The sequence below is a fragment of the Flavobacterium sp. BFFFF1 genome, from assembly GCF_002256285.1.
In the GTDB taxonomy this organism is placed as follows: Bacteria; Bacteroidota; Bacteroidia; order Flavobacteriales; family Flavobacteriaceae; genus Flavobacterium.
Genome location: NZ_NKJE01000005.1, coordinates 122,917 through 180,587, shown reverse-complemented (window position 1 = coordinate 180,587; position 57,671 = coordinate 122,917). Strand labels below are relative to the sequence as shown.

General features: G+C 43.4%; 51 protein-coding genes (2 of these 51 only partly in view). 38 read left to right on the top strand and 13 right to left on the bottom strand.

Features of this window, described 5'->3' with window-relative positions; translation table 11 throughout:
• A protein-coding gene (locus CFE23_RS05050; protein ID WP_291085027.1) for a HupE/UreJ family protein crosses the window boundary here: on the bottom strand, positions 1-156 show its beginning. 441 nt of this gene lie to the left of the window's left edge; 156 of the gene's 597 nt are visible here — the first part of the coding sequence; the start codon lies at positions 154-156; its stop codon lies off the left edge, out of view.
• Between the two features lie 161 nt (positions 157-317).
• On the opposite strand from CFE23_RS05050, the gene CFE23_RS05045 reads away from it, so the two are divergent.
• Positions 318-749, top strand: a complete 432-nt coding sequence (locus tag CFE23_RS05045; protein WP_291084953.1) for a TerB family tellurite resistance protein — start codon at positions 318-320, stop codon at positions 747-749.
• A gap of 146 nt (positions 750-895) precedes the next feature.
• Here CFE23_RS05045 and fbp read toward each other — a convergent pair whose 3' ends face one another.
• Positions 896-1,903, bottom strand: a complete 1,008-nt coding sequence (gene fbp / locus CFE23_RS05040; RefSeq protein ID WP_291085024.1) for a class 1 fructose-bisphosphatase — start codon at positions 1,901-1,903, stop codon at positions 896-898.
• Between the two features lie 195 nt (positions 1,904-2,098).
• Here fbp and CFE23_RS05035 point away from each other — a divergent pair, with 195 nt between their 5' ends.
• From CFE23_RS05035 to CFE23_RS05025, 3 genes are all read left to right on the top strand, one after another.
• Positions 2,099-2,569 carry a GNAT family N-acetyltransferase gene (locus tag CFE23_RS05035; RefSeq protein ID WP_291084950.1) on the top strand — a complete coding sequence of 157 codons (471 nt, stop codon included), beginning with the start codon at positions 2,099-2,101 and terminating at the stop codon, positions 2,567-2,569.
• 32 nt (positions 2,570-2,601) lie between these two features.
• Positions 2,602-3,861 carry an aspartate kinase gene (locus tag CFE23_RS05030; protein WP_291084947.1) on the top strand — a complete coding sequence of 420 codons (1,260 nt, stop codon included), beginning with the start codon at positions 2,602-2,604 and terminating at the stop codon, positions 3,859-3,861.
• Positions 3,862-4,026: 165 nt separating this feature from the next.
• Positions 4,027-7,428 (top strand): hypothetical protein, encoded by a 3,402-nt coding sequence (locus CFE23_RS05025; RefSeq protein WP_291084944.1) that lies wholly within the window; start codon positions 4,027-4,029, stop codon positions 7,426-7,428.
• A 124-nt stretch (positions 7,429-7,552) separates the two neighbouring features.
• Here the strand turns inward: CFE23_RS05025 and CFE23_RS05020 are convergent, their stop codons facing one another.
• The 4 genes from CFE23_RS05020 to CFE23_RS05005 all read right to left on the bottom strand — a co-directional run bounded on the left by CFE23_RS05020 (position 7,553) and on the right by CFE23_RS05005 (position 11,097).
• Entirely contained in the window at positions 7,553-7,738 is a 186-nt protein-coding gene (locus tag CFE23_RS05020; RefSeq protein WP_291084941.1) for a hypothetical protein, read from the bottom strand.
• A gap of 93 nt (positions 7,739-7,831) precedes the next feature.
• Positions 7,832-9,388: an aldehyde dehydrogenase family protein gene (locus tag CFE23_RS05015; protein ID WP_291084938.1), complete on the bottom strand. Its 1,557-nt coding sequence runs from the start codon at positions 9,386-9,388 to the stop codon at positions 7,832-7,834.
• Between the two features lie 459 nt (positions 9,389-9,847).
• Complete coding sequence (locus CFE23_RS05010) at positions 9,848-10,750, bottom strand: DMT family transporter (RefSeq protein WP_291084935.1); 903 nt, start codon at positions 10,748-10,750, stop codon at positions 9,848-9,850.
• The gene (locus tag CFE23_RS05005; protein WP_291084933.1) at positions 10,750-11,097 is read right to left on the bottom strand and encodes an ArsC/Spx/MgsR family protein; all 348 of its coding nucleotides are present in this window, start codon (positions 11,095-11,097) and stop codon (positions 10,750-10,752) included. Before CFE23_RS05005 ends, CFE23_RS05010 begins: the two co-directional genes overlap by 1 nt.
• A 66-nt stretch (positions 11,098-11,163) precedes the next feature.
• On the opposite strand from CFE23_RS05005, the gene CFE23_RS05000 reads away from it, so the two are divergent.
• On the top strand, positions 11,164-11,619 hold the full coding sequence (locus CFE23_RS05000) for a DinB family protein (protein WP_291084931.1): 456 nt from the start codon (positions 11,164-11,166) through the stop codon (positions 11,617-11,619).
• Here CFE23_RS05000 and CFE23_RS04995 read toward each other — a convergent pair.
• A complete protein-coding gene (locus tag CFE23_RS04995; protein WP_291084926.1) occupies positions 11,612-12,355 on the bottom strand; it encodes a DUF3298 and DUF4163 domain-containing protein in 744 nt (247 codons plus the stop codon). The genes CFE23_RS05000 and CFE23_RS04995 overlap by 8 nt on opposite strands.
• Positions 12,356-12,452: 97 nt before the next feature.
• On the opposite strand from CFE23_RS04995, the gene CFE23_RS04990 reads away from it, so the two are divergent.
• Positions 12,453-13,595, top strand: coding sequence for a cystathionine gamma-synthase (locus tag CFE23_RS04990; RefSeq protein WP_291084923.1), 1,143 nt, complete (start codon positions 12,453-12,455; stop codon positions 13,593-13,595).
• Positions 13,596-13,672: 77 nt separating this feature from the next.
• Here the strand turns inward: CFE23_RS04990 and CFE23_RS04985 are convergent, their stop codons facing one another.
• Positions 13,673-14,479, bottom strand: coding sequence for a glutamate dehydrogenase (locus CFE23_RS04985; RefSeq protein ID WP_291084920.1), 807 nt, complete (start codon positions 14,477-14,479; stop codon positions 13,673-13,675).
• A 263-nt stretch (positions 14,480-14,742) separates the two neighbouring features.
• Here CFE23_RS04985 and gdhA point away from each other — a divergent pair, with 263 nt between their 5' ends.
• The 6 genes from gdhA (at position 14,743) to CFE23_RS04955 (ending at position 23,984) form a co-directional block, all read left to right on the top strand.
• Positions 14,743-16,086, top strand: a complete 1,344-nt coding sequence (gdhA, locus tag CFE23_RS04980) for an NADP-specific glutamate dehydrogenase (protein WP_291084917.1) — start codon at positions 14,743-14,745, stop codon at positions 16,084-16,086.
• Between the two features lie 119 nt (positions 16,087-16,205).
• On the top strand, positions 16,206-18,509 hold the full coding sequence (locus CFE23_RS04975) for a T9SS type A sorting domain-containing protein (protein WP_291084914.1): 2,304 nt from the start codon (positions 16,206-16,208) through the stop codon (positions 18,507-18,509).
• Between the two features lie 75 nt (positions 18,510-18,584).
• Positions 18,585-19,298 carry a DNA repair protein RecO gene (recO, locus tag CFE23_RS04970; RefSeq protein WP_291084911.1) on the top strand — a complete coding sequence of 238 codons (714 nt, stop codon included), beginning with the start codon at positions 18,585-18,587 and terminating at the stop codon, positions 19,296-19,298.
• Positions 19,299-19,484: 186 nt separating this feature from the next.
• Positions 19,485-22,889, top strand: coding sequence for an isoleucine--tRNA ligase (ileS, locus tag CFE23_RS04965; protein WP_291084908.1), 3,405 nt, complete (start codon positions 19,485-19,487; stop codon positions 22,887-22,889).
• 7 nt (positions 22,890-22,896) lie between these two features.
• Entirely contained in the window at positions 22,897-23,277 is a 381-nt protein-coding gene (locus tag CFE23_RS04960) for a TraR/DksA C4-type zinc finger protein (RefSeq protein WP_108369729.1), read from the top strand.
• Between the two features lie 104 nt (positions 23,278-23,381).
• Complete coding sequence (locus CFE23_RS04955) at positions 23,382-23,984, top strand: lipoprotein signal peptidase (protein WP_291084905.1); 603 nt, start codon at positions 23,382-23,384, stop codon at positions 23,982-23,984.
• 61 nt (positions 23,985-24,045) lie between these two features.
• On the opposite strand, the gene CFE23_RS04950 is transcribed toward CFE23_RS04955, so the two are convergent.
• Both CFE23_RS04950 and CFE23_RS04945 read right to left on the bottom strand, forming a co-directional pair.
• On the bottom strand, positions 24,046-24,609 hold the full coding sequence (locus tag CFE23_RS04950; RefSeq protein ID WP_291084902.1) for a 5-formyltetrahydrofolate cyclo-ligase: 564 nt from the start codon (positions 24,607-24,609) through the stop codon (positions 24,046-24,048).
• 23 nt (positions 24,610-24,632) lie between these two features.
• Positions 24,633-25,103, bottom strand: coding sequence for a hypothetical protein (locus CFE23_RS04945; protein ID WP_291084899.1), 471 nt, complete (start codon positions 25,101-25,103; stop codon positions 24,633-24,635).
• 239 nt (positions 25,104-25,342) lie between these two features.
• On the opposite strand from CFE23_RS04945, the gene CFE23_RS04940 reads away from it, so the two are divergent.
• The 10 genes from CFE23_RS04940 to CFE23_RS04895 all read left to right on the top strand — a co-directional run bounded on the left by CFE23_RS04940 (position 25,343) and on the right by CFE23_RS04895 (position 37,934).
• Positions 25,343-25,768 (top strand): hypothetical protein, encoded by a 426-nt coding sequence (locus CFE23_RS04940; protein WP_291084896.1) that lies wholly within the window; start codon positions 25,343-25,345, stop codon positions 25,766-25,768.
• Positions 25,769-25,828: 60 nt separating this feature from the next.
• Complete coding sequence (gene uvrC, locus CFE23_RS04935) at positions 25,829-27,628, top strand: excinuclease ABC subunit UvrC (RefSeq protein WP_291084893.1); 1,800 nt, start codon at positions 25,829-25,831, stop codon at positions 27,626-27,628.
• 1 nt (position 27,629) lies between these two features.
• Positions 27,630-29,840 carry a patatin-like phospholipase family protein gene (locus CFE23_RS04930; protein WP_291084890.1) on the top strand — a complete coding sequence of 737 codons (2,211 nt, stop codon included), beginning with the start codon at positions 27,630-27,632 and terminating at the stop codon, positions 29,838-29,840.
• Between the two features lie 76 nt (positions 29,841-29,916).
• The gene (locus CFE23_RS04925; RefSeq protein WP_291084887.1) at positions 29,917-31,554 is read left to right on the top strand and encodes an amino acid permease; all 1,638 of its coding nucleotides are present in this window, start codon (positions 29,917-29,919) and stop codon (positions 31,552-31,554) included.
• A gap of 296 nt (positions 31,555-31,850) precedes the next feature.
• Complete coding sequence (locus tag CFE23_RS04920; RefSeq protein WP_291084884.1) at positions 31,851-33,008, top strand: homogentisate 1,2-dioxygenase; 1,158 nt, start codon at positions 31,851-31,853, stop codon at positions 33,006-33,008.
• Positions 33,009-33,116: 108 nt separating this feature from the next.
• Positions 33,117-33,359, top strand: coding sequence for a four helix bundle protein (locus CFE23_RS04915; RefSeq protein ID WP_363331554.1), 243 nt, complete (start codon positions 33,117-33,119; stop codon positions 33,357-33,359).
• Between the two features lie 170 nt (positions 33,360-33,529).
• Positions 33,530-34,690, top strand: a complete 1,161-nt coding sequence (gene hppD, locus CFE23_RS04910) for a 4-hydroxyphenylpyruvate dioxygenase (RefSeq protein ID WP_291084881.1) — start codon at positions 33,530-33,532, stop codon at positions 34,688-34,690.
• A 288-nt stretch (positions 34,691-34,978) separates the two neighbouring features.
• A complete protein-coding gene (locus CFE23_RS04905) occupies positions 34,979-35,749 on the top strand; it encodes a DUF3108 domain-containing protein (protein WP_291084878.1) in 771 nt (256 codons plus the stop codon).
• Positions 35,750-36,679: a tryptophan 2,3-dioxygenase family protein gene (locus CFE23_RS04900; RefSeq protein WP_291084875.1), complete on the top strand. Its 930-nt coding sequence runs from the start codon at positions 35,750-35,752 to the stop codon at positions 36,677-36,679.
• A 22-nt stretch (positions 36,680-36,701) separates the two neighbouring features.
• Positions 36,702-37,934: a peptidoglycan DD-metalloendopeptidase family protein gene (locus tag CFE23_RS04895; RefSeq protein WP_291084872.1), complete on the top strand. Its 1,233-nt coding sequence runs from the start codon at positions 36,702-36,704 to the stop codon at positions 37,932-37,934.
• A gap of 177 nt (positions 37,935-38,111) precedes the next feature.
• Here the strand turns inward: CFE23_RS04895 and CFE23_RS04890 are convergent, their stop codons facing one another.
• Positions 38,112-38,567, bottom strand: a complete 456-nt coding sequence (locus CFE23_RS04890) for a hypothetical protein (protein WP_291084869.1) — start codon at positions 38,565-38,567, stop codon at positions 38,112-38,114.
• Between the two features lie 154 nt (positions 38,568-38,721).
• Between CFE23_RS04890 and pgi the strand changes: the two genes are divergently transcribed.
• The 6 genes from pgi (at position 38,722) to CFE23_RS04860 (ending at position 44,721) form a co-directional block, all read left to right on the top strand.
• Entirely contained in the window at positions 38,722-40,365 is a 1,644-nt protein-coding gene (gene pgi, locus CFE23_RS04885) for a glucose-6-phosphate isomerase (RefSeq protein ID WP_291084866.1), read from the top strand.
• Positions 40,366-40,450: 85 nt separating this feature from the next.
• Positions 40,451-40,885 (top strand): hypothetical protein, encoded by a 435-nt coding sequence (locus CFE23_RS04880; RefSeq protein WP_291084863.1) that lies wholly within the window; start codon positions 40,451-40,453, stop codon positions 40,883-40,885.
• 73 nt (positions 40,886-40,958) lie between these two features.
• Positions 40,959-41,426 carry a septal ring lytic transglycosylase RlpA family protein gene (locus CFE23_RS04875; RefSeq protein ID WP_291084860.1) on the top strand — a complete coding sequence of 156 codons (468 nt, stop codon included), beginning with the start codon at positions 40,959-40,961 and terminating at the stop codon, positions 41,424-41,426.
• 9 nt (positions 41,427-41,435) lie between these two features.
• Positions 41,436-41,816, top strand: a complete 381-nt coding sequence (locus tag CFE23_RS04870; RefSeq protein ID WP_291084857.1) for a septal ring lytic transglycosylase RlpA family protein — start codon at positions 41,436-41,438, stop codon at positions 41,814-41,816.
• A 455-nt stretch (positions 41,817-42,271) separates the two neighbouring features.
• Positions 42,272-42,574 (top strand): hypothetical protein, encoded by a 303-nt coding sequence (locus tag CFE23_RS04865; protein WP_291084854.1) that lies wholly within the window; start codon positions 42,272-42,274, stop codon positions 42,572-42,574.
• 113 nt (positions 42,575-42,687) lie between these two features.
• The gene (locus tag CFE23_RS04860; RefSeq protein WP_291084851.1) at positions 42,688-44,721 is read left to right on the top strand and encodes a M13-type metalloendopeptidase; all 2,034 of its coding nucleotides are present in this window, start codon (positions 42,688-42,690) and stop codon (positions 44,719-44,721) included.
• Positions 44,722-44,823: 102 nt separating this feature from the next.
• Here CFE23_RS04860 and CFE23_RS04855 read toward each other — a convergent pair whose 3' ends face one another.
• Entirely contained in the window at positions 44,824-45,819 is a 996-nt protein-coding gene (locus CFE23_RS04855; protein WP_291084848.1) for a hypothetical protein, read from the bottom strand.
• A 155-nt stretch (positions 45,820-45,974) separates the two neighbouring features.
• Entirely contained in the window at positions 45,975-48,329 is a 2,355-nt protein-coding gene (locus CFE23_RS04850) for a DUF5686 family protein (RefSeq protein ID WP_291084845.1), read from the bottom strand.
• A gap of 165 nt (positions 48,330-48,494) precedes the next feature.
• Here CFE23_RS04850 and CFE23_RS04845 point away from each other — a divergent pair, with 165 nt between their 5' ends.
• The 10 genes from CFE23_RS04845 to CFE23_RS04800 form a co-directional block, all read left to right on the top strand.
• Positions 48,495-48,716 carry a helix-turn-helix transcriptional regulator gene (locus CFE23_RS04845; RefSeq protein WP_291084842.1) on the top strand — a complete coding sequence of 74 codons (222 nt, stop codon included), beginning with the start codon at positions 48,495-48,497 and terminating at the stop codon, positions 48,714-48,716.
• Positions 48,713-49,975 carry a DNA cytosine methyltransferase gene (locus CFE23_RS04840; RefSeq protein ID WP_291084839.1) on the top strand — a complete coding sequence of 421 codons (1,263 nt, stop codon included), beginning with the start codon at positions 48,713-48,715 and terminating at the stop codon, positions 49,973-49,975. Before CFE23_RS04845 ends, CFE23_RS04840 begins: the two co-directional genes overlap by 4 nt.
• Positions 49,972-51,837 (top strand): AAA family ATPase, encoded by a 1,866-nt coding sequence (locus CFE23_RS04835; RefSeq protein ID WP_291084836.1) that lies wholly within the window; start codon positions 49,972-49,974, stop codon positions 51,835-51,837. Before CFE23_RS04840 ends, CFE23_RS04835 begins: the two co-directional genes overlap by 4 nt.
• Positions 51,834-53,504, top strand: a complete 1,671-nt coding sequence (locus tag CFE23_RS04830) for a hypothetical protein (RefSeq protein ID WP_291084833.1) — start codon at positions 51,834-51,836, stop codon at positions 53,502-53,504. The genes CFE23_RS04835 and CFE23_RS04830 overlap by 4 nt, the downstream gene beginning before the upstream one ends.
• Positions 53,505-53,927, top strand: a complete 423-nt coding sequence (locus CFE23_RS04825; protein ID WP_291084830.1) for a very short patch repair endonuclease — start codon at positions 53,505-53,507, stop codon at positions 53,925-53,927.
• A gap of 508 nt (positions 53,928-54,435) precedes the next feature.
• Complete coding sequence (locus tag CFE23_RS04820) at positions 54,436-54,759, top strand: hypothetical protein (protein WP_291084827.1); 324 nt, start codon at positions 54,436-54,438, stop codon at positions 54,757-54,759.
• A gap of 219 nt (positions 54,760-54,978) precedes the next feature.
• The gene (locus CFE23_RS04815) at positions 54,979-55,284 is read left to right on the top strand and encodes a hypothetical protein (protein ID WP_291084824.1); all 306 of its coding nucleotides are present in this window, start codon (positions 54,979-54,981) and stop codon (positions 55,282-55,284) included.
• A gap of 180 nt (positions 55,285-55,464) precedes the next feature.
• Entirely contained in the window at positions 55,465-56,862 is a 1,398-nt protein-coding gene (locus CFE23_RS04810; protein ID WP_291084822.1) for an ammonium transporter, read from the top strand.
• 42 nt (positions 56,863-56,904) lie between these two features.
• A complete protein-coding gene (locus CFE23_RS04805; RefSeq protein WP_291084819.1) occupies positions 56,905-57,402 on the top strand; it encodes a nuclear transport factor 2 family protein in 498 nt (165 codons plus the stop codon).
• Positions 57,403-57,539: 137 nt separating this feature from the next.
• Positions 57,540-57,671, top strand: partial view of a hypothetical protein gene (locus tag CFE23_RS04800; protein WP_291084816.1) — the start only. 306 nt of this gene lie beyond the right edge of the window; the window shows 132 of its 438 coding nt (coding positions 1-132); the start codon lies at positions 57,540-57,542; its stop codon lies off the right edge, out of view.

Below are 57,671 nucleotides of genomic sequence, written 5' to 3'. Positions count from 1 at the left end.
TCCGAGGGTAAAAAAACTGACGAGTATCAAGACCCTTTTCCAGTCTTTAAATGCATAGGGGACGGTCAGCGCAATAAGAAATAAAACATGGTCGTAGGCATTGATATCAAGCACATGCCGCAATCCAATCTGAAAATAATTCCAAAATTCGGACATCATAGGTTATTGTTTTAGGGTGTCCAAACATACAATTATTTTCGAAAAAAGGGGTGTCATTTTAAGGCGATTGTTGTTCAAATTGGGTAAAATCTTTGCAATTAACTTTAATTAAAAACGAAATAGAATTATATTTGCAGAAAACTAAACCAAAAATAATTATGTCATTTTCAGATTTATTTGATAGCGAATTTAAAACAAGGAACAAAGGACATTTTTCAGCGATTGTGCGCGTGGCATTGGCCGATGGCATTATAGCCCCTGAAGAAAAATCATTTTTGGATAAACTTGCGGGAAGATTGGAAATTACCAACGAGGAGTATGAGGAAATCCTTGAAAATCCGTTGAAGTACCCGATCAATCCGCCGTATTTGTATTCCCACAGGCTGGAGCGCCTGTATGATTTGGCCCGTATGGTTCACGTAGACCATCATTTAGGAGATAAACAAGATGTGCTGCTTCGGAAGTTTGCATTGGCGTTAGGTTTTACACCCGGAAATGCCGACCACATCGTAAACAAGGCATTGTCTCTTATCGATCAAAAAGTAGATTCAGATACTTTTATGTATGAGATGGAGCATATGAACAAATAATTAACAATTAACAATTAATAATTGATAGTTAATAATTGTCTCACATATCCGATATAAATCCTGTCATTTTAAAATCTGACAGGATTTTTTCATTATAATTCTTTGAACGCATACACAATATCCCCTACTGTTTTAATTATTAATTGTTAATTATCAATCCCCATAAACTCCTCTGCTTTTTCCACCATATTATAGCTTCCGCAGAAAAATGGCACGCGCTGGTGCAATTCAGTTGGCTGAATTTCCATAATGCGCCCAAAACCGTCTGAAGCTTTTCCGCCGGCCTGCTCTGCAATAAACGCCATCGGATTGCATTCATACATTAGCCTTAGTTTCCCTTTTGGTGCTTTGGAGCTGGTTGGGTAAATGTAGATTCCGCCTTTGATGATATTTCTATGTATATCCGAAACCAGGCTTCCGATATACCGTGAGGTATAAGGACGGTCCCCTTCCTCAAGCTGGCAATATTTAATGTAATTCTTTACGCCTTGCGGGAAATGTACATAGTTCCCTTCGTTGATTGAATAGATGTTCCCGTCTTTTGGAAACTGCATATTCGGATGCGAAAGGTAGAAAGTACCAATCGCGGGATTCAGCGTGAAACCGTTTACACCATGCCCAGTCGTATAAACAAGCATTGTCGATGTTCCATAAATCACATAGCCTGCGGCCACCTGTGCCGTACCCGGCTGCAGAAAATCTTCAAGCTTTACAGGCGTCCCAATTGGTGTAATCCTTCGGAAAACCGAGAAAATCGTCCCCACCGACACATTCACATCAATATTGGAAGAGCCGTCAAGCGGGTCCATCAATACAACATATTTATTGTTGTGTCCATTGTCCATTCCGCAGACCGTAATAAAATCGTCACTTTCTTCCGAAGCGATGCCACATACAATTTCCCGGTTAATCAGGGTCTGGATAAATGTATCATTCGCATACACGTCGAGTTTTTGCTGGTCTTCGCCCTGGATGTTCTGCTCCCCTGCGGCGCCTACGATGTCCACCAATCCAGCTTTGTTGACCTTGTAGTTGACGACTTTCGCCGCCAGCCTGATGGAGTTGATGATTTTTGATAATTCCCCTGAAGAATATTGATGGGCTTTTTGATTTTCAATGATGAATTCCCCTAAAGTTTTGTTGCGTTCTTCCATTACGAAATCGTTGTAGTTAGTTTGCAGCAAAAATATCTGTTTTTTTGTGAAATCGGGATGATTTTGGGAAGATAGTTTTCGGGATTTGTATATTTGTTTCCCATAACGACAAATCGCTAGCCCCGATAGAGCCGATATCCTTTGCGAGGCACGAGCAAAGATAAAGGCGAAAGCGGGAATTAGCTCCTCAAAAAAATGATACGAAAAGGACTCAGAGAAGACATGCCATCGGTTTTAGAACTGATAAAGGAACTTGCGGTTTTTGAAAAAGAACCCGACGCGGTTGTGGTTACCGTAGCCGATTTGGAGCGCGATGGTTTTGGGGAAAATCCGTTGTTCCAGACTTTGGTCGCCGAGGAAAACGGAAAGATCGTGGGGATGGCGCTGTATTATTACCGTTATTCGACATGGAAAGGCCGTACGATTCACCTCGAAGACCTTATTGTGACGGAGTCAATGCGCGGTTCAGGCCTGGGTTTTAAATTATATGCCGAAATAATTGCGCAGGGCAAAAGAGATGGCGTGCGCAGGATCGAATGGAATGTGCTGGACTGGAATACGCCGGCGATAGATTTTTATGAAAAGTCGGGTGCACGAATTTTACCCGATTGGTGTGTGGTGAATATGAATCAGGAAGGAATTGAAGCGTTTCTTTCAAATCTTTAAATCTTTCAATTTTAAATCTTTTAACTAACAGGATGAGAATATTCAAATTTGGCGGTGCGTCGGTAAAAGATGCTGCCGGTGTACGGAACGTGTATGACGTATTGCAGAAAGTGGGTTATGAAGACGTGTTGCTCGTCGTATCGGCGATGGGAAAAACGACGAACGCGCTTGAAGTCGTCATCAGGAATTACTTTGACAAGTCGAAGGAATTGCAGGCATCTGTTCAGGAGGTGAAAAAATACCACAACCAGATTGTACTCGAGTTATTTGATGACGAAAAGCATGCCGTTTTCACAGACGTGAACAAGCTTTTTGGCGATCTGGAATACTTCCTGTCGCAAAACAAATCGCCGAATTACAATTTCGTGTACGACCAGATTGTGAGTATGGGCGAGTTGATTTCGACAACCATCCTCGCGCATTATATGAATTATATGGGCATTAAGACGAACTGGATCGATGTACGCAATTACATCAAAACCGACAACACCTACCGCGATGCCAATGTAGACTGGGAGTCGACGCAGAAAAACATTTCAAAAAACGTGAAGCGCAAAATCCTGAACATTACGCAGGGTTTCTTAGGCTCTGATGAAAACAACTTCACGACGACGTTAGGCCGGGAAGGTTCAGATTACACCGCTGCGATTTTTGCGTATTGCCTGAATGCGGAAAGTGTTACGATCTGGAAGGATGTGCCCGGCGTGATGAATGCCGATCCGAGGTATTTTGAAAATGCGTCGTTGCTGAACCAGATTTCATATCGTGAGGCGATTGAACTCGCGTTTTATGGCGCTACGGTCATTCACCCAAAAACCTTACAGCCACTGCAACGGAAAGAAATCCCGTTGTTTGTAAAATCGTTCCTGAATCCGGAACTTCCGGGAACGAGCGTCTCCAAAGGCGCCGATCTCGATCCGCAGCTTCCGTGTTTTATCGTAAAGAAGCAGCAGTTGCTGATTTCGTTGTCGTCTATCGATTTCTCTTTTATTATGGAGGAAAATATCAGTGAGATTTTTGCGCTGTTGCACCAATATAAGATGAAAGTAAGCCTGATTCAGAATTCGGCCATCAGTTTTTCAGTTTGTATTGAGGATAAATTTGGCAATTTCAGCGAATTGAAAACCGTGCTTTCAAAGAAATTCAAAGTGTCTTATAACGAAAATGTGTCGCTATATACCATTCGCCATTTTGACGAGAAAGCGGCAAAAATTGTCGAAAAGAACAAACAGGTCTTGCTCAAACAGATGAGCCGTGAAACGATGCAGATTGTGACGAAGGAAGTTAATTAGATGATGTGGAAATCAGATAATTTTAAAAGAAATCCAGCTCCATTATCTCATTTTCTAATTGCCTCATTTTCTAATTATCTCATTTTCTAATTATCTCATTTCTAATTGCCTCTTTTCCCAATTTTCTGTCAATCAAATTTTCTAATTAAATCCACGTTGTAACAGATGTTGAAAAAGTTGCTTGCGGTTTTTGCGGTCTTGTTTCTTTCCGGGATGTATGGCCAGGAAATCACGACGCCATATAAAAACAGGAAAATCCGTGCTGTGAGCGATACGATCCGGATTGACACCGTCAGCATCAACCCTACTTTTTTCAAATTACTCGACGGGAATAACGTGCCTTTGGATTCGGTTTTTTACAAAGTCGATTTTGCCAAGGGAAACCTGGTTATCCGCCCCGATGCTCCTTTTATTGGTGATTCATTAACCGTCCGTTTCCTGAAATTCCCGGAATTCCTGACCAAAGAATACAGCATTTATGACCGCGGAAAAGTGGTTGATAACGGCAATCTGTATGCGGTTTCCCGCGATCCGATAAAACGTTTCATACCGTTTGAAGGGCTGAACACTTCGGGCAGCATTACGCGGGGCATCACGGTCGGCAACAACCAAAATGCCACAGTCAATTCTTCGCTTGATTTGCAGATTACCGGAAAACTTTCGGATAAAGTCAGTCTGCGCGCTTCAATCCAGGACACAAATATTCCCCTGCAGGAAGGCGGCTATTCGCAGAAACTCGATGAATTTGACCAGATATTTATTGAACTTTTCAGCGACAAATGGAGCATCCGCGCCGGTGATCTTTTTCTTGAAAACCGCAAATCCCGATTTTTGAATTTCAACAAAAAGGTGCAGGGACTCGCCGGCACTTTTGAGTTTGGTACCGAAGCGAAGAAGACAACTGTTTTTGCATCTGCGGCATTGGTGCGCGGCCAATACGCCAAAAGCAGTTTCACTGGCCAGGAAGGCAATCAGGGTCCGTATAAACTGAAAGGCCCGAACGGCGAGCTTTTTATCCTTGTGATTTCCGGCTCCGAGCGGGTGTATGTCAATGGGATTTTACTGAAACGGGGTGAAAACAACGATTACGTCATCGATTATAATGCGGGCGAAATCACGTTTACCTCGCTGTTTCCCATCAGCTCTGAGATGCGGATTAACATCGAATACCAATATTCTGACAAAAATTACACGCGTTTTGTGACCTATGCCGGCGCAGCGCACGAGCAGGAAAAATGGAGTATCGGCGGTGCCCTCTATTCAGAAAGCGATGTAAAAAACCAGCCTTTGCAGCAGAATTTATCGGCGGGACAAGTTCAGGCACTGGCGGCGGCGGGCGACAATCCGGGCGCGATGACCGCGCCATCAGCCTACGCAGACACGTATTCCGACAATAAAATTCTGTATAAAAAAGTCATTGCTGACGGCATCGAAACATTTGTGTTCTCTAGTAATCCAGATGACGAGCTTTTCAATGTCCGGTTTTCATTGGTTGGAAATAACCTGGGCAATTATGTCCTCAAGACCGTCACTGCCGTTGGAAAAATTTATGAGTATCGTTTACCAATAAACGGAGTTCCGCAGGGAAATTACGAGCCGATTATCCGTTTGGTGCCTCCGGTGAAACTTCAGGTCGCTTCGGTCAATGGGCGTTTTAACCCCAATGACCGTACTGACGTGAATTTTGAACTCGGCATCAGCAACAGTGATAAAAACCTGTATTCTTCACTTGACGACAATGACAATCACGGATTGGCGGGAAAACTGCATGCGAAGCAACTGCTTTATGCGGGTAAATGGACCTTAGATGGCTTCGGTGACTACCAGTTTGTCCAGCAAAAATTCCAGCCGATAGAACGCTTATTTACGATTGAGTTCGACCGCGACTGGAACCTCGTCAATCCAAAAGGAGACCAAAGCCTTGTGGTTGCCGGGCTGGTACTCGCGTCGCCGGAGAAAGGTCAGGCCACCTACCAAATCGAGAAGCTCGACTTTACAGAAAGTTTTTCGGGAATAAGGCATGTGGTTAACGCATCTCTTCGCCTGAAAAAAGTAACAGTCCAGCAAAGCGGCAGTTATTTAAAAAGCGACAGCGATTATGCCGATTCCAAATTCCTTCGCAACCAGACACAGGGCAAGTACCATTTTGGGAAGAATTGGGTAGGCGGGAGTTTGCGCCTCGAAGACAACCAGGAACGGTTAAAGGCAACAGGGCAATTGTCGCCATTAAGCCAGAAATTTAAAGAATATGGCGCGTTTGTTGGGCGTGGCGATTCCACAAAAGTGTTTGTTGAACTCGGTTACCTACACCGCATCAACGACAGTTTACAAAATGGACTGCTCAAAAAAGTAAATACCTCCGATGCTTATTATATCAAATCAAGGCTAATCAAAACGGATAAAAGCGACCTGACGTTGTATGCAAACTACCGGAACTTAAAATATGAAGACACCGCGCGCGAAAATGAGCCTTCGGTAAACTCGAGGTTATTATACAATGACCGGTTTTTTAACCAATTGATCCAGGTGACTACCGCTTATGAAAACTTCTCAGGAACGATTGCTCAGCAGGAGTTTTCATATGTAGAAGTCGATGCCGGCCAGGGCGTCTATACCTGGAACGATTATAATGACAATGGAATCCAGGAACTGGAAGAATTTGAGGTGGCACAGTTTACGGACCAGGCAAAATATGTCCGTGTGTTTCTGCCAAACCAAATCTTCATTAAAACACACCAAAATAAATTTTCCCAGTCGGTAACGTTAAACCCATTGCAATGGCAGAGTAGCAAAGGATACAAAAATGTCCTATCCCATTTTTATAACCAAACCTCATTTTTAACAGAACGAAAAATTGAGAATAATCACGGTAATTTCGATTTCAATCCTTTTGCTTCATCAAACGATCCGGAACTGCTGGGGCTGAGCCTGAACTTGAGAAACAGCTTGTCATTCAATCGCGGCAGGCAAAAACATTCTGTCACTTACAACTATCTGGCAGCCCAGGCAAAAAACCTGCTCTCCTCCGGTTCCCAGAAAACCGAAGCATTGTCTCACCAACTGCAATACACCCATTTGCTGCAAAAAAGCTGGCTGGTAAATTTCGGTGCCCAGTCAGGGACATCGTTTACGGAGTCGGAAAATTATAGCTCGCGCAATTTTAAACTTGAAACTTTCCAGCTTTCGCCTAAACTTTCTTATTTATTTTCAAAAAATGCCAGTTTGGATTTATTTTATGAGTTTGAGCAAAAAGACAATGTCAAAGGAGCACTTGAATCCCTTAAACAACAACGTTTTGGCACTTCATTCACTTTCGCAGGCCAAAAAGAGTTTACCGTTAATGGCGAATTTTCATTGTACCAGAATAAATTTACAGGCGATGTTTCTACTCCGGTAGCCTACCAGATGCTTGAAGGGTTACAACCGGGCCAAAACACGACGTGGAGGCTGCTGATTCAAAAGAACCTCACCCAATTTTTAGATATCAATGTCAACTATCAAGGACGAAAAAGTGAAACAAGTAAGGCGATTCACACAGGAAGTATTCAATTGAGGGCATATTTTTAGTAACCCAAATTGCTATTTATTAAAAAAACCGTTATTTTGCAGCGCGTTTACGAACCAATACCAATGAATTATCGTAACTGTTATATATTTGATAATAAACATGTCAAAGCTTTGGTACTAAGTTTTATTTTATAATTTTGTGGTGTATGAAATTTGTCCCCAATAAGTTATTCATTTTCACAATTTTTACCGCACTCTTCGCTCCGGCGATGTGCATTGCAGGACCACCTGTTGATGGACCGCCGCCGCCAATACCGCCCGGTCCTCCTGGCAATCCAATTGATGGTGGAATATATATTTTACTTATCATGGCGATTTTTTATGGAATATATTCGGTAAACAGATATAAAATTAAAAAGGCTGCCTGATGGGCAGCCTTTTTAATTTATGCATTGCATTCCTTCTATAAATCAAACTTAATCCCTTGGGCTAACGGCAATTTAGTCGTATAATTGATTGTGTTTGTTTGGCGTCTCATATAAATTTTCCATGCATCCGAACCTGATTCGCGACCTCCACCTGTTTCTTTCTCGCCGCCAAATGCACCACCAATCTCTGCGCCGGACGTTCCAATATTCACATTTGCTATACCACAGTCAGAACCCGCTACAGATAGGAAGTGTTCAGCTTCCCGGAGATTATTGGTCATGATGGCAGACGATAGTCCCTGCGCTACACCGTTTTGAATGGCAACCGCATTGTCTACTTCGCCTGTATATTTCAGCAGGTACAGTACTGGTGCAAAAGTTTCGTGTTGCACGATGTCAAAATTGTTGTTTGCCTCTGCGATAGCGGGCTTGACGTAGCAACCACTTTCATAACCCTCTCCAGAAAGCACACCGCCTTCAACCAGGATTTTGCCTCCTTCAGCAACTACTTTTTCCAATGCCTTATTATACAAATCCACTGCCTGCGTATCGATCAGCGGCCCCACGTGATTGTTCTGGTCTAAAGGGTTACCTATTTTAAGTTGCCCATAAGCCGCAACAATAGCATCTTTTACTTTGTCATAAATACTTTCGTGGATGATCAACCTCCTGGTTGATGTACACCTTTGTCCGGCCGTCCCTACTGCGCCAAATACTGCACCGATGACAGTCATCTTGATATCTGCGTCCGGCGTTACAATGATTGCATTGTTACCCCCTAGCTCTAGAAGAGATCTTCCCAATCTTCCCGCAACGGCCTGCGCCACAATCTTACCCATCCTGGTCGATCCGGTGGCGGATACCAATGGAATTCTCGAGTCAGCGGTCATTAATTCCCCGATTTTATAATCGCCATTGATCAAGCATGATATCCCTTCCGGAAGGTTATTTTCGCGGATTACCTCAGCGATGATGTTCTGGCAGGCGATACCACAAAGTGGTGTTTTTTCAGATGGCTTCCAAATGCAAACATCTCCGCAGATCCAGGCGAGTGCTGTGTTCCACGACCAAACTGCCACTGGGAAATTAAATGCCGAAATAATCCCGACCACCCCAAGCGGATGGTATTGCTCGTACATCCTGTGTCCCGGACGTTCTGAATGCATGGTCAAACCGTGCAGCTGTCTTGAAAGACCCACTGCAAAATCACAGATGTCGATCATCTCCTGAACTTCGCCGTAACCTTCCTGTAGTGATTTCCCCATTTCGTAGGATACCAGCTTTCCAAGCGCTTCCTTATTTTTACGGAGTTTCTCGCCAAATTGACGAACGATTTCGCCGCGTTGCGGTGCGGGCATCAGGCGAAAGGTTTTGAATGCCTCAGTTGCCGCAGCCATGGCTTTTTCATAGTCGGCAGCAGTAGACATGCGTACTTTACCGATCAACTGACCGTCGACTGGTGAGTACGATTCGAGAATTGCTCCACCTGAAAAATTTTCGAGGCCTGTTGACGTCCCTTCATTAATATCCTTAATTCCCAATTGTGCTAACGCTTCGGTCATCCCAAATTGTGCTGCGATTGTTGTTGTCATATCGTTGTTATATATCGTTTACTTAATCTGTTTAGCCTGAAGTATTCCAGTGCGAGCGCAAAGGTAAATGATAATTCATAATTGCTCCACCTGTTCATCAATAAATTTGCTTCCTGCTGCGTATCACTGGGTAGATGACCATAGCCCCGATCGCAGCAGCGCTACTTTCTTTCTTTAAAAACAAAGTATTGTCCTAAAATAATGTCTGAAATAAATTTTAAGAAAAAGTCTGGTTTTCCCGTAAGATTACGTTCTGGAAAATTTGTATTTTTACTTTAAGGGAAGGGGATAATGGAAGTATTCCCTACAAAAATCTCGAATCATTTCGATACGGAAATCCCACATATTTTGTTAATGTTTTCATTGGTGATTAAATAATATTGCACACCAATTTTAGGACAATGCCAAAAAAAAGATAATAGCGCAGAGCGGAATAAGGCTCCTGAAAATCATTAAAAACTAATCCGGAGTGGAATGAGTGGTTTTTTGTGTCACCAGGTAGACGCCTGAGAAAATAAGGACCGCAGAAACCGACTTTATCAACGACAACGAATCTTTGCCGAGGCCGATCGCGATAAGGGTCGCGAACAAAGGCTGCAGGTAAATGAAAACCGCTACGGTAACGGGTTTCAGTGTTTTCATAGAGAGCAGGTTCAACAAATAGGTTAGGAAAGTCGAAAAAACAATCACGAAAGCGACTTTCCAGACGACTGCTTCCGGCATCAGATTCAATGTTATCGCATTAAATTCAGCCCATCCAAAGGGCAACACCATCAAAAAGCCGAAAAGGTAAATCCATTTTACAAAAGTAAAGGCATTGTATTTTTCCATCAGCTTTTTCACAATGATCAGGTAAAAACCATACGAAACGGCATTGATAAAAACGAGCAAATTGCCCAAGGTACCATTGGTTGCGGTAGCGCTGGCGTGGTGATTCCCAAAATAAATCAGCGATGCCGTTCCGGCAAGACCAAGGACGATTCCCAAAACCTTGCTTTTTTTCATTCGCTCTTTCATAATGATGGCCGACAGGACCAGTACGATAATCGGCGTTGTGACCATGATGACGGAGGCACTTATCGGTGAAGTGTAGCTGAGTCCTTTGAAGAACGTGAGCATATTCAACGCCACACCAAAAACAGCAGCGGCGATAATCCTCGGGAAGTCGCCCAACGCTATTTTTTCTTTCGGCATAAAAAGCCAGACCAGCCAGAATAGGATTACCGATCCGCCCACCCGAAGCACAATAAACCCATAAGGGTTGATGTACTGGGGCATGACGTCTTTGGCAATTGTAAACGTGACACCATAAATCAGCGACACCATCGTGGCAGCGATGAGCGCAGCAGTTCTTTTTGACATTAGCTTAAGGCTTTAATTACTTCGGCTACATTTTTCGGGCTGTTGCCGATGTAAATTTTGCTATCGATTATAAAAACCGGCCTGCTCAGGAAGGTGTAATGTTCCAGGATAAGGTTCCGATAATCTGCTTCGGTCAGGTTTTGGTCTTTTAGCCCTTTTGATTTGTACAATTGGGCTTTTCTGCTGAAGAGTGCTTCGTAACTTCCGGCCAGATTCCTCATTTCATCGAGTTGCGCCGGAGTAATAGGTTCCTGGCGGATGTCCTGAAAAACAAGGTCGTTTTCCGGAAGCATCTTAATTATTTTACGGCACGTATCACAGGAGGCGAGGTAGAATATTCGGTTCATAGCGTTTCTTTCGGCAAAGAAAAATCATTTTGTACGGATTTTAGTATTTTTAGCAAAAAAATAAACATGCAGCGTACGTTAGAAGTTACCCGAACCAGCCGTAAAGTGTTGGACCAGTATTTTGAAAACTACACCTTGGAACAACTTAACAAGGTGCCGGAAGGTTTTAACAACAACCTGATCTGGAATATGGGTCATATTGTAGTCGTGCAGCAAATGATCATTTACAAACTTTCCGGGCTCCCCATGTTGGTTTCCGATGACATGATTGCAAAATACAAACGGGGGACGCGGCCGGAACGAGATGCGACGCAGGAAGAAGCCGATGAAATTCGGGCACTGCTGTTCCCACCGATTGACAAAGTCGGGGCCGACCTGAAAAACGGTGTTTTCAAAACCTTTAGCGAATTTACTTCATTGTCAGGATTTACAATGAACAGCGCGGAAGATGCTATTGAATTTAACAACTACCATGAGGCAATGCACATCGGAATGATGATGAGCATCCGGAAATTTATCTGACTGTGAGGTATTTATTGACTTCACTATAAGGGATCAACAATTCCTTAGGACCATCGGCATAAGAGGCGATTTCAAAAACGTTGTAGAATAACAGTAGGCCTTTATCGGTGAAAAAGTACGTCTGCGGCAATTGGAACACGCCGTTTTCAAACATCAGGTTTGTGGCATTTATATACTGTCCTTCAGGAATTTTATATGCTATACGAAATTTTTTTTCGGCAAAAGCCATGAACGCCTTTTTGTCCCTGAACAGGTATTCATTCGGGATAAATTTTCCGGTCATAGCGTCAAAAATCAACGAGTGCCGTCCGCTGTATCCATGCGCGCCACCGGTAAAGGTATAGTGTTTCAGCTCAATATCGATAATACTGTCTGACTGGTAAATTACTTTCCCTTTGATATCCCCTTTCCAATTGAACACGTCTTTCGGATTGTCCGTCTGCATTTTGTCATAAGCGTTAATAAATGCTGACAGCAAGCCGTTATAATCCGTTGCTGTAAATGGTTTCTCCCCCACGTAAATAATCTCCTTCATTGTGGCAAATACCTTTTTGTTGATGCTGTCGGCGACGATGGGTTTGTCTGAGGCAATCGGAACAACGACTGAAATATCCGTACATTCCGCTTTACAGGGCAATGTGGATTTTTTGTAATATTTCTGTTCTTTAAATGACAAATCGTTGTTGCAACCGGCGAATAACAAAAGCAATGGCAGCAGTATTCCAATTTTTTTCATGGCAAAAATGTTAATTTCCACAAAGGTATTAAGATGGGATTGGGTTAAGAAAAATTAAACAATAAATTTGCCATAATTTTAACAACAAAAAACGATTATGAAATTCGATACCAAAGTGATCCACGGGGGGCAGACACACGACCATGAAACCGGCGCCGTGATGCCTGCTGTTTACCAAACGTCAACTTATGCGCAGACAACTCCCGGAAAGCCGGTTGGCGACTATGAATACAGCCGCGCGTCAAACCCAACACGTACCGCACTCGAAAAGGCACTGGCGAGTATTGAAAACGGAAGCCGTGGATTGGCATTTTCCTCAGGACTGGCCGCTACTGACTGTCTGCTGCGATCGTTTAAGGCGGGCGACGAAATCATTGCGATGGACGACCTGTATGGCGGAACGTACCGGATGTTCACGCGGATCTACAAAGATTCAGGAATCAAATTCCATTTTATTGACATGAATGATATCGACGGATTTAGGGCGTTGATTAATGAAAACACCAAGTTGGTTTGGGTGGAAACGCCTACAAATCCACTGATGAAACTCGCCGATATCCAAGCGATTGCGAAAATAACAAAGGCACACAACATCCTTTTCGCCGTTGACAATACTTTTGCAACGCCCTATCTTCAAAAGCCGCTGGACCTCGGCGCCGACATCGTAATGCACTCCGCAACAAAATACCTTGGCGGCCATTCCGATGTCATTGCCGGCGCACTGGTCATCAAAGACGAGAAACTGGGTGAGCAACTGCATTTCCAGCAGTTTGCCACGGGTGCAACACTCGGCCCAATGGATAGTTTTCTGGTTTTACGAGGTATTAAGACGTTGAGCCTTCGCGTTCAAAGGCATTGTGAAAACGGTAAAAAAGTGGCTGAATTCCTTAATAATCATCCAAAAATCAACACCGTATATTACCCTGGACTTGAAAGCCACCCGTATCATGAGATCGCTAAAAAGCAGATGAAAGATTTCGGCGGGATGGTGTCTTTTACATTTACTTCTGCTAAAAAAGAAGATGCCATTTCATTTCTTGAAAAGTTGCGCGTATTTACTTTGGCAGAATCTCTGGGCGGCGTCGAATCGCTTGCAAATCATCCCGCACTGATGACACATGCTTCCATTCCGGAGGACAAAAGAAAGGCAATCGGAATTACCGATGACCTGGTCCGCTTAAGCGTTGGGATAGAAGACATCGAAGACCTGCTCGAGGATATTAAACAGGCTTTGAGTTGATATCGAATAAGAAAAATTGAATACCGTTATAAAAAAATCCCGATCTGAAGAATCGGGATTTTTTATGGGTCGTTATTTTATTGAAGATAGTAAATGTATCCCACGTTAAACCAGACGAGCCAGTCATTCGCCCTATTCTCCGAATAAATGTCGGGGTTAGGATTCAAACCATCTACCCAGTTTGAAAAATAATATTGCCATCTGAGGTCCACCATCAAATCCGAAAGCGGAGAAAGTTTATACCTTGTCCCGACACTACTGACTACCGACCAAACATTCCCGTCTTCAGCTGAATATCCGTGTGGCCGTCCATCAGAAGGTTCGAGGTATTTTGGAAAAGTAGTCTGCGGGATTCCCAATGGTCCTAACAAAGAATACGCTTGAGGATTGTAGTAACTGTAATGCGCACCAAGACTGACATACGGTGCAAAACTTCCAATCGTTGCCGTAAAATCACGGATGCTGAGTGGGAAAAACTCCAACTGTACACCAATGTTCGTAATTTCCGTAGAACCGCGCATCGCCTTCAACTGCTGTACACCCAGATTGTTTGCGCTTGGCTTATCCACCCACCTCCCGAAATGCTGCAACTTTGTCTTGCTGTAAGACAATTCAGACCGAAGCTTAAAGTGATCATTGAAATAGGTATCAGCAGTGTAGCAGTTACAAGTCGCCTGATAAGAGAAATTCAGGTAATGAACAATTCCAATGCCGTAGCCAGTGTTTCCGGCGTTGGTTTCAAGGTCATGGCGCTCACCATAATCGGATTGAAATGCCACCGGACCTGAGATAATCCCAACTTCATGGGAAAATCCAAATTGCGCGTGGACGTTGATAGATAGGCCGAGCAAAACAAAAATGGCGAAGCGGGACTTTTTAAGCATTATTGTTTGGGATTCAAATTGTGACAAAGATATAAAAACAACATTCACTTGTAAAAATAAAATAAGATTTACTTATTTCTGTACGAAAATAATAACATATTAGTTTAAAATCATGTGCTATTTATACTTAACTTGAATTTTGTTTAACAAAAATATAATTCTGTTGAGAATACAAAAAAACAAATGTTTATATTTTCTTAGATACTGTATATTTGTTCCTGCAAACGAAAACGTTTTCATAAAGCGTTAATAATCTAATAATCATGTCACAAAGTATTCAAGCATTTGTAGATTCAGTAGCAAAAAACAACCCGAATGAACCTGAATTTATGCAGGCCGTTCATGAAGTTGCTGAAACAGTAATTCCATTTATTGAACAAAATAAAAAATACCAGGGGAAAATGCTCCTCGAAAGAATGGTTGAAGCCGAGCGTATCATCACTTTCCGCGTAGTATGGACCGATGATGCCGGAAATACGCAGGTGAACCGCGGTTACCGCATCCAGATGAATTCCGCAATTGGTCCTTATAAAGGAGGAATTCGTTTCCACCCTTCTGTAAATTTAAGTATCCTTAAATTTCTCGCATTTGAACAGACGTTCAAAAACAGCCTTACCACGCTGCCTATGGGCGGCGGTAAAGGAGGCGCTAACTTCGATCCAAAAGGAAAATCTGACAACGAGATCATGCGTTTCTGCCAGGCTTTTATGACTGAATTGTCTAAACATATTGGTGGAGATACTGACGTTCCTGCCGGCGACATCGGTGTGGGCGGTAGAGAAGTTGGTTACATGTTCGGTCAATACAAAAGATTACGAAATGAATTTACCGGCGTATTAACAGGAAAAGGCATCTCTTTCGGGGGATCTCTGATTCGTCCGGAAGCAACCGGTTACGGCGATGTGTATTTTGCTCAAAGTATGCTGAACACACGCGGCGACAGCTTTTCAGGAAAAACCGTCGTGGTTTCGGGTTCAGGAAATGTAGCGCAATATGCTATCGAAAAAGCCACACAATTGGGCGCCAAAGTAGTGACCGCTTCAGATTCTGCCGGTTATATTTATGATGCTGATGGAATTGACGCCGAAAAATTGGCGCACATCATGCAGATCAAAAATGTCGATTACGCACGAATCAGTGAATACACTAAAAAATACCCAAATGCTACCTACGTGGCAGGAAAACGTCCATGGGAAGTGAAATGCGACGTGGCTTTACCGTGTGCGACGCAAAACGAATTAAACGAGGAAGAAGCAAAAATGCTGGTTGCCAACGGTTGTTTCTGTGTAGCTGAAGGTGCAAATATGCCTTCAACACCAGAAGCAGTTACCGTATTCCAAAACGCGAAAATCCTTTTCGCTCCTGGAAAGGCATCAAATGCGGGAGGGGTTGCGACTTCAGGTCTTGAAATGTCACAAAACTCTTTGCGTCTAAGCTGGACCGCTGAGGAAGTAGATGAGCGCTTGAAAAATATTATGCTTAACATCCACGCATCCTGTGTGAAATATGGCTCTGATGGAGCAGGTTATGTTGACTATGTTAAAGGTGCCAATATCGCCGGATTCGTAAAAGTAGCCGATGCCATGCTTGCGCAAGGTGTGGTATAAGCTTAAAAGCCAATAAAATTGAAGCCTCCTGAAAAGAAACAGGAGGCTTTTTTATTTCGTTCAGATATGAAAACACACACGTTTGCGTTTTGTATATTTGCGTCACTTAAAAGCCTGAAATGAAATATTTTTTCATCCTTATTTCCGCTGTTTTTTTTTCCTACACTGGCTTCTGCCAGGAAAACCAACTTTGGAAAGGGTATTTTTCTTATACTTCCATAAAAGACCTTGCCACTTCTCCGAACCGCATTTACGCCGGATCTGAAAACAGTATTTTTTCAAAAAACCTGGCAACGAATGAAATAAAAACCACCAACACGATTGACGGATTACCCAGCGAGAGCATTTCCAGCATTTATCACAGTAATGCCTTCAGCAAAACGCTGATTGGGTACCAAAATGGACTAATCATCGTGATTAACGATGCAGACGACGCCATCCTCAAGGTAGTCGACATTATTAACAAACAAATTCCGCCGAACATCAAAAAAGTAAATCACTTTATGGAGTATGAAGGCGTACTTTATATTTCGTGTGATTTCGGGGTCGTACAATATAATTTGAATACGCTGCAGTTTGGTGACACTTATTTTATCGGAAATAACGGAGAGGAAACCGTCGTGTCACAAACTGCGGTCTTTGATGGAAAAATATACGCCGCAACCGCGGATATCGGAATCCGCAGCGGCGACATTACAAATCCAAACCTGAACGACTTCAGTCAATGGAGCACTGCCGCAGCAGGTTCATGGGTGGGTGTGGAAACCTTCGGCAGTAATCTTATTGGTGCAACTTCCTCTGGTGCATTGGCAAAGTTACAAGGCGGAACATTCATCACCTTCACCTCGCTCCCCTTAACCATAAAAGATCTTCGCAAGGCCGGCGACTACCTGTTGGCAACAATACAGGACCGCGTCTACATCTACAACGAACAGCTCATCCAGACCAGGGTAATAGCCAGTTCAGAGATTGAAACAATGAATGTGGTGTTCAACTGTGCCACAATGATTGGTGACAGGGTTTTCATTGGCACCGAAGAAAATGGGGTGTATGGCACCACGCTCGTGCCTTCGGCATTCCAAAACATCACACCGAATGGCCCGCTGCGAAACAATATTTTTGCGATTGCCGCCACCACCGAAAATCTTTGGGCAAGCTATGGAGACTACGACGTCGACTACAATCCCTATCCGTTGGAGTACTTCGGTGTTAGTAAATTTTCTCCGACCGGTTGGCTCAATATCCCATATCAGGCGATTAAAGATGCCGTTGGGAAAGACGTTGCTTCCATCGTAAGGATTACCCCCAATCCTGCGGATGAAAATCAGGTCTACTTCAGTTCATTCCATTCAGGATTGCTTAAATTCCAGGACGATGTCCCAGAAATACTGTATGATGGAACCAATACCACCAACGGTCCCGAAGATCCTCCGGGTACAGGCACCTATCGCATTGACGGAACGGCATTCGACAAATCCGGTAATTTGTGGGTGACCAATAGCATCGTCAGGCATGCCCTTAAAGTACTTCGCCCCGGCGGCGGCTGGCAGTCGTACGACCTGCAGGGGGTTTACAACAACGTCCTTCGGCTGAACATCGGGCGGCTTACCATCGATAAGAACGGGACAAAATGGATGCCCACGCGCGATGACGGATTGATTGGCTTTAACGACAATGGCAATGTCTTTAAGACCATTAAATCCGGTGCCGATGTCGGTAACCTGCAAATTAACAATGTTCGCGTCGCAACCGTAGACAATCGAAACCAGCTGTGGATCGGAACAACGGTGGGCCTACGCGTACTGTCCAGCGTAGACAGCTTCCTGAGCGAAGGGCAACTTACCGCACGGCCAGTCATCATCGAAGAGGAAATCGACGGTGTAAAAGTAGCAGTAGAATTCCTCTCGCAACAGTTTATAACCGATATTGCTATCGACGGGGCCAACAACAAGTGGATCGCGACCGCCGATGCAGGTGTCTTTCATTTCTCCGCCAATGGCGAGGACGTGCTCCACATCTTCAACAGTTCAAACTCACCACTACCCAGCAATTCTGTCAACGATATCGAAGTCAATAAATCCACCGGGGAAGTTTTTTTTGCCACTACCAAAGGACTGGTTTCATATAAAGGAACGGCAATTGCTGCAAATGACGATCTGAAAAATGTGCTCGTGTATCCGAACCCGGTACGTCCGGAATTCAGCGGTACGGTAAAAATTACAGGACTCACCGACAAAGCGACCGTAAAAATTGCAGATATCGAAGGGAGTCTCGTATACGAAGTCGTTTCCGAAGGCGGCTCGATTGAATGGGACACTACGGCTTTCGGGAAATACAAAGTAGCCTCCGGCGTGTACATGATTTTCATTTCTACACAGGACGGTGCGCTGACCACCGTAAAAAAAGTAATGATCATAAGATAGGTGTTGGGTATTAGGTACTGGGTGTTGGTATTTCCGCTACCAGTAACAAAACCCAAAACCCAAAACCCAAAAAACATGTTAGTAAAAACCCGCGCCATTGTGATCTCTTCGCTGAAATACCAGGATAAAAACCTCATTGTAAAATGCTTTACAGAATCCGACGGATTGAAATCCTACTTCGTGCGCTCCGCATTTTCTTCCTCAAAAAACAACCAGAAAATGGCGTATTTCCAGCCGATGACCCTACTCGAAATCGAGGCATCGCACAAAAATAAAGGGACGCTGGAGCATTTTCGCGAAGTCCGCCTCGCCACGCACTATCATTCCATCCCGAATGATGTCGTTAAAAGCACGATTACCCTTTTTATCGCAGAAATGCTGCACCATTCCATCCACGAGGAAGAAAAAAATGAAGCCCTTTTTGATTTTCTGTACACCGCAATGGCTTGGCTGGACAACCACAAAGACACTGCGAATTTCCATTTGATCCTGCTTCTGGAAATGACAAAATTTCTTGGGTTTTACCCGGACGTGTCCCGTATTGAAGATGCGTTCCTGGATGTCCTCGAAGGCGTTTTCACCGATTTCCCGGCGCTGAATTCGCTCTCCGAACCTGAAACAGCCTTGTTCAAAAAACTGCTTGGCCTGCGGTTTGAAGACGGACACAAGGCATTCCACGTGTCCGAACGGCAGGTTTTACTGCGCATCCTGATCGATTACTACAGCCTGCACCTGGATGGGTTTAAAAAACCAAAGTCGTTGGAGGTGCTGCGCGAAGTGTTCTCATAAGCTCGAAACCAGCCCATTTCCAATCCGCAATCGTTCAATCCCTCAATCTTCCGATCTTCGCAATAAAGCGACCAGCACAAAATGCGCACCCTACTGCCGTGTGCATGTCCAACTTTCTGGCTTTCGACTTTCCACTATTCGCGGAAATCACTACTTTCGCAGATTGATTTTAGAAAACGACTGAAAATGAGCGCTAAGTTTAAGGAATATAAAGGATTGGACCTGCCCACAGTGGCATCAGAAGTCCTTGATTTCTGGAAGAAAGAAAACATATTTGAGAAGAGTGTCACCACCCGCGAAGGCAACGAGCCTTTCGTGTTTTTTGAAGGCCCGCCGTCAGCGAACGGCCTGCCCGGAATCCACCACGTCATGGCGCGTGCAATCAAGGACATCTTCTGCCGTTATAAGACGCAAAAAGGATACCAGGTTAAACGCAAGGCCGGCTGGGATACCCACGGTCTGCCGGTAGAACTCGGTACCGAAAAAGAATTGGGCATTACCAAGGAAGACATCGGGAAAACCATTTCCATTGAAGATTACAATGAAGCCTGTAAACGCACCGTGATGCGCTACACCGATGTGTGGAATGACCTCACCGAAAAAATGGGTTATTGGGTCGATATGGAAGATCCCTATGTGACCTACAAATCCAAATATATGGAATCGGTTTGGTGGCTGTTGAAACAGATTTACGACAAAGGCCTGATGTACAAAGGCTATACGATACAGCCGTATTCCCCTAAATCCGGCACCGGACTTTCCTCACACGAGGTGAACCAGCCCGGCGCGTACCGCGATGTGACGGATACGACGATTGTGGCGCAGTTTAAAACCAAACAAGAAACACTTCCTTCGTTTTTACAAGGTTTTGGAGCCGTCCACATTTTAGCCTGGACGACGACACCATGGACACTGCCGAGCAATACCGCTTTAACGGTTGGGCCAAATATAGATTATGTATTGGTGAAAACTTTCAACCAGTACACTTTTGAGCCAGTCAATGTGGTGTTGGCAAAGAATTTGGTTGGGAAGCAATTTGGCAAAGGTTTTACTGAAAGTGCCGATGCCGCCGATTTCGACAATTATAAAGGGGGCGACAAACAAATCCCTTATTCCATTTTAACGGAAGCCAAAGGGAAAGATCTCGTTGACATCCGCTACGAACAATTGTTGCCTTTTATATTGCCTTACCAAAATCCTGAAAATGCATTTCGCGTGATTTCAGGAGATTTCGTCACGACAGAAGACGGAACCGGAATTGTCCACACCGCGCCTACTTTTGGAGCCGATGATGCGAAGGTAGCGAAAGAAGCGACACCAGAAGTTCCGCCAATGTTGGTACTGGATGAAAACGGAACGCCAATTCCGTTGGTTGATTTACAGGGGAAGTTCACTTCTCATGTGGGGCCTTACGCAGGCAAATATGTAAAGAACGAATATTACGACGCCGGCACCGCCCCGGAAAGATCCGTGGATGTCGAGATTGCGATCCAGTTAAAAGAAGAAAACAAGGCCTTTAAGGTCGAGAAATACGTACACAGTTATCCGCACTCGTGGCGGACGGATGAGCCGCTCCTATATTATCCATTGGATTCCTGGTTCATTAAGATCACCGACGTGCGCGACCGCATGTTCGACCTCAATGAAACCATCAACTGGAAACCGAAAGCCACTGGCGAAGGCCGTTTCGGGAACTGGCTGAAGAATGCCAACGACTGGAACCTGTCGCGTTCAAGGTATTGGGGCATCCCATTGCCGATCTGGCGTACGGAAGACAAACAGGAAGAGATCCTGATCGGCTCGGTCGAAGAGTTGTACAATGAAATCGAGAAATCCATCGCTGCCGGTTTCCAGAAAGAAAATCCTTTTAAAGGGTTTGAAATCGGGAACATGGCCGAAAGCAACTATGATTTGGTGGATTTACACAAAAATGTGGTCGATGCGATTACACTGGTTTCTCCTTCAGGCAAGCCAATGACTCGGGAGACCGATTTGATTGACGTGTGGTTCGATTCGGGTGCCATGCCCTATGCACAATGGCATTATCCGTTTGAGAACAAGGAAAAAATCGACGGCAACACCGACTTCCCTGCAGATTTCATTGCGGAAGGCGTTGACCAGACCCGCGGTTGGTTCTATACGTTACACGCCATCGGCACTTTGGTTTTTGATAAGATTGCGTATAAGAATGTGGTTTCCAACGGACTGGTGCTCGACAAAAACGGCCAGAAGATGTCGAAACGCCTTGGCAATGCGACGGATCCTTTTGAAACGATCAAAGAATACGGCCCGGATGCGACACGCTGGTACATGATCTCCAATGCGAACCCTTGGGACAACCTGAAATTTGATATTGAAGGGATTGCGGAAGTACGCCGGAAGTTCTTTGGCACGTTATACAACACGTATTCGTTCTTTTCGCTATATGCCAATATCGACGGATTTAAGTATGCTGAAGCGGAAATCCCGTTGCAGGAACGTCCTGAAATTGACCAATGGATCATTTCAGAGCTGAACACCTTAATAAAAGACGTAGATGGTTTCTACGCCGATTATGAGCCGACGAAAGCCGCGCGCGCGATTTCCGATTTTGTTCAGGAAAACCTGAGCAACTGGTATGTGCGTTTGTGCCGGAGGCGATTCTGGAAAGGCGAATATGCGCAGGACAAGATTGCGGCGTACCAAACGTTGTATACCTGTTTGATTTCAGTCGCAAAACTGAGCGCCCCGATCGCGCCGTTTTTTATGGACAAACTTTACATAGATTTAACAGCCGCTGTTGATTCAGAGGGTTTTGAGTCCGTACATTTGGCCGAATTTCCGCAATTCGTTGAAAACTTTGTTAATAAAACGCTGGAGAGCAAAATGCAGAAAGCCCAGACCATCTCATCATTGGTTTTATCACTGCGCAAGAAGGAGATGATTAAAGTAAGACAACCGTTGCAAAAGGTAATGATACCGATACTTGACGAGAATCATAAACAGGAAATTGAAGCCATTTCTGACCTCATCAAAGCCGAAGTAAATGTGAAGGAAATCGAACTTTTGGACGATGCCTCGGGCGTATTGGTGAAGCAGATTAAACCCAATTTCAAGGCACTGGGACCGCGTTTTGGCAAAGATATGGGTTTGATTTCCAAAGAGATACAAGGCTTTTCACAGGAGCAGATTGCCCAGCTCGACAGGAACGGAAGCATTGCGCTTGTTATTTCGGGAAATAATATAACTTTAACATTACAAGATGTAGAGATTACATCCCAGGATATAGAAGGCTGGTTGGTGGCGAATGCAAACGGAATCACCGTTGCACTGGACATCACGATTTCTCCGGAACTCCGCAACGAAGGCATCGCAAGGGAGCTTGTCAACAGGATACAGAATATCCGAAAAGACTCGGGATTTGAGGTGATGGACAAGATTAATGTGCAGATTGAATCAGGAAGCAGTTCGTTAAAAGAAGCAGTGGAAGCAAATGTGGATTATATAAAATCTGAAACTTTAACTGAAACAATTGTTTTTATGGAAACAGTACCTTCGGGCACCGAAATAGAATTCGACGATATCAAAACAAAAATATTAATTTCAAAATAGAACAAAAATGGTAGATGAAGTTGCACGATACTCTGACGCAGATCTCGCAGAGTTCAAAGAAATTATCCTGAAAAAAATACAAAAAGCACAAGCGGATCTCGATCTGATCAAAAGTGCCTACATGAATGACCTAAACAACGGTACAGACGATACTTCGCCAACCTTTAAGGCATTTGAGGAAGGCAGCGAAACCATGTCAAAAGAAGCAAACTCACAGTTGGCGATCCGCCAGGAGAAATTCATCCGTGACTTGAAAAATGCGCTTTTCCGTGTGGAGAACAAAACCTATGGGGTATGCAAAGTAACCGGAAAACTCATCGGAAAGGAACGCCTGAAAATCGTTCCGCACGCTACCATGAGCATCGAGGCCAAAAACCTACAGCGATAATTCACCGATAATACAATCGTAAATTCCAGATTCCAAATTAAACCTTGGGATTTGGAATTTCTTTTTTGGAATTTAATTACTTTTGCGCCACTAAAATTTCTATAATGTCTTTAAAAAGAGCCTATCTCATTATCATTTCGCTTTTACTGATCGACCAGATCACTAAAATATATGTCAAAACGCATTTTTACTATTACGAAAAGGTACATGTTGCCGGCTGGTTCAAGATTACGTTAATAGAAAACGAAGGCATGGCGTGGGGCGCTGAAATCCCCGGGGATTATGGAAAACTCATCTTAACGCTTTTCAGGATCATCGCGGTGGGCGGAATAGGATACTGGCTGTACAAATCAGTGCAGAACCATGCCTCGAATTACCTCATCGTGGCCATTTCCTTGATCCTTGCAGGCGCTTTTGGAAACATTATCGACTCCGTATTGTATGGCCTGATCTTTGACCAAAGCACCTCAACACAGGTAGCAACCCTATTTTCGCCGGAACCGTATGGCACCCTGTTTCATGGACGGGTCGTCGATATGCTGTATTTCCCGTTTATAGAAAATTATGAATTGCCGAAGTGGGTTCCCATCTGGGGTGGCCACGAAATTACGTTCTTCAACGCCATTTTCAACATTGCCGACATGGCGATTTCAACGGGTGTGGGGATTTTGATTGTTTTTAATAAGAAGGCTTTTCATAAGAATTGAAAGATTGAAAGATTCGCATGGTGGTGCTGAATCGAATTTTCAATCTTTTAATCTTTCAATCTTAAAATACGCAAACACCCCTTGGTGTGACGCAATAATCCAGCCTCACATCGCTTTCAAAAACATCCGAACAAGCGTCCACCGGTTCAAAAAAAGACAACCCGATTTTTATCGTTCCCGGTTTGCATTGGCTCAAAAACCGATCATAGAATCCTTTTCCATACCCAATGCGGTTTCCTTGTTTATCAAACGCCAGCAACGGCACAAAAACCACATCAATCTTTTCGACGGGCACCTGAATCCCATCCACGGGCTCGGGAATATGGTATTCATTTTTGCGGAAGACGGTATTGTCGGTCAATAGAAAATGCGTCATCTCCCCCGTATCAAAATGGCTTTGCGACACCACAACTTCCTTGTCTTTTCCAGACAGCAGGTGCAGAATGGGTTCCGTATCGATTTCGTGTTGCGCTACAATCGTCAGGAAAACGTGGTAATATAACCTATCCCAAATGGACATCCCGATTAATTGGTTTGCGATGGCGAGGCTCATTTCATCGCGATCCAATTCGGAAAGCTGGCCCCTTAACGCTTTATATTTGGTGCGGAGTTCCTTTTTATTCATGTTGTAAAATTTAGGACGATTTACTACCGCTTCTTCTTCCCGGTCTTAGGGAAAAACGGTTTCATCTGCTCGGCTTTGGTGCTATATCCCGCATCCTGTGACGACTGCGTCTTGTACTGCGCAAACCGGTAATCCTTCAGTGCATCGGTGTAATTGTCATGGTCATTGAGCGCCTTCATGTCGCGCAGCATCCCCTCCAGACTCTGTAACCTCGATATCGCCGCCGAAGCATGGGAGCGCGTGGCATAATCGCGCCTGAATTCCTCCCAGTCTACATCGGGGGAACGCAGCTCCGGACTCATTTCAGCGTAATCGCGCACTTTGTTAATCAGCAGCTTGTTGTGTTCTCCCACCTTACAAAGCCCAAGCTTATCCTTATGATTCAGGTTAACGGTAAGTGGCATGACCAAAGCTTCGATTGCTGCCAACGCTTGATTGATCTGTTCCATTTCTACCTCCGTGAGGTGGGTCTTGCCTAAGTTTTCGATCGGCATGGTATCGTATTTTAGAAATTATCCCATAAATATAATAAGTTAATCAATACATTAATTACATAAATCAAAATTTTGATTAACTTAAACAAAGTATTGTTTTACATTATTTATTAATATAATAATATGTTCAAAACATTGATTTATATATTATATTTTTCAAGCAATTTAATTAATAAATTGACCAATTATCTCAATTTTTTAATCATAACCATTTATTTGTATAATTGTATAAAACATGCGTGAATCACGGTATTGGAGTTGTCCTTAATCGAATTGGATTACCTTACGCGCCCGCCCCACCGAAAAACTTTAACAAAATATCTGCGTTTGCCGTAACAAGAAGTGATTATAATTGCCTAGGGAAAACAGTGACCCCTTCCCTGAAGGTAAAATACAATTTCCGCCAAACAGTTGATTACATAAAAGCCGGATATTCTCTTAAATTTTGTATCGCCATGAGTGTCAACTTTAAGGGCAACTTTAACAAAATATCCGAATTTGCAGTAACGAAGTGTGATGGTAATTGCTTAGGGAAAACAGTGACCCCTTCCCTGAAGGTAAAATACAATTTCCGCCAAACAGTTGATTACATAAAAGCCGGATATTTTCTTAAATTTTGCCTGACCTTGATTTCCCCACCCAATTTTGACCTTTCCAAACCTTAAAATTAAAACACCGCCACCACCATGCTTTCTGCAATACCCAGAATTGATTAACTTTACACCATGGTTTCAGAATCCCTAAGCTTACAGGTTCAATCGCTTCCGGACGGCCCCGGCGTGTACCAATATTATGATAAGGAAGGAAAGCTCCTATATGTCGGTAAGGCCAAAAACCTGAAGAAACGGGTCTCCTCCTACTTTAACAAGGTGCATGACACGGCCAAGACGAATGTGATGGTGCGCAAGATTGTTACCATCAGGCACATTGTCGTAGCCTCGGAAAGTGATGCACTGCTGCTGGAAAACAACCTGATTAAGAAAAACCAGCCGCGGTTTAATGTGTTGATGCGCGATGACAAGACCTATCCCTGGATCTGCATCAAGAAAGAACCTTTTTCGCGGATCTTCCCCACCCGCCGGATGATTAAGGACGGGTCTGAATATTACGGGCCATACACGAGTTTCAAGACCGTGCACACCATTCTGGACCTGATCAAGGAACTGTATCCGCTGCGCACCTGCAACTATGATTTAAAAGAAGACAACATTGAAAAGGGCAAGTTCAAGGTGTGCCTCGAGTACCATATCGGCAACTGTAAAGGGCCATGTGAAGGCCATGAACCGCTCGAAAACTACCAAAAACATGTGGATGCCATCCGGCAGATCCTGAAAGGGAACTTCAAAGAAAGCCTGCGCGAATTCAGGAAATCGATGGGGCAATGCGCGGCCGAGATGCGTTTTGAAGAAGCCCAGAAACTCAAGGAAAAGATTGAGGTGCTCGAAAATTACCAGTCCCGATCGATGGTTGCCAACATCAAGATTACCAATGTGGACGTGTTTTCGATCATCTCCGACGAAAGCGCCGCGTTTGTAAATTTCCTGCAGATTTCCCACGGATCCGTAGTGCGTTCACACACGCTCGAGATCAAGAAAAGGCTTGAAGAGCCTGACGAGGAACTGCTTGCACTGGCCATCGTGGAACTTCGTGAACGTTTTCAGTTGCTGACGCGTGAGGTAATCCTGCCTTTCGAGATCGACCTCGGCGAGCATATTAAAGTTACCGTACCACAACTCGGTGATAAAAAACAACTGTTAGAACTGTCTGAACGCAACGCGCGTTACTTCCGCCTGGACCAACTGAAACAACTGCAGATTGTTGACCCTGAACGGCATACGACGCGTATCATGGCACAAATGAAAAAGGACCTGCGCCTGAGCGAGGAGCCGCGCCACATCGAGTGTTTTGACAACTCAAACATACAGGGCAGCAATCCGGTGGCGGCCTGTGTCGTATTTAAAGACGGCAAGCCCAGCAAGAAAGACTACCGCCATTTCAACATCAAAACCGTGGAAGGTCCGAATGATTTTGCCTCGATGGAGGAAGTGGTTTACCGCCGATACAAGCGCCTTCTTGACGAAGGTGAACCGTTGCCGCAGCTCATCATCATCGATGGTGGGAAAGGACAGCTGTCTTCAGCCCTGAAGAGCATCGATGCGTTAGAACTGCGCGGCAGGATTGCGATTATCGGGATTGCAAAAAGGCTGGAGGAACTGTTTTACCCGGGCGATAATGTGCCGCTATATTTAGACAAAAAATCAGAAACCTTAAAAGTAATCCAACAGCTCCGTAACGAGGCACACCGTTTCGGGATTACATTCCACAGGGATAAAAGGAGTAAATCGGCATTGAATTCGTCTGTCGAATCGATTCCCGGTATTGGCGAAAAAACGATGGTGACACTGTTGAAACATTTCAAATCTGTTAAAAGGCTAAAGCTGGCGACTGAAAAAGAGATTTCGGACGTCGTTGGTGTTTCTAAAGCCAAAAAAATTACCGACTTTTACCACACGAAAACAACTTAAAATGAAAAATTTTGCTCTGTTGGTCATGATGTTATGCGCATCGCTGGCTTCTTTTTCGCAAGAGCAACAAAATCATAGGCCCAAGGTGGGATTGGTACTGACCGGCGGCGGCGCCAAAGGTTTCGCACACATCGGGGTATTGAAGGTCCTTGAAGAGTCGGGCGTCGAAATCAGTTACATCGGCGGCACCAGCATGGGCGCTGTGGTCGGAGGGCTCTATGCTGCCGGCTACAAGGCAAAACAAATCGATTCCATTTTTACCTCCACTGATTTCGACGAACTCTTGAAAGATTATATTCCGCGCAGCACCAAGAACTTCTTTGGGAAGCGCAACGACGAACTGTATGCAATCCAACTGCCGTTTAATAAATTCCGTATCGGTATCCCGACGGCGCTTTCCAAAGGCCTGTACAATTATAATTTACTGGCACGGTTGACAGATAAAGTGCGCCATGTCAGGGATTTTAATAAGTTGCCCATTCCTTTCGTCTGCGTGGCCACCGATATTGAAACGGGCCAGGAAGTCTTACTGGATCATGGCTATCTGGCACAGGCGATGTTAGCAAGTTCCGCTTTTCCAAGTCTTTTTTCCCCGGTGGAAGTCAACGGCCGCCTGTTAATTGACGGCGGGGTAACAAACAATTACCCGGTGGAAGAAGTTCGTAAAATGGGCGCCGACATTATTATTGGTGTAGATGTACAGGACGACCTGAAGGACCGGCGGGCGCTGAAGGATGCCACACGCATCTTGGTACAGATCTCGAACCTGGAGATGATTGAAAAGATGAAAGCAAAAATCAAGCTGACGGATATTTACATCAAACCGGACATCAGCGATTTCTCCGTGATTTCTTTTGATGAAGGGAAGGATATCATCAAACGCGGGGAAGATGCGGCGTTTGCGGTATATGAAAAAATCAAAGCGCTTGCAGACCCTGACAAACCATACTCCAAGCCGGGTATGACCAAGCCAAATGACAGCATCTCTCTTTTTAGGATCTCCACAAACAAACTCACCGATTACACCAGGGCCTATATCATTGGTAAATTAAATTTTAAACCTGACACCAAAATATCTTACACCGATTTAAAGAATGGCATCAACAGCCTCAGCGCAACGGAGAACTTCAGCGCCATCGGTTATTCATTAGAGAAAAATGGCGACAAAGATGACCTGAACCTGCAACTGACGGAAAACAGCATGCGTACGTATTTGAAGTTTGGGCTGCATTACGACGGGTTGTACAAGAGTGGCATCCTGGTCAATTTTACCAATAAGAAAACGTTTCTGAAGAATGACGTGCTTTCTGCCGACCTGATTTTGGGCGATAATTTGAGATACAACCTGGATTATTACATCGACAATGGGTTCTATTGGAGTTTTGGCTTTAAATCAAAATTCAACCAGTTCAACCGCAACGTTTCCATTGATTTTAACAACGGTAAATTGCTGGAACTGCTGGGCATCAATTCGCTTAACATCGATTTCTCCGACTTTACAAACCAGGCTTATGTTCAAACGGTGTTTGCCCAAAAGTTCGTGATTGGCACGGGCATAGAACTCAAGTCGCTCAAGATTAGCTCACAGACACTCCAAAACACCTCTCCAACTTTCGAAAAAAGCAATTACGGCAGTGCGTTTGGGTATATGAAATACGACTCTTATGACAACAAGTATTTCCCACACCACGGGTGGTACTTTTGTGGCGACTTTCAGTCGTACCTATACTCTACTGACTTCACCAACAATTTTGAGCCTTTTTCAATAACCAAGGGCAGCTTCGGGATTGCCCAGACGCTTTTCAACAAGGCGACCCTTCGTGTAGAAACTGAAGGTGGATTTGCAATTGGCGAGCGGACAATCGACTTTTTCAATTTCACTTTAGGAGGATACGGCTTTAACGAACTCGATAATATCAAGCCATTTTATGGCTATGACTTCCTGAGCCTGACCGCAGACAGTTATGTAAAGGCTACTTTTACCTTTGATTATGAATTTTTTAAGAAGCACCACCTCAATGTGGCGGCTAATTATGCCAATCTGGGTGATCAATTATTCCAGGATACAGCGTGGATCTCTAAACCAACTTACACCGGATATGCCGTGGGCTACGGACTGGAAACCATCATCGGCCCGATCGAGGTAAAGTATTCCTGGTCTCCCGAATTGCGCAAGGGTTTTACGTGGTTCAGTGTTGGGTTTTGGTTTTGATGGTCCAAAAAATTATCGTTGCTGTTTTGAAAAAAACGATATATTTGGATTTCATTAACAACCATAACACTGAAATATGTCAATCTGGAGAAGAAAACCATTAAATCAATTACTCGAAGAAGCTTCGGAATCTGAAAAAGGATTAAAGAAAACTTTATCTGCCTCAGGATTAGTGGCGCTTGGCGTCGGTGCGATTATCGGCGCGGGACTTTTTTCAATCACAGGACTTGCTGCAGCCACAAACGCAGGGCCTGCAATAACCATTTCATTCCTTGTCGCTGCATTCGGCTGTATTTTCGCCGGACTTTGTTATGCTGAATTCTCTTCGATGATTCCGGTGGCAGGTAGTGCTTACACCTATTCTTTCGCTACCATGGGAGAATTTATTGCCTGGATTATCGGTTGGGATTTGGTGCTGGAATATGCTGTTGGCGCCGCAACCGTCTCGATTAGTTGGTCGCGGTATCTCGGGAAATTCCTCCACGGTTATGGCATAGATTTACCCGATAATTTCATGTTATCCCCTTTTGAGGGCGGTATCATCAACGTGCCTGCGGTACTGATTGTAATGGTGATGTCATTGGTGTTAATACGTGGTACCCGCGAATCTGCCTTCGTAAATGGCGTGATCGTTTTACTCAAAGTCAGCGTGGTATTGATTTTTATTGCCGTGGGCTGGCAGTACATTAAACCGGAAAACTACCATCCATACATTCCTGAAAACACAGGAACTTTTGGTTCATTCGGTTTCTCAGGCATTATCCGTGCAGCAGCCATCGTGTTCTTTGCTTACATCGGCTTTGATGCCGTATCCACAGCGGCACAGGAAGCTAAAAACCCGAAACGCGACATGCCGATCGGGATACTGCTTTCGCTAGGAATCTGTACAGTGCTGTATATTCTTTTTGCACACGTCATGACGGGTGTGGTAAACTACCAGGCCTTTGCAGGCAAAGACGGCATCGCTCCTGTAGCTGTGGCTGTTGAAGCGATGGGTACTGTCGGGGCAAACGGGATGATTACACCAGCTTATCCGTGGTTAAATAATGCCATCCTGCTGGCCATCCTTGGCGGTTATGCATCGGTGATCCTGGTGATGCTAATGGGGCAGAGCCGTGTGTTTTTCTCGATGAGTAAGGACGGGTTGATGCCAAAAGTTTTTTCAGAAGTACATCCTAAATTCAGGACACCGGCAAAAAACAACCTATTATTTATGGTATTGGTCAGCGCTTTTGCTGCGTTTGTTCCCGCCCGCGTGGTGGGTGAAATGACGAGTATCGGTACATTGTTTGCGTTTATCCTGGTGTGTATCGGCGTGTTGATTATGCGTAAGAAAATGCCGGAAGCACCTAGAGCCTTCCGTACACCGCTGGTGCCTTTGGTACCAATATTGGGTATCGTCGTCTGCCTGTTTATGATGGTGTTCCTGCCGCTTGACACATGGATCAGGCTTATCGTCTGGATGATGATTGGATTTGATTTCTACCTGTTCTACGGCATGAAGCACAGTATCCTGAACCAGGGCAGTTTCAGCCTGAAGAATTATAAAACGGTTGCCGCTTCGGGATTCGGTATGGTGTTTGCATTGATCGTTATCGCATTTATCCACCACAATCTGGAAACCGGGGATGATCACTTCCTGTTTTACTTCTCATTGTTTTTCGCCGTGTTGCACGCTATGATATATGCCTACAGTTTTAAAAAAGTAAGATAAAATAAAAATAAAGAATCAGGAAGGCAGTAAATTTAACATTTACTGCCTTTTTTGTTTTTTAAATATTCGCCAATAAAATCACTCGAAAATTAAATTTTTCCGATATTTGTTACAATGAAAACCAATTGGCAGGACTTATTATCGCATCTGAAATTCCTCATCAAGAGAAATCCTGAATGAGTGGAATTAGGAAATTAGGGAATTAGAAAATTAGCAAAGATTATTATGGGCTAAATTCTAAGGAGCCCTAAGTAAATTATCTCATTTTCTAATTGTTCCATTTTTAATTCCAGATTATGCCAATTTATCATAAACTCGGAGATTTCCCGCAAAAGCGGCACACCCAGTTCGAAAAACCAGACGGCGGTTTGTATTATGAGCAACTATTTGGTACCGAAGGATTCCATGGGCATTCCGCGCTGTTGTATCACGTACACCGTCCCACACAGGTAAAGGAAATCACCAAATCCTATTCCGTAGAACCGAAAATCGCCATCGGCAAAAACATAAAATCCTTGCTTTTTAAAGGATTTGACCTGAAGCCGGAAGCCGATTTCCTTGACAGCCGTAAGGCCATGCTTGTGAACCGCGACTGTATCATCGGCCTCGCTGCACCACAGCAGTCCCTGACGCAATATTTCTATAAAAATGCTGACGCCGACGAAATGCTTTTCATCCACAAAGGGAAAGGAAAGCTGCGTACCATGATGGGAAACATTTCATTCGAATACGGCGATTACCTAATCATCCCACGCGGCATGATTTATCAAATCGAGTTTGAAACTTCGGAAAACCGCCTGTTTTACGTCGAGTCTTACGCGCCTTTTTACACCCCTAAACGGTATAAAAATGCATCGGGCCAGCACCTCGAACATTCCCCATTTTGCGAACGCGATTTTAAATTGCCGGAAGCACTGGAAACCCATGACGAAAAAGGGGATTTCCTGATCAAAATCAAAAAAGAGGGTATGATCCACGAAGTGGTATATGCTACACACCCGTTTGATGTCGTTGGGTGGGATGGATACAACTTCCCTTATGGATTCAGTATCCACAACTTCGAGCCGATCACCGGTCGGGTACACCAGCCACCGCCAGTACACCAGACATTCGAAACCGCGACATTTGTCGTGTGTTCCTTCTGCCCAAGGTTGTATGATTACCATCCGAAAGCGATCCCTGCACCATATAACCACAGCAACATTGACAGCGATGAAGTGCTATATTATGTCGATGGCGACTTCATGAGCAGGAACAACATCGAACAGGGACATATCACGTTACACCCGAAAGGCATTCCACACGGTCCTGCACCTGGTGCTATGGAAAGAAGTATTGGCAAAACCATCACTGAAGAATTGGCTGTTATGGTCGATACGTTCAGGCCACTCATGGTGACGGAGGAAGCTATGGCTTTGGATGACGGGCAATATTATAAGTCGTGGGTAGAATAATGAGCTAATTTGAAAATGAAAGCATGAGCCAATTAGAAAATGAGATAGTTAGTCAATTTGAAAATTGACCTTTTCAAGCCAAACAACCAAATTTATACGCCAAACAATATGACATTTAATGAAAAATACAAAGACAATGTTCTTTTGTTGAAATCGTTTGAATTCTCGTTAAATATAATTAATTACGCAGAGGATCTACAGGCAAAAAAGAAATTCGTTCTTGCAAATCAGATTTTAAAATCAGGTACATCAATCGGTGCAAATGCTAAGGAAGCCCAAAATGCGGAAAGCAAGAAAGACTTTATTCATAAATTGAAGATTGCGCTTAAGGAGGCGGACGAAGTTGAATAATGGCTTTTTGTGTGTGATCAATACCATTCGTATCCAAACTGCGGAAAATTATTAATTGATTTATCTGAATTGATACGAATTCTAAATAAAATTATATCAACCTCAAAATTAAATAGTTAAGCAGTTCAAGGAACTGTCTAATTATCTAATTTTCAAATTATCCGATTAAAATGAGTAAAGAAGTAAAATCAGTCGAGTACGGACTCGAAAAAATATTTGAAGGCGCCCAGGATTTCCTGCCGCTTTTAGGAACAGATTACGTTGAGTTTTACGTGGGCAACGCCAAGCAGGCTGCACATTTCTATAAAACCGCGTTTGGCTATCAGTCCTTGGCGTATGCGGGGCTTGAAACAGGAGTGCGCGACAGGACATCCTACGTATTGAAACAAGACAAAATCAGGTTGGTGCTAACGACACCCCTGAATGAGCATTCGCCAATTAACGAGCACCTGAAAAAACACGGTGACGGTGTCAAAGTGGCAGCGCTATGGGTTGAAGATGCAACGAGCGCTTATGAAGAAACCACGAGGCGCGGCGCAAGATCGTTTATGGAACCTACGGTCGAAGAGGACGAATTCGGGACGGTAATCCGTTCCGGAATTTACACTTATGGTGAAACCGTACACATTTTCGTAGAGCGTAAAAATTATAAGGGGGTATTCCTGCCCGGCTATAAAAAATGGGAATCGGATTATAATCCTGAGCCTACCGGACTGAAATATATCGATCATATGGTCGGTAATGTGGGCTGGGGCGAAATGAATACCTGGGTAAAGTGGTATGAAGATGTCATGGGATTTGTAAACTTTCTCTCGTTTGATGACAAGCAAATCAATACGGAATATTCCGCGTTAATGAGCAAAGTCATGTCAAACGGAAACGGCCGCATCAAGTTTCCGATTAACGAGCCCGCCGAAGGGAAGAAAAAATCCCAGATCGAAGAATATCTTGATTTTTATGGAGGCCCGGGTATCCAGCATATCGCAATAGCCACCGATGACATCATCAAGACAGTAACCGAGCTGAGGGCCCGCGGGGTAGAATTTCTTTCTGCACCCCCACATGCCTATTATGAAGCCATTCCCGAAAGGCTTGGCAACCATATGAAAATGATGAAAGAAGACATTTCAGAAATTGAAAAACTCGCGATCATGGTCGACGCCGATGAAGAAGGCTATTTGTTACAAATCTTTACAAAACCGGTACAGGACCGCCCGACGCTGTTTTTCGAAATCATACAGCGTATGGGCGCGAAAGGTTTTGGCGCTGGAAATTTCAAAGCACTGTTTGAGTCCATTGAAAGAGAGCAGGCAAAAAGAGGGACTTTATAAAAACCTAAAAATCATTAAACATTACTCAATCGAAAACGTTCTTGTATAGCCTTTTTTGCGAATAATATGTTAAAGTTGATTTTTAGATTGGAATAATTAAAAATCAACGTATCTTTGCGCTCGCAAAAACAAAGGGGTGGTTCCTGGAGTTTTTATGTAAATTTTCATAATTTATAGTTTTGGTTGGTTAATAGCATAAAAACTCAGTCATTAATTTGACTGGGTTTTTTTGTTTTGGTACTTTTGGTATAGTTTTTGCTTCGCTAGATGTAAAAAATTTAAAATGCTATGAAAAGATATTCGATGATAATTCTGTTAGTAATCCTCACCAGTTTTACTACACAGAAAGAAAGGGCTTTTGACGTTGGAGAATGGTTTAAGTTTCGCATCCACTATGGATTTGTGACGGCTGGCTATGCGACAATGGAAATCAAGCAGGGAGAGAACGATAAAATTTTTCATGCAATCGGCAAAGGTTATACCACAGGCATGTCAAAAATATTCTTCAAAGTGGATGACACCTATGAGAGTTACTTTGACAGGGAGACCGGAAAGCCGTACAGGTTCGTCAGGAAAATCGACGAAGGCGGCTATACAAAGAACCAGGAAGGGTTCTTCATACAATCGTCGGATAAAATTATCGTAAAGGATTACAAGAAAAAAACAGAGAAGACATTCAGCGTGCCAGACGGTACGCAGGACATCCTATCCACTTTTTACTATCTGCGGAATTATCCAACGATTGATAAACTGAAAGTTGGCGAATCCGTGAATATTGACATGTTCTTCGATGATGAGACGACAAAGTTTAAGTTAAAATTTATTGGCAGGGAAGATTTAAAAACTAAATTTGGCACGATCCCGACCATGATTTTCAGGCCATTTGTTCAGGCCGGGCGGGTATTTAAGGAACAGGAAAGTTTGACCGTCTGGATTTCAGATGACGATAATAAGATGCCATTGCGTATAAAGGCATCGCTTGCTGTCGGCTCGATTAAAGCCGATCTCGATGCATTCAAAGGATTGAAATATCCTTTTACAGTAAAAGTAAAACCATAAATGAACACGACACAAACCGACGAGCTTTTAAATAAAATTGACGCCAAATTTCAGGCATTAAATCAAAAAACAGATACCCATCTTGAAGGTTTGCTGTGGTCTAAACCAATTACTTATTGGGATTACATTCAAACCGACGCATTGTTAAACCTGCAGACACAAAGGACGACACTGCCTGACGAAATGGTATTTATCATGTACCACCAGGTCAACGAGCTCCTTTTCAAAATGATCCTTTGGGAAATTGACCAGCTTTCAAATAATGACCACCTTGAAACGGGATTTTTTGTAGAGCGGTTGATGAGAATCAGCCGGTATTTTGATATGCTCACCACCTCTTTTGACATTATGGGTGATGGCATGGAAGTGGAACAATACATGAAGTTTCGCAACACACTTACCCCGGCGAGCGGCTTTCAGAGTGCCCAATATCGCCTGATTGAATTTGCCTCAACTGATCTTATCAATCTTATCGATTACAGGTTCCGGGATACTATTGATAGAAACACGCCATTCGAACATGCGTTTGAACACTTATACTGGCAGGCCGCCGGCAAAGACTACCACACGGGAAAAAAATCCTATTTAATAGAGGAATTCGAACGCAAATACAAAGATTCTTTTATTCGAAAAATGAAAGAATATAATAAAACCAATATCTGGCAAAAATTCCGGCAGCTTCCCGTCGAAGACCAGGCGAATCCTGAATTAATCGAAGCCATGCGCCATTACGATTACACAGTGAACATCACCTGGGTTATGGGACACCTAAATGCGGCCAAAAAATACATTGACAGCGGCCGCGGAAACGGGGAAGCGACGGGCGGAAGCGACTGGAAAAAATACATGCATCCAAAATACCAAAGGCGGATATTTTTCCCCGAGTTGTGGTCTGAGGAAGAGTTAGCCTCATGGGGTGAAGAAAAATAGTTAAACCCCAAATTTTGTGATCTTGAAAAATGTTCCCCTCATTATATTCGCTTTCCTTTGTTTGATTTCATGCGGCAAATCTGAAAAAGACAAAGTCGCTGCGCCTGTAAAAAAACCCAATCCGGTTGTCATCGAATTTGGATTCCGGCTAAATGATTTCGATGTGGTCCACGATACGATTGTTAGTGGCGATACCTTCGGGAGTTTGCTGGACAAACAGAACATAGGCGATGCCAAAGTTCATGAAATCGTTGAAAAAATGAAAGACACGTTTGATGTCAGGAAAATCCGCGTGGGAAAGCCCTACACCATGCTTCGTTCCAAAGACCAATCCAAAAAACTACAAGTATTTGTTTACCAACCGGACCGTACGTCTTATTATGTAATTGATTTACGGGATTCGGTCAGGGCTTATAAGAAAATAAGGCCAATGTCCCTGAAAAGGCGAACCATTGCCTGTGCGCTCGATGGCTCTTTGTCAGAAACGCTGGAACGCCAGAAAGTGCATGCCTCGCTTGCCACCGATATCTCCAAAATATACGCTTGGTCTATCGACTTTTTTAAATTACAAAAAGGCGACCGTTTTGCTATTACATTCACCGAGCGCTACATCAACGATACCGTCTATGATGGCGTTGAAAACCTGGAAGCATCATTTTTTGAATACAAAGGAAAAATTATTTATGCCTTTCCATTTAAACAGGATACCGCTTCCTCCAAAGTAGATTATTATGATGAAGAAGGAAAAGTGTTGAAAAACATGTTCCTGAAAGCACCGCTTAAGTTTGTGAATATCACCTCGCGTTACGCCAAAAACAGGTTCCACCCCGTTCAGCATGTCTGGAAAGCACACAAAGGCACCGATTATGCCGCGCCAACCGGTACACCAATTATGACCACGGCAGCCGGTGTGGTGGAAAATACCGGATACACGGCAGGGAATGGGAATTTTGTAAAAGTGAAACACAACCGGACCTATGAGACGCAATACCTCCACATGTCTAAAATATTGGTGCGCCGCGGTCAAAGGGTGAGCCAGGGAGATGTTATCGGGCGTGTGGGCAGTACCGGGCTTGCCACTGGGCCGCATGTCTGTTACCGTTTTTGGGTAAATGGACAACAGGTAGATGCCTTAAGACTCAAGCTTCCAAACTCTGAACCCATGGCAGCCAAATATAAACCGCGGTTCCTGAAGGAAATAGCGCCATTAAAACGGGAACTTGACAGCGTTGCAAAAGTGAAGCTGAACATGTAATGTTTCCCGGTTCTTCCGAACCCTTTTATCGAACGAATGCCGCAATGTGATGCCTGACCGCGCGAGGCCCCGAAGCTTCGAGAGAAGCGGCATCCTTTTACAAAACCTTTGTTTTGTAAAAGATACAGCGGAAAGCCCGACCCGAAGGGACGCGCCAAAATAATTTTCCTGAAAGATTTATTGCTTGATTTCTGCCGTAACGGTCTTTTCACAAGGTTTATCCCCTGCACATGCTCCATCACAAATCCATTTGCCTGCTGAGACGGTTGGATTGCACGCCTTATTACAGCCTGAGCAGGTCGCAATCCCAAACGGTTCTTCCTGTCCTTTATAAAAAGACAAATAGCCATTTTTCAATTGCAGTGCGCGTGCCACTTTTACACTGCGGTCCTGGTTGCTCGCGAGCAGCATATAGTAGGTGCCGCCGCTGATATTGTCCATTCCGGACTGGATTTCAAAGTTTACAAGATAAGCAGGGATTTTTTGTTCGAGCAGCATTTGCTCCCACTGCCTTTTAATAGGATCAAGGTTTGCGGTAATCCGGAACTGTGCATTTCTGACAAGGCCAATTTGCTGTGCCTGCGACGTATTCATAAAAGCAAAAGCGATAAGGACAAATAAAATCTTTTTCATTTCAATTTTTTACAAAAGTAAAACCTAAGCGTTTTAAAAAAATGTTAAGCGCAATATTATCCCAATAAATTGCTACTACAAGGCTTTCGTTTTATAACTTATTCATAAACTTATTAACTAAAACCTTAAATTTGCGCCTGTAAAAAATAAACCGATGCCATTAGAAAATACGAACCCGACAACGACTTCAGCCTGGAAAAAACTGGGCGAACATTACGCAGAAATGAAATCTGTTTCCATGAAGCGCATGTTTGAAGAAGATGCGGACAGGCCTTCAAAATTCAGCCTTAAATGGAATAATTTTCTAATCGATTACTCTAAAAATATCATCTCAGAAGAAACGGTATCATTATTATTGCAGCTTGCTGAAGAAGTGAAACTCCAAGACGCTGTTTCACAATATTTTGCCGGCGAAGCAATCAACCAGACTGAAAATCGCGCGGTGCTGCATACGGCATTGAGGGCGCCTGCATCAGCAGACGTGAAGGTTGACGGCATCAATGTGATGCCGGAGATTTATGCCGTAAAAAATAAGATGAGGAACTTTTCCGACGAGATTATTCAGGGAAAACGGAAAGGGTTCACCGGTAAAGCATTTACAGATGTTGTAAACATCGGGATTGGCGGTTCAGACCTGGGCCCGGCGATGGTGGTAGAGGCATTGCAGTTTTATAAAAACCACCTGAACGTGCATTTCGTCTCAAATATTGACGGGGATCACGTGAATGAGGTGCTCAAAAAGATCCACCCGGAAACAACGCTGTTTGTTGTGGCTTCCAAAACGTTTACCACACAGGAGACACTTACCAACGCTGAGACGATTCGGGCCTGGTTTTTACAGTCCGCGAAACAGGACGACGTTGCCAAACATTTCGTCGCGGTCTCGACAAATATTCAAAAAGTAACCGATTTCGGGATTGACCCTGAGAACATTTTCCCAATGTGGGACTGGGTTGGCGGGCGTTTTTCGTTGTGGAGCGCCGTTGGGCTTTCCATCAGCCTCGCGGTGGGTTTTGACCATTTTGATAAACTGCTCCAGGGCGCAAACAACATGGACAACCACTTCCGCACCGCAGCCTTCAATGAGAATATCCCGGTGATGCTGGCATTGATCAGTGTCTGGTACAATAACTTCTTCGGATCCGAAAGTGAAGCACTGATCCCATATACGCAGTATTTACAAAAGCTTGCACCATACCTGCAGCAGGGCATTATGGAAAGCAACGGTAAAAGCGTAGACCGTGGCGGAAATATGGTAAACTATCAAACCGGAACCATAATCTGGGGAGAACCCGGGACAAATTCGCAGCATGCTTTTTTCCAGTTGATTCACCAGGGAACCAAATTAATCCCTACCGACTTTATCGGATTTATAAAACCGCTGTACGGCAATCAGGACCACCACAACAAATTGATGTCAAACTTTTTTGCGCAGACCGAAGCCTTGATGCATGGTAAAGACGCAGCCACAGTTGCAGCAGAATTTGAAAAACAAAACCTGCCATCAGCACAGGCAGATTTTCTTTTGCCTTTTAAGGTTTTCAAAGGAAATAAACCGACAAACACCATTCTGATCGAGTCGCTTACCCCGGAAACGCTGGGCGCACTGGTCGCACTTTATGAACACAAAATTTTTGTGCAGGGTGTGATCTGGAATATTTTCAGCTATGACCAATGGGGTGTTGAACTGGGCAAGCAGTTGGCGAATTCAATCCTGGAAGAAATCAACTCAGGAAATGTCAACAAGCACGATACCTCGACAGAAATGCTATTAAAACATTTTTTACAGCACAAATAAATCAACCCAACTTCAAGCCTTACCGAAATGTGAGGCTTTTTTTATGGTTTTTTTCTTATATTTGATTCCCTTAAAAAATTAAGAAATGGACAATCTCTATTATTATATCCAAAAATTCCATGCTGGATGGGCTTATGTCGCCATTGCGTTTTTATTAATCGCCGTCCTGAATTCGCTCGTCGGCCTGACGTCTAAAAAAGAGTTTACCGCCAAAAGCCGTAAAGTTGCCCTTTTTGGACTGGTGTTCGTGCACATACAGTTTTTAATCGGCATTATCCTTTATTTCGTATCGCCGCTGGGAAAAGCAGCGCTTCCGCAGATTAAAGATGCTACCTTGCGATTGACGGCATTAGAGCATCCCCTCATTAATTTAATTGGTATTGTATTGATTACCGTGGGCTGGTCTTTGCATAAAAAGAAAACCACAAGCCACGAGAAATTCAAAACGATCACCATATTTTACGCCATTGGGGCCGTATTGATTCTGTCCCGAATTCCATGGGATTTATGGTTTAAATAAAATCAAGGCTCCCACAAGGAGCTTTTTCATTTAAACGCTTTACATGAAATCCGTAAAAATTAAAGCTTTGCTCATGAAACATAAAACCACAATACTGTTGTTGGCCTTGTTTACTGTTATATTCTCGTTTGGCTTTTCCAGTCATGAAAAAACAGCAGACAAATTCAAACAGGATAAAAAAGTCCAGGATTCCCTAAAAAGAGGTGCACAGAAAGACAGCCTGAAACTAATTTCAAAATTTAAGCTCGTCAAAAAAAATGCCCATGCCTCGTACTACGCCGACAAACTGAATGGCCGTCGTACGGCAAGCGGAAAACGCTTTGACAATTCCAAATATACCGCAGCACACCGCCGGTTCCCTTTTGGAACCAAACTGCGGATTACCAATGAGGCTAACGGCAAATCGGTCGTTGTGGAAGTCAACGACCGCGGACCGTTCACACGCGGACGCGACATCGACCTCACGAAAAAAGCCTTTATGGAAATCGCTTCTTCAAAATATGGTGGTTCACTCGTTGTCACCATCGAAGAAGTCCAATAATCCGCGCCTATGAAAGCCATCCGGATCTTCGCGGCCTCACTGATTGTTTTGCTTTTGTGCCAATGCGGTTCCGGAAAAAAAGCTTCTGGAAACGTCTACAAACGCAATGCCGAAGTTTCCTATTATGCCGACAAGTTCAACGGAAACAAGACGGCGAACGGCGAGAAGTTCTCCAATTCCAAATTGACCGCAGCACACCGTACATTGGCATTTGGTACCCGTTTAAAAGTAACCAATTTGGCCAATGACAAATCGGTTGTGGTAACGGTCAATGATCGTGGACCACAAAAGCAAACCCGCGAACTGGACCTTACCAAACGCGCCTTTATGGAAATTACCGACAACAAAAACCATGGCACGCTCAGGGTTACGATTGAAATAATAAAATAAGCCCGGCCACACAATATTCCAAAAGCACCAACGTTATTAGAGAGGAGTTGCCTGAAACCACAATGCTTCGCCCATCCCCGGGTTTATTGTTTACTTTCCTATTCCGCATCATTTTACATTAAACTTCATCACAAGTTAAATATTCGATTTTAGATTTTTTTTGGAAAAGCCACTGATTTGATCAGTGGCTTTTTTAGTATAAAAAAACCGCAAAGCCGGGTGGCTTTGCGGAGCTGGGTAGTAGACAGGACCTTGACATCCTGCCTCTATTCGTTTGATGCTTTGATGGATTGGTTTATACTTTAGAGTAAGACAAATAGAATTGGTTGCGTCAGGCGAAAAAAAAATTGGGTGATTTTTGAAGTTATTGATTTTTAAAAAGCAATAGTAAATTAAACATAACCCTCGGGAGCACGAATTTTAGTAACTTAGTGAACCGCACAAATAAAATTACTATGAAAGACGACTTTAAAACTGTTTTTGACGCCCTGATTAAAGCCGGGTTCCATCAACTTCCCGAAAAAAATCCAGGTACCGGAAAACCATTCGATTTTAAGATCACACCCTATTCGCTTAACACAACCCTCAGCTTTAAGTTTGAAAATCTCGAACATTTCACTGAATTCCTGAAACGCGCCGGAGTCGACGTTGGAAATCAGCTATTGCTGTTAACGAATACATTTGTCGAACTGGGCCTCGACCCAGCGCAATTCTTCTACGTTAATTTTTACGAAAAAGACAAAGACCTGGAAATGTAAGCGCAATAATATAAAACATCTGCATTTAATTTATTAATTTGTAACAATTTGTGGAGAAATGAAACTAACCTTTCTGCACAGACTTTTATTAATCAACAACTAATGCAACAAAAATGATGAACAAACAAACTGTCTCTCTGCTGATGGCTGCCGGATTGCTTGCAATAACTTCCTGCAAATCCGACAAAGAGCAAAATCTCGGTTCCGGAATTATCGTGAAAAATATGGATAAGTCCGTAAAGCCCGGAGATAATTTCGATGCCTACGTTAATGGCGCCTGGGCAAAGGCCAACAAAATCCCGGCAGACAAATCGTCTTATGGTGTTTTTGACATCCTGAATGACAAAGCGCAGGAAGATGTCAAGGCCATCATCGAGGAATCGGCAAAAGGCAACTTCGCCAATGGATCCAACGAACAAAAAGTGGGCGATCTGTACGATTCTTATCTCGACATGAAAACGCGGAATGCCAAGGGCATCAACCCGATCGTTCCGGAATTATCCCGTATCGACGGTATTAAAACTTACGAAGATCTCGCTGCCTATTTCGGGGAAGCAAACAAAAACGGTAACGGCTCACCAATTGCGGTGGGTGTCACCGAAGATTTTAAAGATCCGACAAAATATGTACTGTATGCATGGCAAAGTGGCATCAGCCTTCCGGAAAGGGAATACTACTTCCTTCAGGACGAAAAGTCAAAGCAAATCCGTGAAAAGTTTAAAGCACATGTGGCAAAAATGTTTACGCTTGCTGGCATAGCCGATGGCGATAAAAAAGCGACAGAAATTCTTGGACTTGAAACCCAGATTGCCGCGCAGCACATGAAAAAAGAACTGACAAGGGATATGTCGCTGATTTACAACAAAACCGCCATTGCTGATTTTAAGAAATACATGCCGACATTCAACATGGCATTGATGCTTGACAAAGCAGGAATCAAAAACCAGAAAGATATTCTTGCCTGCCAGCCAGGTTTCCTGAAAGCAGTTGACGGCATCATCAAAGCGGCGCCGCTTGATACCTGGAAGACCTACCTTAAATGGAACCTTATTGACAACGCTGCAGGTTCCCTGACTGACGCATTTGACAAGCAGAACTTCGAGTTCTACGGAAAAGTACTTTCAGGAACAGAAGCGCAGCTTCCCCTATGGAGAAGGGGTGTCGAAGTCGTAAACGGAAGCCTTGGTGAAGTGATTGGAGAAATCTATGTAAAAAAACACTTTTCTCCCGAAGCAAAGGAAAGAATGTCAGAAATGGTCAAAAACATCCTTGCCGCTTACAAAGAGAGCATTCAGTCTCTGGACTGGATGACACCCGCTACTAAGAAAGAAGCGCTGGACAAACTGTCAAAATTCACTCCAAAAATCGGATATCCTGATAAATGGCGTGATTACTCCTCACTGAAAATCGTCAAAGGTGATTTATATGGTAACCTCGAAAGGGCGACTGCATTTGAATACAACCGCCAGCTTGACAAATTAGGCAAACCGGTAGACCGCAAGGAATGGGGCATGACGCCGCAAACCATCAATGCATATTATAACCCCAGCATGAACGAAATTGTATTCCCTGCGGCCATTTTACAACCGCCTTTCTTTGACCTTACCAAAGATGATGCAGTGAACTATGGTAGTATCGGAGCCGTGATTGGTCACGAAATTGGTCACGGTTTTGATGACCAGGGAAGTACATTTGACGGTACCGGAACCATGAGAAACTGGTGGACTGAAAAGGACAAAGCAGCATTTAAGGAAAGAACAGGTGCTTTGGTATCACAGTACAACGAATTTAAAGTATTCCCAGACCTCAACGTGAATGGTGAATTTACATTGGGCGAAAACATCGGTGACCTTGGTGGAATTACCATCGCGCTGAAAGCATACAAGAAAAGTCTTGAAGGAAAGACAGCGCCAGTACTTGACGGTTTCACCGGAGAGCAGCGTTTCTTCATTGGCTATGCGCAGTCATGGCTTGAAAAATCAAGGGAAGAGGCATTAAGAAACCTTGTGGCTTCAAATCCACACTCACCGGCGCATTTCCGTGTCAATGGAATCGTAAGAAACATTCCTGAATTCTATGAAGCGTTTAAAGTAAAACCTGGTGACTCCTTATACCTTGCCCCTGAAAAAAGGGTTAAGATCTGGTAAAAACAAAACCCCGCGGCCATGCGGGGTTTTTTGCATCCATATTTGGAAAATAAAAAAGCCTGCATTACTGCAGGCTTTCCTTATTTCTGAATGGCTTAGAAATTATTCTTTCACATATTTGTATTCCAACGTACCCGCCTGCATCGTATACAGGTTCGTGGCAGCATTGAACGATGGGTAATTACCGCTAACATCTGAACGCATCAGCGTATTGTTGGTCGCGTCAAACGAATACTCCGTCGTAAATGTAGTATCTCCTGATGGCCTTCTCAGGAAAATCATGTTTCCGGTACGCGTATAGGTCCCGGTGATGTTCTGAGATTCGCAGGTTAAGGCAGATCCCGTAGCATTCACATTGGTGAAAAAAGCCGCTTCGGTATACGTACCATTGTTGCTGAATACGATGTTAGAATCAGTGTAACAATTCGTTTCACTAACCAGGTTCGTAGAACTGTCACCATCGTCATCAAGATCCTGAGACGCCACTGTAAACAATCCCGTTAAACCGAAAGTACCTGAGATTTGGCCTGTAGTACTCACATTATCCGTGTCATCAATACCCGCACCGTTATCGTTGGCGTTGTTCGTATATTTTTCAAATGTCAACTCCAGATTTCCGGTCATGCTGGTCCACAAAGCAGTCGTTGTGTTGAACGCTGTCAATAAACTCGCCGCTGCCGTACGGGTTAACTTGCGGTTTGATGCGTCAAACGTATACGTTGCCGTGGCTACGCCTGACCCTGAAGTACGTGTTGTCGTAACCGTAGTTCCGGTAGCCACGTAAGTTCCCGAAGAAACCGCCTCGTTGCATTCTACGCTTAAACCGTTCGCAGCCGTAGTGCTGAATGAGTACACCTCATCATACGTACCATTGTCGTGGAAACTAATCCATGAATCCGTATAACATGTCCCTTCTGTAACAAGGTTTGTCGAGCTGTCGCCGTCGCCATCATAATCCTGTGCCTGTGCAGAAACCGCCGAAGTCAGTTCGTACGTTCCGGTAAGGTCATTGTTTAAGCTGTTGTTGTCATCATCAGAAGAACATGAAGCCATTGCAAGCAATCCTGCTGCTGCAAATAAGTATTGTAATTTTTTCATTGTAATTTATTTTAGTTTACACAGCAAAATTATACCGACCCTTACGGAATCCCTTACAGTTTTAAAACCATTGTTTACGGGATTTGGGCGTGGAAATTGTATAACCCGACGAGCGGAAAACTATAAACTATATTGCCTAGATTGAAAGCGAAAAACTACTTCAGCGTCAGGCGAAAAGTGAATTTGAAAACGATATTGTCCTGAGCGTCAGGCAATGCATAAGCGCCATATCGGTAAAACGCGGCAACGCCCAGCCCCGCATCGGCAATGCCGAAATAATCGAGTTTGAGCAGGCTGTCCAGCTGTAAACCGGATTCTGCAAACCATTTGTCCTTCTTCACAAACGCGATGCCTTCATGCACTTCGGGATTTTTGAGGTCGCCCCAGCCCAAATTGGTGTGCAGCGAAATGCCCGGCTGGAACTTTCCGGCCTTAAACAACAAACCTGAAAAATCGTGTGTCAGGAACACATTGACATAACGGTCAGACAGAAATTCATAGGGCTGCAATGTCTGGAACGTATTCTTAAGCAGGACCGGAATGTCCTTATCGTAGCTGCCTTCACCCGTGAAGTTGAGCCCATACGGCAGCGGCGTGTTGATATAACCCGCCTGGAGCATATAGGAACTGGTCCCGAAGTTCTTCGTATAAAACGATTGCTCCAGCTGCGCTTCTACCTTATGGTAATCGAAATCGCCGTCGCGGAAACCCTTCAGCCCTTTCGTATACGAGACATTCAGCACGGGGAAATCCGTACCGCCACTGGTGCGTTTGTTAAATACTGTCATAAGCTTTTCCTTGTACGCAAACCGCAGGTTCACATTCAGCGTGCTGTTGCGGTACCCCAACGCAGGCTTGTCCTGGTAATTGAAGGCATAATCGTATTTCGGCGCAACATCTTCAGACGCGAGCGTAAACTTCCATTTAAAGTAGCGCATGCTGCGGAATCCCACCGAAGCCGCAAAGCCATCCTTCAAGTCGTATTGGTAGCCCATGAACTTCCGGTAGTCGAACAAGGATTTGCGCGTCAGGTCCATATTGGGCACGCCCGTCTCAAACAAATCGTGGTAATACTGCACGCCGACGCGGATTTCGCGGTTCTTCGAAATATCATAAAACACTTCGCCGCCATACTTCGACTCGTCGTCCTTTAAGCCATAGCCGTAAAAGCCGCCCAGCGTGAGCCGCTTAAACAGCCGCTCGTTAGTGTACAGTCCCGAGCCGAGGCGCAATCCCTCATATTGGTTGTACGTAAACGTACGGTTCAGGTCAATGTCGACGTAACCGATCGGCAGCCTGCCATTGGCAAAGCTAACGACGCCTTTCATCAGTTTATCCATATGGTGTACTTTCCCGACACTGTCGAGCACCCGGTACGTCTTGCGGTCGATGTTGTTGAGTTGTTCGCGGCGGTACGTATTCCAATAAGTGCTGTCTTTGCGTGTGGCATCCGGTTCGAGGTGCACCGTCTCGAGCCCAAAATCGCGCCTGCGCAACGGTGGATTGATGCGCACGCTGTCGACGTAGCTTTTGCCCTCCATGGCCATGGTCAACTTCTTCGTAGGATACTCGTTGAAGACCAACGCAAAGCTCAGTTGCTCCGGAAACCATTGGTTTTGGATGAACTGGTATTGCTGCGTGATGTGCAGTTCGATCTTCTTGCGCTCTGCCGGCTGGGTTACGACGTTCTGCACCGCATACCCATTGCTGTTGATGTACAGCAATCCTTTCAGCGCGTCAAATTTCTTATCCGGTTTCGGGGTAAACGAGATGATGTAGACCGTGTCCTTCCCCACGATACGTTCCTCTTCGAGGTGAAAGCGGTATTTGTTCAGGCTGCCGTTGCTGATCGGGTTCAGGTAGTGCTTGTCGAGCAGCTGGATGTCGTCCTTATAAAACGAGAACGGCTGGAAATCCGTCATGACGGCCGCAAAGAACGGTTCCTGGAAACCCGATACGCGCGAGGCCGTGACAGTTTCCTCACTCAGGTCGGGGCTCAGGAATTTGCGATTTGTAACCGATTCTATCATAAACAGGTGTTTGTCCTTGGCGAGTTTGACATGAACGCTGTCGCTTGTTTTGGTGTTGAGCGTCAATTTGTTGTAGCAGTTGTATGCAAACGAACTGAGGTTCTCCGGGTTGTTGCGTTTCTTGTTCTCGATGACCTTGCGGATGATTGCATTGGCGGGGTTTACGGCCGTGATGACGACCTCATCGAGTGCACTTTCATCCGGCTGCATCGTGATGAAGATCTCGGTGCGGTTACTGACGGCGACCTGCTGCGTCTTGTAGCCGATATAAGTACAGGTCACCGACGACGGCGACTTCGATGCCGGAAAGATAAACTTCCCATTGATATCCGTGCTAACGGTGACGCCGGTATCCGACTTTACATTCGCAAACGCAAGCGGCAGCCTGCTGGCGCCATCGGTGACGGTTCCGGTAACCTGTGAAAAAACGGAGTAAGGCAATACAGCCCAGAGGAATAGGGTGAGGTAAAGGCTTTTCATGTTTGTTGTTTTGGTGGGATAAAAATAATAGGTTTCGTAGTGAACGTATTGTTAAATTATTTATTTCCTGCAGCACACAAATGTTTACAAATTTGTTACTAAGAAAATACAAATGCGGTCAATTGTAGGCGGGTCAATTGTAGGCACAATAATACTTTTAAAATTATGAATATTAAGGAGAAGTTTGGGCTAAAAGTCAAACAATTACGAGAAGAAAAAGGCAAGTCCATTGAGTATTTGGCCAACATTTCCAACGTAGACAGGAACTATATCTCAGATATAGAAAAAGGGAAAAGAAATGTTTCCATCACCATTATTGAAAAAATTGTACACGCCCTGGATGTCGACCTAGTGACATTCTTTAATGATAAAAATTTTAAGAGATGAGCAACGTATTACACTCCGATTTTATAACAGAGACTTTATTAAAGACTAAATTAGTTGAGCCTGAAAGCAATGGCCGTGCCTGTTACACTCATTATCTCCAAAGCTCGCAACAACATCGCGGAACATTTAAAAAAGGAGCATTAAAATTTGTCAAAAAAACACTTCAAAATCAAAATTACACGCAAACCGAAATTACAAATGTGGTAGCCGAGGAGGCTCTTCAATATTCTCTTTTTGACAGAACATCCGAAGTTCCATTTCGCAAACCACTAAATCCTGATTTTGAGTTTATTGATTTATTCGCGGGAATTGGCGGATTCAGAATTGCAGGACAGAAAAATAATGGAGAATGTATTTTTTCGTCTGAATGGGATGAAGCTGCAAAAACCACTTACTATAATAATTTCGGAGAGTTCCCCTTTGGAGATATAACCAAAGAAGAAACAAAAAGGTTTATTCCGTTTGGATTTGATGTTTTATGTGGAGGATTTCCATGCCAGCCTTTTTCTCAGGCCGGTCTTAAAAGAGGATTTGAAGATACACGTGGCACTTTGTTTTTTGATGTTGCAGATATTTTAAACAGAAATATTGAAAATGACACTCCCGTAAAAGTTGTATTTCTTGAAAATGTAAAAGGCCTTAAAAATCATGACAAAGGAAATACTCTTAAAACGATAATTGCAACACTTAAAGGATTAGGATACGAAACCAAATATGAAATTTTAAATTCCAAGAATTTCGGAGTACCCCAGAATAGAGAAAGAATATTCATTGTGGCATTTTTAATAGCAGAAAATAAAGATTTTAAATTCCCACTGGGTATTGATAAAGAAAATAATATTATTTATAATAGAGAAGATTTAAACAACGTTGCAGAAACCTATGTGCGGGATATTCTTGAAGACAATCCTGATGAGAAATACACAATTTCAGACAAATTATATGCCGGCCATATAAGACGTAAAAAAGAACATCTGGAAAAAGGTAACGGATTTGGGTTTTCATTGTTTCATCCTGATTCCACAAACACAAATACTATATCTGCAAGATATTATAAAGATGGCAGCGAAATTTTAATATCTCAGGCTGGAAAAAATCCACGGAAGCTTACTCCGAGAGAGGCAGCAAATCTCCAAGGCTATGGAGAGAATTTTATTATTCATCAATCTAATGTTCAGGCATATAAACAATTTGGAAACAGTGTTTCTGTTCCGGTGATAGAAGCAATATTTAGAGAAATTAAAAGACAATTATTATGATAATAGAAGACATTTCCGCATACTTAAATGACCTTAATAAAATTTCACGTTACAAAGTAATTTTAAATGAAGAGGGAGGTTTTCTGACTTTCAGTAATTCCGGAAGAAGAGACAGCATAAAGTCTTTTTCACTAGGCATAAAAGCTTTTATTCAAATGTTAGAAGACATTAATTCAAACATTAGTGTGTTTCAAAAACAACCCTTATATGATGAGCATACATGGCGTGATTGGGGTAACACATATTTTAAAGATCCCACCGCTAACTCAATGATTACAGTACAAACCAGATCACAGATTTCTACACTAAACAAACTGATAGCATGGGCGAACAAGGTGCCTGTAGAAAAGTATGATGAAAAGACAATATATTTAGATAAAAATTTTATTACAAATACGATAGAGGAATTAAAAAAACTTTTAAACCTTTATAAACCAAAGTCAGAAAATTCTTTAAAGCCGTCAAAAACAGAAATTCTATTGTCTGAAAAGGAATTAAAGCATTTTGCTTTTAAATCTTTTAAAATTTTAATAGACAAATTCGGCTCAGAAGAAATTATTAAAAAAGTAAGAGAAAATGACTCCAAGATTAATGACACGCCTTATGCAGGTTTAAAAATAAAACCATATTTCGGGTCTGGAAATCTTATAGGGGTATTTGACAATCCTCAGAATAAACAATCGTTAAGTTCTGCAAATACGGCTCGTTTTTTTGAAGAAGATTTGGGATTAAATGAATATCCTAATGCCTATTTCACAACACAATGGGGAGATGTTGAAGGAGAAGGAGTTTTATCATTTAACAATCTTCAAAAATTTATTAGTGATTTATCCAATGGGGTTTTAGAAGCTTTTAAAAATGACGGCCAATATTCTTTGCAATCAAGAAATGTAAGTCATGAAATTCTCCAAACAATATTTTACGGTGCCCCAGGTACAGGAAAGTCACATAAAATAGAATCTATACTTAAAGACATCCCTGAAAAGAATAAAGAAAGAATAACTTTCCATCCTGAGTTTGATTATTCCTCATTTGTTGGAGGTTATAAGCCCTCAACGGAAGAAGACGAAATAAAATACAAATTTGTTCCTCAGGTTTTTACAAAAATCTATGTTGCTGCATGGAAAAACCCTCAGGAGAACTTCTATCTCGCAATTGAAGAAATAAACAGGGGCAATTGTGCTGAAATATTTGGCGATTTATTCCAACTATTAGACAGAAACAGTAACTATTCTATTTCGCCTTCTAAAGAACTTTCAGAGCATTTGAATCGCGAATTAGGTGAAGGAAAAGGTGGAATAGAAGGTGGAAAAATGAAATTGCCGCGCAATCTTCATATACTCGCATCAATGAATACTTCCGATCAATCGCTTTTTCCTATGGACAGTGCCTTTAAAAGACGGTGGGCGTGGGAATATATCCCTATCAATTTGGAGGAATATAATGAAGATAGATCCCAAAGAAATGATTCCTTTAGCTACATTGTTATACTTGATGAGAACAGATCGTTCAAATGGATTGATTTTATTGGAAAAGCGAATGAACACATAAAAAGAAATCCGAATCTAGGATCTGATAAATGCATCGGTAATTATTTTATTAAGCCAAACCAAATACAAATTTCTTTAGAAGAATTCATTAATAAAGCCATATTCTATTTATGGATTGATGTCTTCAAGGATGAAGAAGATTCCATTTTTGAACAGGTTGCTTCCAGAACTTCTTATGAAGATTTTTTTCCTATTGCTTCAAATGGAAAGAGTAATTTAGAAAAGCTTCTTGAATTTCTAAAAGTAGAAGTTATTAACAACACCGATGATTCTGTGGTAGCTGAGGAAAAAGAAGAAACATCTGAAGAATGAAAATACTCATTGAAGGTGAACGATACAGTTTAGATTCTCTTTTGGAGATTTTTGACGATCCAAAATTCTTCATACAGGATGGATATTTCGGAACCATCAATTGCGTAGGGTATTACCATTCACTTCTTACTAAAAACGTTGTTTATATTCTTCCAAAAGTATTTATTCAGGAAGGAAAAGTTTTCGGATTTACACCTCAGGATTTATTTGACTCTAATTTGCAAATTTCTTTTAAGCATGATTCCAACTATAATTGGATACGACAACTTTTAGTCTATTTCTACAATAGTCTTGCAGAATTCAAGAAGCGTTACAGAAGTACAATTATTATTGATAGCAGCCAAAGTTTCGAATTAAACTCTAATCTTGGTTTAAATGAGTATTCCTATCTGGACCTCGTTTTAACTTTTACAAATTTTTACAAAAAGAATAAAAACACTATTCTTTACCGCCATATTGAGTTCATCTCAAATCAGGCGAAAAAAGCAAAATGGGAGAAAACAATCCGCACATCGCTACCGATTATCGTATCAAAGAAACTGCCTTTATATACCGAGATTCGGAACAACCAAAAAAAGGTAAATGATGAAGAGGAATTATTAAGTTATTTCTTTTCAATTCTAAATCATTTTAAAACAGAGCATGATTTGCCAATATCGTTTGATAAAACTTACCGAATAATTACAGGACATAACTTTGAAAAATTACAGAGAACCGGGCTTTCCAGGCTTCGTAAAATCAAACACCGATATTTTGCGGATACTCTGAAAAGAATGTATCAATTGTGCGAATTGTATTTTAGTAAAACAGATCTTAGCAGTCCAAAAAGAAAAAAAGAAGAATTTATATCGGTTAGGAATTACAATATAGTTTTTGAAGATATGGTTGATAAACTTTTCACAGAGGATATATATGACAACTCTGTTGATAGTATATCAATACAAAAGTTAAAGCATAACGAAGACGGTAAAATAATAGATCATATTTTTCAATACAAGTCTCTGATTGATACTGAGAATATTTTTTACATTGGAGACTCTAAGTATTACAAGTCTAATGCCGAAGCAGGAAAACTTTCTACATACAAACAATTCACATATGCTAAAAATGTAATTCAGCATAATATTGATTTGTTTAACCGTAATCAACCGTATCCCAATACTCGCTATAGAGATGAAACTACTGAAGGTTACAACATATCTCCGAATTTTTTCATTTATGGACATTTGTATGATGAGAACAATTTTGACACTCCGGAATTAATAAAGTATAGTGCCCCTAAAACCTCTTATCATTTCGAAGGAAGGTTATTTGACAGAGACACCCTTTTTGTATTGCAATATAAAATAAATTTCTTGTTCGTACTCAAATCCTATACCCATTCGAACAGTGGGAGAATCAATCAATTTAGAGAATCTGCGAAAGAAAAATTTAGACATGAATTTTTAGAATACTTCAATGATCCATCTGCATGTCATTATAGATTTTATGAAAAAGATTTCGGTGATTCATTACCTGAATTTGTCAACACGAACTTTAAGATACTAAATGGCAAAGCGATAAAAATCCAAGAAAGTACATTGCTGCTCGCTCTCCATGAAAAAGATGAAATAAATGTGGAACTTCTGAATTTACTTGATGACTTTACAATTAAAATGCTTGAGTAAATGGATCCTCACTCGAAAGAACAACGTTCAAAAAACATGGCGGCCATCAAAGCCACCGCGACCAAAGATGAGGTTCGGCTGCAAAAAGCGTTATGGGCATTGGGATACCGATATAGAAAAAACAACAAAACCGTCTTCGGCAAACCGGACATCACTTTTAAGAAACTCAGGATCGCCATCTTTGTTGATTCAGAGTTTTTCCACGGGAAGGATTTTGAGACCAAGAAGAAACCCGTAAACAACGCTGAGTTCTGGGATAAGAAAATACGCCGCAACATCGAGCGGGATAACGAAGTCAACACCCACCTCATCCAATCCGACTGGACCGTCCTCCGCTTCTGGACCAACCAAATCAAAAAAGACCTCCCCACCGTCATCGCAACTATCGAACACCACCTTTCGTCCAAAAATCCAATCCCATAACGACCCCTCCCCTCCGAACCTCCTTCGACATTCCTTCGGGTTTCACAGCCCTTTACCCCAATTCCTTCGACGAAAATCGGTTTTCGTCGAACAAAACCCCAACAATACCCGAGCGAAATACGAACGAAATATGGAGAAGACACGATGGGATAGTAAGGTAAATAGGTTAGGGAAGTCCCCGCGATAAGGACGCGCCACAACCAACTGGTGCGGCGTAAATTTGACCATCGGGCTGCCCCCGCAAAGCCATGCCGTTGCATGCGCAAGTAATGTTCCCGTAAAGCGCCACTAGTGTACTACTAAAGCGTTACTAATGCGATACTAAAGCGATACTAGTGCGATACTAGTGCGAGTCAAAGCGAGTCCACACTACCAAAACCCAACACCCAGCACCCAGTACCCAACACCCAGTACCCAGTACCCAACACCCAGCACCCCTTTAAATCATAACAAATCCCTAAAATCCTGATACACATACCGGAACGTTTTCTTTTCCTTTGTAAAATAAATGAGCAACAACATGAAACCCTCGATCAACCCGCGGAACCCGTATGTGAAAATCAGCAACGATGTTGTGGACTTCAATTTTAAAGGAAAAGCATTTAGCCTGCCGCTGAATGACATCCACAAAATGCATTTCAGAAAGACAACAACAACCTATTTCCCGGCATTTATGGGATTGATGGTGGATATCGATGACGAAAGCTACAAACTGCACATCCATACCAAAGACCAAAACAGGATCGTTATTAAAATGTCACGCGACGACTGCTGGTATTTTACGGACCTGGTCAACGTAGTTCGCGAACGCCAGCTGCATCCGGCCTCCTAACGCACTTCTATATCTCTATATACATCCGGAAATTGCCGCTTCAATTGGAGCGGCTTTTCTTTTGCCTGTAACGGGCCCAGGACACCACAGCAAACGCGTAAACTGCCTGCCCCGTTTCATACTTCACATTGTTAAAACATAAATCCGCATGGGAATCTTATAACATTTAACATTTGTTTATCGAGACCTTTGTGAATTGGAAAATAAATAATCTTGATTATGACGCCAAATAACCCCTATCCGAACGCACCGTTTACCATCGAGGATGACATCCTCGTTCTGAGTGAAGACAATAGAATACAGTTGTTTCCGCTGCAATCCATCTACAGCATGCACCTGTCCCACCGAAAGGCCCTGCCCTTTTCCGGAATGATCGGCCGGGCGCTGCAATACTACATCACGTCAAGCTACCGCCTGCACATCTTAAACAAAGATGGCACCCGGGCTTCGATCACCATCAAAACTGAGGAACGCGAAGCCTATAAAGAACTCATTTCGTGGTTTCGGCATAAGGAATTTGCCTAAACTGCACCTCACCTCCCATAGAAGCCACCGTTCGCACGTGGCTTTTTTTATGTGCGAGTGATTCAGAAAACACAACCACTATTTCGATATCGCTTATTTTTTTAGGGTATCAACCCATTTAAAACAATATTTTTTTAATTTTACCCCATGAATTATGGGGTATAACTTAAAAATACTGTTATGAAAATCGAAAAACGCTGGATTGTTTCATTTATCGTGATTAGTGTAGTGGCCATCGCCGGGCTGTTTTGGCAACCTTCGCCCGATACTCCGGAAGTGCTGTCCCAATTTGGAACGACCGACCAGATCAATGCCGCCGATGTCGCCTGGATGCTTACCGCCTCCTGCCTCGTGCTGCTGATGACACCCGGACTTTCCTTCTTCTACGGCGGGATGGTCGGCAAGAAGAATGTGATTTCAACCATGCTGCAGAGTTTCATCTGCCTGGGCGTGGTCACCCTGATCTGGATTGTGGTAGGCTTCAGCCTTGCGTTTGGAGAACCCTTAGGATTTTATATCGATGGGCAATTCTACAGTGTCATCGGGAATCCTTTGTCGTTCCCATTCTTTGACCATGTGGGCGTACTACCGCACCTGAAGATGGCATCAAGCATCCCGTTCCTGCTGTTTGCGTTGTTCCAGATGAAGTTTGCGATCATCACCCCAGCGATTATTACAGGGTCTTTTGCAGAACGCGTACGCTTCATTTCATACCTGTTGTTCATCTGCCTGTTCACCTTACTGATCTATGCCCCGCTCTGCCATTCTGTTTGGCACCCTAATGGCATCCTCGGCACCTATTTTGGCGTCAAGGATTTTGCCGGTGGTACCGTCGTACACATGAGCGCCGGTTTTGCAGCACTCGCAGGCGCGCTGGTTTTGGGCAAACGGAAAAACAGCAGCCACATCCCAACAAACATTCCTTTTGTACTTCTGGGAACAGGCATGTTGTGGTTTGGCTGGTTCGGATTCAACGCCGGCTCCACCCTCGCGGCAAACGGAACCGCCGCCCTGGCTTTTGCCACAACAACCACCGCCTCGGCAGCCGCCATGCTCACCTGGATTTTCTTTGAACGCCTCAACGGCAGGAAGGTTTCCGCGCTGGGGGCCTGCGTAGGTGCGGTCGTAGGACTTGTCGCCATTACCCCTGCCGCGGGCTATGTCACCATTCCGCAAAGCATCTTCTTCGGTTTTATCACCGCCATCGTCTCCAATAAAGTCCTGAACGCCAAAATCATGAAAAAGATAGACGACACGCTCGATGTCTTTGCGTGCCACGGGATCGGCGGCATCATGGGCATGATCCTGACCGCCATTTTTGCACAGGGCGAGAATGCCAGCCTGCTGCATGGCGGGTGGGGCGTGTTTTCACACCACATGATGGCACTGGTACTGGTATCGGTATTCACGTTTGTCGGGTCGTTAATCCTGTTTAAAGTCACCAATGTCTTTATTCCGCTGCGCGTGTCTGAGGAAGCGGAACAGCAGGGGCTCGACCTGTCGCAACACGACGAATCGCTGGACCAGCACAAAGCGGAACCGGTGGGCATCTTAAACCTGATACACGAAAAGCCTTAATACATCTGACATAATTTTGTACTTTTAGCAAAATTTAAAGTGATGAAAAAGTTATTGCCTGCCCTGCTGTTGTTCATAACACTGTCGTTATCGGCGCAAACAGAAAAACAACGTGTTGAAGTCAGTGCAGTGCTGGACAGTTGGCACAAAGCCGCAGCGGAAGCCAACTTTGAAGCCTATTTTTCAAAACTGTCAACAGATGCCGTTTTCATTGGCACAGATCCCACGGAGCATTGGACGAAAGATGCCTTTATCGCTTTCGCAAAACCGTTTTTTGAAAAAGGGAAAGCATGGGACTTTAAGGCATTGGAACGCCACATCTATTTCAGTGAAGATGGCAAAATTGCCTGGTTTGACGAGTTGCTGGACACCTGGATGAAGGTCTGCCGTGGCTCCGGTGTCCTGAAAAAAGAAGATGGACAGTGGAAAATTGCCCACTATGTACTCTCCATCACCATTCCAAATGACAACACCGATGAAGTCATCCAATTGAAAGCAAATTTCGACGACAAGATCCTGGAAAAGCTGAAAAGCGAATAGCCAAACCGCAGGGATCTGACTCCTGAATTATTTATAATAAATATAAATTACAGGAATTTTCCTCCCATTTAAAACCCAACCCCTTCTTATTGCGTAACTGTTTCTGATTAGCCATTGTTTAACCAATAATCAGATTTATGAAAACACGCAAAAAAATCAAGATTGCAATCCTGTCGCTGTTGGGAACAGTGCTGGTATTGTTTGTCGTACTCGTTGCCCATATTGCGATGTCAAGGCCATTAAAACTTGACGTTCCCAATATCCAGGTG

Coding starts and splice junctions, on each gene's coding strand:
- CFE23_RS05045 (WP_291084953.1), top strand. CDS start 318: ATGTCATTTTCAGATTTATTTGATAGCGAATTTAAAACAAGGAACAAA.
- fbp (WP_291085024.1), bottom strand. CDS start 1,903: ATGGAAGAACGCAACAAAACTTTAGGGGAATTCATCATTGAAAATCAA.
- CFE23_RS05035 (WP_291084950.1), top strand. CDS start 2,099: ATGATACGAAAAGGACTCAGAGAAGACATGCCATCGGTTTTAGAACTG.
- CFE23_RS05030 (WP_291084947.1), top strand. CDS start 2,602: ATGAGAATATTCAAATTTGGCGGTGCGTCGGTAAAAGATGCTGCCGGT.
- CFE23_RS05025 (WP_291084944.1), top strand. CDS start 4,027: ATGTTGAAAAAGTTGCTTGCGGTTTTTGCGGTCTTGTTTCTTTCCGGG.
- CFE23_RS05020 (WP_291084941.1), bottom strand. CDS start 7,738: ATGATAAGTAAAATATATATTCCACCATCAATTGGATTGCCAGGAGGA.
- CFE23_RS05015 (WP_291084938.1), bottom strand. CDS start 9,388: ATGACAACAACAATCGCAGCACAATTTGGGATGACCGAAGCGTTAGCA.
- CFE23_RS05010 (WP_291084935.1), bottom strand. CDS start 10,750: ATGTCAAAAAGAACTGCTGCGCTCATCGCTGCCACGATGGTGTCGCTG.
- CFE23_RS05005 (WP_291084933.1), bottom strand. CDS start 11,097: ATGAACCGAATATTCTACCTCGCCTCCTGTGATACGTGCCGTAAAATA.
- CFE23_RS05000 (WP_291084931.1), top strand. CDS start 11,164: ATGCAGCGTACGTTAGAAGTTACCCGAACCAGCCGTAAAGTGTTGGAC.
- CFE23_RS04995 (WP_291084926.1), bottom strand. CDS start 12,355: ATGAAAAAAATTGGAATACTGCTGCCATTGCTTTTGTTATTCGCCGGT.
- CFE23_RS04990 (WP_291084923.1), top strand. CDS start 12,453: ATGAAATTCGATACCAAAGTGATCCACGGGGGGCAGACACACGACCAT.
- CFE23_RS04985 (WP_291084920.1), bottom strand. CDS start 14,479: ATGCTTAAAAAGTCCCGCTTCGCCATTTTTGTTTTGCTCGGCCTATCT.
- gdhA (WP_291084917.1), top strand. CDS start 14,743: ATGTCACAAAGTATTCAAGCATTTGTAGATTCAGTAGCAAAAAACAAC.
- CFE23_RS04975 (WP_291084914.1), top strand. CDS start 16,206: ATGAAATATTTTTTCATCCTTATTTCCGCTGTTTTTTTTTCCTACACT.
- recO (WP_291084911.1), top strand. CDS start 18,585: ATGTTAGTAAAAACCCGCGCCATTGTGATCTCTTCGCTGAAATACCAG.
- ileS (WP_291084908.1), top strand. CDS start 19,485: ATGAGCGCTAAGTTTAAGGAATATAAAGGATTGGACCTGCCCACAGTG.
- CFE23_RS04960 (WP_108369729.1), top strand. CDS start 22,897: ATGGTAGATGAAGTTGCACGATACTCTGACGCAGATCTCGCAGAGTTC.
- CFE23_RS04955 (WP_291084905.1), top strand. CDS start 23,382: ATGTCTTTAAAAAGAGCCTATCTCATTATCATTTCGCTTTTACTGATC.
- CFE23_RS04950 (WP_291084902.1), bottom strand. CDS start 24,609: ATGAATAAAAAGGAACTCCGCACCAAATATAAAGCGTTAAGGGGCCAG.
- CFE23_RS04945 (WP_291084899.1), bottom strand. CDS start 25,103: ATGCCGATCGAAAACTTAGGCAAGACCCACCTCACGGAGGTAGAAATG.
- uvrC (WP_291084893.1), top strand. CDS start 25,829: ATGGTTTCAGAATCCCTAAGCTTACAGGTTCAATCGCTTCCGGACGGC.
- CFE23_RS04930 (WP_291084890.1), top strand. CDS start 27,630: ATGAAAAATTTTGCTCTGTTGGTCATGATGTTATGCGCATCGCTGGCT.
- CFE23_RS04925 (WP_291084887.1), top strand. CDS start 29,917: ATGTCAATCTGGAGAAGAAAACCATTAAATCAATTACTCGAAGAAGCT.
- CFE23_RS04920 (WP_291084884.1), top strand. CDS start 31,851: ATGCCAATTTATCATAAACTCGGAGATTTCCCGCAAAAGCGGCACACC.
- CFE23_RS04915 (WP_363331554.1), top strand. CDS start 33,117: ATGACATTTAATGAAAAATACAAAGACAATGTTCTTTTGTTGAAATCG.
- hppD (WP_291084881.1), top strand. CDS start 33,530: ATGAGTAAAGAAGTAAAATCAGTCGAGTACGGACTCGAAAAAATATTT.
- CFE23_RS04905 (WP_291084878.1), top strand. CDS start 34,979: ATGAAAAGATATTCGATGATAATTCTGTTAGTAATCCTCACCAGTTTT.
- CFE23_RS04900 (WP_291084875.1), top strand. CDS start 35,750: ATGAACACGACACAAACCGACGAGCTTTTAAATAAAATTGACGCCAAA.
- CFE23_RS04890 (WP_291084869.1), bottom strand. CDS start 38,567: ATGAAAAAGATTTTATTTGTCCTTATCGCTTTTGCTTTTATGAATACG.
- pgi (WP_291084866.1), top strand. CDS start 38,722: ATGCCATTAGAAAATACGAACCCGACAACGACTTCAGCCTGGAAAAAA.
- CFE23_RS04880 (WP_291084863.1), top strand. CDS start 40,451: ATGGACAATCTCTATTATTATATCCAAAAATTCCATGCTGGATGGGCT.
- CFE23_RS04875 (WP_291084860.1), top strand. CDS start 40,959: ATGAAACATAAAACCACAATACTGTTGTTGGCCTTGTTTACTGTTATA.
- CFE23_RS04870 (WP_291084857.1), top strand. CDS start 41,436: ATGAAAGCCATCCGGATCTTCGCGGCCTCACTGATTGTTTTGCTTTTG.
- CFE23_RS04865 (WP_291084854.1), top strand. CDS start 42,272: ATGAAAGACGACTTTAAAACTGTTTTTGACGCCCTGATTAAAGCCGGG.
- CFE23_RS04860 (WP_291084851.1), top strand. CDS start 42,688: ATGATGAACAAACAAACTGTCTCTCTGCTGATGGCTGCCGGATTGCTT.
- CFE23_RS04855 (WP_291084848.1), bottom strand. CDS start 45,819: ATGAAAAAATTACAATACTTATTTGCAGCAGCAGGATTGCTTGCAATG.
- CFE23_RS04850 (WP_291084845.1), bottom strand. CDS start 48,329: ATGAAAAGCCTTTACCTCACCCTATTCCTCTGGGCTGTATTGCCTTAC.
- CFE23_RS04845 (WP_291084842.1), top strand. CDS start 48,495: ATGAATATTAAGGAGAAGTTTGGGCTAAAAGTCAAACAATTACGAGAA.
- CFE23_RS04840 (WP_291084839.1), top strand. CDS start 48,713: ATGAGCAACGTATTACACTCCGATTTTATAACAGAGACTTTATTAAAG.
- CFE23_RS04835 (WP_291084836.1), top strand. CDS start 49,972: ATGATAATAGAAGACATTTCCGCATACTTAAATGACCTTAATAAAATT.
- CFE23_RS04830 (WP_291084833.1), top strand. CDS start 51,834: ATGAAAATACTCATTGAAGGTGAACGATACAGTTTAGATTCTCTTTTG.
- CFE23_RS04825 (WP_291084830.1), top strand. CDS start 53,505: ATGGATCCTCACTCGAAAGAACAACGTTCAAAAAACATGGCGGCCATC.
- CFE23_RS04820 (WP_291084827.1), top strand. CDS start 54,436: ATGAGCAACAACATGAAACCCTCGATCAACCCGCGGAACCCGTATGTG.
- CFE23_RS04815 (WP_291084824.1), top strand. CDS start 54,979: ATGACGCCAAATAACCCCTATCCGAACGCACCGTTTACCATCGAGGAT.
- CFE23_RS04810 (WP_291084822.1), top strand. CDS start 55,465: ATGAAAATCGAAAAACGCTGGATTGTTTCATTTATCGTGATTAGTGTA.
- CFE23_RS04805 (WP_291084819.1), top strand. CDS start 56,905: ATGAAAAAGTTATTGCCTGCCCTGCTGTTGTTCATAACACTGTCGTTA.